This is a genomic window from Streptomyces sp. NPDC054932 (assembly GCF_053610205.1).
In genome coordinates, this window is the sequence record NZ_JBSGXU010000001.1 from 55002 (window position 1) to 110960 (window position 55959).

The following is a 55959-nucleotide window of genomic DNA, read 5'->3' on the forward strand; positions in this document are numbered from 1 at the left end:
GTGCGTCGATCATCGCGTTGTTCAGCTCGCGCTCGGCGACCGCCTGCACACGGGAGTCGATCGACGTCACGATGCTCGAACCGGGCTGCGCCGGGTCGGTCTCGCCCTGTCCGATGACCCGGCCGAGGTTGTCCACCTCGTAGCGGGTGATGCCCGCCTTGCCGCGCAGCTCCTTGTCGTACGTGCGCTCCAGGCCGGAGCGGCCGACCTGGTCGGAGCGCAGGTACGGCGAGTCCGACTTCTTCGCCTTGGCGATCTCCTCGTCGGTGACCGGCGAGAGGTAGCCGAGCACCTGGGAGGTGTTGGCCTGGTCCGGTCCCGCGTAGCGGCGCAGGGCGGTCGCCTCGGCCGTGATGCCCGGGAAGTCCTCGGGGTGCTCGCGGATCTGCAGGGCCTGCTCGGTGGTGGCCTCGTCGCTGACCGGGATCGGCTGGTAGGGGGAGCCGTTCCAGCAGGGCTGCTTGGTCTTGGCGTCGCAGAGCCGGACCTTGTCGATGACCTCCTGGGCTTCCAGGCCCAGCACCCCGGCGAGCCGGGTCAGCACGGACTTGCCCTTGTCCTTCATCTTCAGCAGCTCGGTACGGCTGGCGGAGACGACGAGGTGGGTCGCGTTGTCGGCGAGCGGAACCCCGCGCGAGTCCAGGATCGAGCCGCGCACGGCGGGCTGGACCACCTGCTGCACGTGGTTGTTCTTCGCCTCGTCCGTGTACTCCGAGCCATTGCGTATCTGGAGGTACCAGAGGCGGCCGCCCAGCGTGAGCAGCAAGGAGAAGACCACGATCTGGATGACGACGAGCCGGTTCTGGACCCGAGGGGTCCGGCCGGTCTCCGGTATGTTGCTCAACTCGATCTCCCCCGGGCGGCTGCCTACGCCCGGTCGAGTCTAGGGGTGTGCCGGGCTCTCCCTAGAACGGGAAGGTCGTCCGGCCGTGCTGTACGGAGATCCACTTCTGCGTGGTGAAGGCCTCGACCGTCGCCTCGCCGTTCAGCCGGCCCAGACCCGAGGCCTTCTCACCGCCGAAGGCGGCCAGCGGCTCGTCCCCGATCGTGGAGTCGTTGACGTGGATCATGCCCGTCTCGATCCGCTGCGCGAAGCGGACGCCCCGCTCCACGTCCCGGGTGTGCACGGCGCCGCTGAGCCCGTAGGGGGTCGCGTTGGTCAGCCGTACGGCCTCGTCCTCGCCGTCGAAGACCACCAGCAGGGCGACCGGGCCGAAGATCTCCTGGCCCAGCAGCGGGGAGTCCTCGGGGATGCCGGCGAGCACCGTGGGTTCCACCAGGTTGCCGCGCGTAGACCCCCGTACGAGTGCCTGCGCGCCGGATTCCACGGCCTGGTCCACGAGCGCGGTCAGGGCGTCGGCCTGGAACGAGTTGATCAGGGGGCCGATGTGGGTGTCGGCCTCGCGCGGGTCGCCCGTCCTCAGGCTGCGCACGCGCGCGGTGAACTTCTCGGTGAACTCCTCCGCGACGGACGCGTCGACGAGGATCCGGTTGGCGGCCATGCAGACCTGGCCCTGGTAGACGAAGCGGCTGAAGACCGCCGCGTCGACGGCGTAGTCGAGGTCGGCGTCGTCGAGGACGACGAGCGCGCTGTTGCCGCTGAGCTCCAGGACCGTCCGCTTGAAGTGGCGGGCGGCGATCGCTCCGACGTGCCGGCCGACCCGGTCCGATCCCGCGAACGAGATGACCTTGGGGACGGGGTGGGTCAGGAGCGCGTCGCCTATCTCGGCGATGTCGGTGACCAGGACGTTCAGCAGGCCGGCCGGCAGCCCGGCGTCCTCGAAGATCTTGGCGATCACGCCGCCGCCCACGACCGGGGCGTTCTGGTTGGGCTTGATGACGACCGCGTTGCCCAGTGCCAGGGCCGGGGCGACCGACTTCAGGGTGACCAGGAAGGGGAAGTTGAAGGGGCTGATCACGGTGATGACGCCCACGGGCAGCCGCTGGACCCGGTTCTCCTTGCCCTCGACCGGCGAGGGGAGGATCCGGCCCTCGGGCCTGACGGCCAGCTGGAGCGACTCGCGGATGAACTCCATCGCGAGGTGGACCTCGTACTCGGCCTTGGGACGGGTCCCGCCGAGCTCGTCGATCATCGCCTCGACGATTTCCTTCTCGCGCTCCTCGGTGATCCGCAGGGCACGTTCCAGGACCGCGCGTCTGATGTACGGGCTGGTGGCGGCCCACTCCCGCTGGGCGCGCTCGGCGCCGCGGTATGCCTGGTCCACCTGCTCGACGGTGGCCACGGTGATGGCCGCGAGCTTCTCGCCGTTGTACGGGTTGACGTCGATGATGTCCCACGAACCGGTACCGGCCAGCCATTCGCCGTCGATGTACTGGTGAGCCAGGTCGCTGAATATGGACATGCCATCCCTTACTGCGAGCGCGCACCCGTGCGCTGCACCGGAGACCGATCGGTCATCATGCACTGATCAGACGTCATACTACGTGCGAATCAAGACAGTTGAAGCAGGCCGCGGAGAAGATCCCGGGTCCGTTCGGGATCGGGGCAGTCCGCCTGGAGCCGTTCCATCGCCCGCTCGTACTGCCCCACTTCCTCGCCCTTGTCCAGGTAGAGGGCACTGGTGAGCTGTTCCAGATAGACGATGTCCTGCAGGTCGGACTCGGGGAAGCGCAGCAGGGTGAAGGCTCCGCTCTCGCCCGCGTGTCCGCCGAAGGAGAAGGGCATCACCTGGAGCTGCACGTTGGGCCGCTGGGAGACCTCGATGAGGTGCTCCAGCTGGCCGCGCATGACCTCGCGGTCGCCGTACGGGCGGCGCAGCGCGGCCTCGTCGAGGACGGCGTGGAAGACCGGGGCGCTCTCGGAGACGAGGACCTTCTGCCGCTCCAGTCGCAGGGCGACGCGGCGGTCGATCTCGGCGGCGGTGGCGCCGGGCATGCCGCGGCTGACGACGGCGTGGGCGTAGGCCTCGGTCTGCAACAGCCCGTGGACGAACTGGACTTCGTAGATCCGGATGAGCGAGGCGGCGCCCTCCAGGCCGATGTACGTCTGGAACCACCCGGGCAGCACGTCGCCGTAACTGTGCCACCAGCCGGTCGCGTTGGCCTCCCGGACCAGCCCGAGCAGTGACTCGCGCTCCGCGCTGTCCGTGACTCCGTAGAGCGTGAGGAGGTCCTCGACGTCTCTGGCCTTGAAGCTCACCCTATCCCAACTCCAAGCGGCTGATCTTCGATTCGGATGCGCGGATCGAGTAGCCGGCCGCCTCACGGGTGATGCCGCGGGATTCTCGGAGTCGCCTGAGCTGAGAGCCCAGGAGGATGCGGCGCACCACAGAACCGCTTGTTTCTGCGGTCACTAGTACTGCCCTCCCCATCGCATTGGCGTGCGCGTGGTGTGCGCGAGCGTCTCAGGGCCCCCGTACCCCAGGGGCCGCAGTCTGCCACCAAAACGCATCGGCTCGTACTCGTTCTGTAACGGAATCCCGTCTCCGGGAAAAGAAGTCCGTAAGTATGCGTAGGAAGAAATGAGTCAGAACCGTCACGGGAGCGGACAGGTCCGGCGCGTGCACGTGCATCTGCCCTTGCATCCGGCTCCGGCATTCGGAACGATGGTCCCCGCGCACCTGCGTGCTCTTCGCGCCGGCGCCGGACCCACCCCGCAGTTCTCTTTGGACGAAGCCGCCGCTTCGCCCGCGAATCCCGGGAGTGCCTCGCATGGGGACGAATGGATCGACCATGCTCGAGCCGTTACGGCAGGGGCTTCCCCCGGTCGACCCCACGGCTGTCTCCGGGTCCGCCTCCTGCGCTCTGCCCGCCCGGTTCGACGCGGTGCGGGGCGCGCGCACTTTCACCCGGTCGACCCTGTCCCAGTGGGGCCTCGACGACCGCTTCGACGATGTGGCCCTCGTGGTCTCCGAGCTCGTCACCAACGCCCTGCGCCACGCTCTGCCGGAGGATGCGCGGGGGGTGGACGCGGAGCCGGAGCCGCCGGTGCGGCTGCACCTGATGCGGTGGAGCACACGGCTGGTGTGCGCGGTGCGCGACCCCAGCGAGGACCGGCCCGGCGGGGCGTTCTCGCCGGAGCGCACCGAGGAGAACTTCGACCTGGAGTCCGGGCGCGGGCTGTTCCTGGTGGACTCGTACAGCGACAGCTGGGGCTGGCACCCGCTCGCGGGACGGCTGACCGGCAAGGTGGTCTGGGCGCTGTTCCTGCTCCACGACTAGCGACCGCCGGGGGCGCCGGGCGGCGCCGACCAAGGGCGGACACAGGACAACTGGCCGGGATTGATCATTGCGATCAGTCCCGGCCAGTGCACGTGCATGGCTTGATGGGTGCGCTGTTCCGTCAGCTGATCAGGTGATCGAACTCGCCGTCCTTGACGCCCAGAAGCAGGGCCTCTATCTCCGCCGGCGTGTAGACGAGTGCCGGTCCGTCGGGAAAGCGCGAGTTGCGCATGGCGACGTCGCCTCCCGGCAGCCGTGCGAACTCCACGCAGGAACCCTGCGAGTTGCTGTGTCTGCTCTTCTGCCACGTCAGCTCAAACAAGGAAGCGAGTTCTGCAGCTGCCATCCCGTTGTACGCGTGGTCCACAGGAAGCCCCCGATAGTGCAGATGTCAACTCCTCCGGATCATAGCTGTGTTCATGGGCGGCTGCACGGGCAGATGCACGTGCACGCGGGGTGGTCCGTTGATCACGGACAGGTTCGTACTCAGGAGTAAAGAGCGCCTAGCGAGGCAGCTGGTTCCGCCTGCCGCCCATGTGGGCGCGGTCGGCGGCCGCCGTGCCGTCCTCCCAGCCCGCGTGGTCGGTCGCGCCGCGCAGCCTCGTCGTGGTGGTCCGGGGGAACATCTCGTCCGCGCGCGAGGTCACCGCCACGTCGCGGGCCACCAGCGCCGGCAGGTTGTCGGGGGCCTCCGTCGCCGTGTGCTCGGCGGTCTCGGCGAGCCGGTGGCCGAGCCGGCTGGCGTAGGCGAGCAGGAAGGACTGTCTGAAGGTCTTCGTCCGCTTGCGCCCGCCGGAGCGCTGCGCGGCCTCCGCGCGGGTCATCGCGGCCGTGCCCTGCACGAGCAGCGAGGTGTAGAGCAGCTCCACCGCCTCCAGGTCGCTCTCGAAGCCGACCACCGTGGAGAATTCGAAGCCGCTGTTCCACACCGCCCGGCAGCGGTTGGCGGTGGCCACCGCGTCGAGCAGCACCGCCTTGGCCTCCTCGTACGGCGGCTCGACACCGATCCGGCAGGCTCCCGGCACCTGGGCCGGGCCACCGCCGCGGGCGGCCAGCAGCGCCTCGTCCACGGTGTGCCGGGCCATCAGCTCCTGGGCCTTGGCGCTGAGCGCCTCCGCCTCCTCCGGGAAGGTGGTCGCCTCGGCCTTGGCGAGCAGGGCCCGGATCCGGCCCAGCATGCGGGGCTCGATGTGGGCGTGCTCGGCGAGGGCGTCGGCCGGGTCGCCGGGAAGCGGACCCACCGGTTCGATCGAGGGCAGCCGTATCAGCAGCCGCAGCACCTCCAGGAAGGCGGTGGCCAGCGTGAAGCGGTCGGCCCGTTCCCGCTGCGCGAGCCCGTCGGCGTACGTCCCGTCGCCCGCCCACCACACCTCGTCGGCGCCCCAGCGCTCCGGCAGCCGGGCGTAGCGGCGCGCCTCGGCGGCGATCAGGTCCCCGGCGATCCGCAGATGCCGCTCGTCGAGGTCCCGGCGGACCAGCCGCAGCACGTCCGCCGGCCTCCAGCCCCGCTCCCAGCCCTGGCGCACGTACGCCTCCCCGCGCGCCAGCAGCTCCCGCCCGACCGCGCTCCAGCCCCCCTGGTCGGCGACGAGCAGCGAGGCGCCGGTGTCCAGCCCGGCGTCGTCCTGGGCGTACAGGGCTGCGGCGAAGGCTCGGTCGACGGTCCCGGCAAGGTCTCTCACACCTCTCAGCTTGGCATGTCCGCCTTCGCGTCCCGCTCCCGGCGGGCGGCATCGATCTGGGGGCGGTGCACCAGCGACCCCGCGAGGCCCTTCACCGGACGGGGCGGGCCGTGGCCGAGCTCGGTCGGCTCGTACTCGACCTGCGGGGGCACGGCGGCGTGCACGGTCCGGCTGACCCTGTCCGGCCCGGACGCCGCGCCCGGCCGACGGCCGGGCGCGGCCACTGTCGGACCCCGGTGGGACACTCGCACCCATGAGCGACCGCACTCCCCGGTGGGCCCTCGCCGAGGACGGCGACGGGTGGTGGCACGCCGCGCCCGTCACCCCCGGCGACGGAGTCCGGATGCGCGTCCGCGACCCCGCCGAGGCGATCCGTGCCGCCCCGCCGGACACCCGCTGGGTCTGGCGGTCCACCGCGGCCGTGTACCCCCGCCTGCTCGCGGCCGGCGCCCGCGTCGAGCGGTGCCACGACATCGAGGACGCCGAGCTGCTGCTCCTCGGCCACGAGGGCCGCTCCGGCGAGCCCCGCTCGGCGGCCGCCGCCTGGGCGCGGCTCACCCACGCCCCCGTTCCGCCCGATCCGCCGCAGCGCGCCGCCGAGCCGCGCGCCCAGGACTCCCTCTTCGACCCGCAGCCCGTCCCCGTCCCCCTGGACGCCCTGCTCGCCATCCACGCCGACCAGGCGAAGCGGATCGACGCCACCGACCGCCCCGACCGGATGCGTCTGCTCACCGCCGCCGAGTCCGCGGCCTTCCTCGTCGCCGCCGAGATGAACCGCGCGGGCCTGCCCTGGCGGGCCGACGTGCACCGCGCCCTGCTGACCGAGCTGCTCGGTGAGCGGTACGCGGGCGGCGGGGAGCCCCGGCGCCTCGCCGAGCTGGCCGACCGCGTGTCCGCCGCCTTCGGCAGACGGGTGCGCCCCGATCTGCCCGCCGAGGTCATCAAGGCCTTCGCCGGGGCCGGGATCAAGCTCAAGTCCACCCGCCGCTGGGAGATCCAGGAGCTCGACCATCCCGCGGTCGAGCCGTTGATCGAGTACAAGAAGCTGTACCGGATCTACACCGCCCACGGCTGGGCCTGGCTCGCGGACTGGGTCCACGACGGCCGCTTCCGCCCGGAGTTCATCCCCGGCGGCACCCTCACCGGCCGCTGGGTCACCAACGGCGGCGGGGCCCTGCAGATCCCCAAGGTGATCCGCCGGGCCGTGGTCGCCGACCCCGGCTGGCGGCTCGTGGTCGCCGACGCCGATCAGATGGAACCGCGCGTACTCGCCGCGATCTCCCGCGACCCCGCCTTCATGGAGGTCGCCGGGGAAGCCTCGGACCTGTACACCGCCGTCTCCCGCCGGGGCTTCTCCGGCGACCGGGAGAAGGCCAAGCTCGCCGTGCTCGGCGCCGTCTACGGCCAGACCTCCGGGGACGGCCTGAAGAACCTGGCCGCGCTCCGCCGCCGCTTCCCCCGCGCCGTCGCGTACGTGGACGACGCGGCGAAGGCCGGTGAGGAGGGCCGGCTCGTACGGACCTGGCTGGGCCGCACCTGCCCGCCGCCCGCCGGCTCCGGCGAGGGGTACGAGGCCGGCGACGGCGGCGTCGACCCGGGCGAGGGGTACGGCGAGGGCGGGGCCGGGACCCCGCAGGACCGGGAGGACGGCTGGACCCCGAGCTACGCCTCCACCAACACCCGGGCCCGCGGCCGGTTCACCCGTAACTTCGTCGTACAGGGCAGCGCGGCCGACTGGGCCCTGCTGATGCTCGCGGCCCTGCGGCAGGCAACCGCCGGGATGCGGGCCGAGCTGGTGTTCTTCCAGCACGACGAGGTGATCGTGCACTGCCCGGCCGAGGAGGCCGGGGCCGTGGTCGAGGCGATCCGCGCCGCCGGTGACCGGGCCGGGCGCATCGCCTTCGGCGACATCCCGGTCCGCTTCCCGTTCACGACGGCGGTCGTGGAGTGCTACGCGGACGCCAAGTGAAGCGGAACACCCGCCCGGAACCACTCTAGTTGCGGGTCCGGTTCCAGCCCGGGGCGAGCGCGATCTCCTTGATCTGTTCCAGCGTCAGCACGGGTTCCTGGCGCGTGGCCGCGCCGCTCTGCTCGGCCGTGTTGAAGGCGGAGATCACCACGCGCAGCCCGTCCTTGCGCAGGGTGTCGACACTCCACTGCACCACGCCCTTGCCGCCCTTCTCCCCCGGTCCCGCCACGACCTTCACCTTCGTACCGTCGGGCTGCGTACTGACACCGGCCCCCGTGAACGGCGGAGTCGCCCCGCCCTGCTGGACGTTGATCTGCACCAGGGACCGGCCCTTGCCGTCGTCGAGGACGACGTAGCCGTAGGTGCCCTCACCGCCCCTGGAGACGATCGGGACGGTGGATCCGAACCCGCCCAGCAGGTGCTCCAGGGCCGCCCCGGCATTGCGGTCCCGCAGCGCGGCCGACGACGGTTCCCGGGGCACGTCCGGCTCGACCGCCGGCAGGTCGTAGAGCGCCGGGTGCCAGGTGGTCGAGGTGGCCAGGGTCTTCAGCTCCGCCGTGGTCAGCGGCGGATCGGTACGGGAGACGGGGGCGCCCTTCTCGGCCGCCGCGTTCCACTCGGACACGTTGACCAGGAAGCCCTGCGGGGTCACCAGCACGGCCTGCCAGACCTTGGTGTCCACCCGGCGGTCCGGGTACTCGTACCCCTTGCGGAGCAGCAGTCTGGAACCGCCCTCCAGTTCCTCGGTCCGGCAGTCGTCGTAGCCCACCAGCATCTTGTCGCCGCACTCGGTCTGCGCGTGGGCATGGCTGCCCTTCGGGTCCACCCGCTGCAGGCGCACGGCGACGGCGGCCTTGCCCTTCCCGTCGTCGTACACGCCGGAGACCCAGGGACCCAGCTCGTCGCTCGTGCCCCGCGCTTCCAACCCGGTGAGCTGCCCGCTCGGCAGGAGCTCCTTCAGGGTCGTGATCAGCTGTTCGGCGGAGATCGAGCCGGTGCCGGTGAGCGGCGCCTGCCCGTTCCCGCCCGAGGGTTTCGGCGGCCCCGCCACGTGGACCGCGTTCGTGGGGCCGGGGCCGTCGAGCAGGCCGCCGGTGTAGGCCCCCGCCGTGGCGATCACGGCGAGGGCCAGCGCGGATCCGCCGACCACGGCGGCCCGGCGGCGCGCCACCAGGCGCCGGCCGCGCTGTTCGCCCGCTTCGGCGAGGGCGTGCCGGTCGGTCGCGAATCCGTCCCCCGCACGCCGGAGGGCTTCGCCGAGCTGGTCTTCAAAGGACATGGGGAACAAGACCTTCCGCTTGAAGGGTGAAGTGGGACGGGGGACCGGGCCGGGAGAACCACCGGGGCGGGAAGAGCACCGGGCGGACCGGAAGGGTCCGCGCCGGTCTCAGAGCTCCGCGAAGGCGGAGAGGCTGCCGCCCAGTTGCTCCCGCAGCCGGGCGAGCGCCCGTGAGGTCCGGGTACGGACCGCCGCCGAGCTGGCGTTCATCGCGTCGGCCGTCTCCTCGACGCTGCGGTCCTCCCAGTAGCGCAGCACCAGGACCGCCCGGTCCTTGGGCTCCAGCCGCCCCAGCGCATCGAGCAGCGTCAGCCGCAGCGCCGGATCCCCGCCGCCGGCCGCGGGCGCGCCCGATTCCGGGAACTCCCCGACCGGCCGCTCCCCCGCCGACCGGCGGCGCCGGTGCGAGAGGAAGGCCCGCACCAGCACCGTCTGCGCGTACGCCGCCGGATTGTCGATACGGGCGATCCGGCCCCACTGCAGGTACATCCGCCCCAGGGTCTCCTGCACCAGATCCTCCGCGAGGTGGGTGTCCCCGCTCGCCAGCAGACATGCCGACCGGTACAGATGGCCCGACCGGCCCGCCGCGAACTCACGGAACCCGTCCCTGCGAACCTGCCGCATCCACTCCCCCTCGTGTGCCCGTCCCACCCCACTGACGCACCGGCAGTGCGGAAATGTTTCACCCCGCGCCGGGCTTTCTGCCGTTCCTGCGATTCCTGCGGTTCCTGCCGGTTTCCCCGCCCGGCGCCGGTCAGCCCAGGTCGTGGAAGTACACGTGGAACTCCTCGCGGACGAAGCCCTCCGCCTCGTACAGCCCCTGCGCGATCGTGTTGTCGTACGCGGTCTCCAGCTGCACCCCGGACACCCCGGCCTCCCGGGCCCGGCGCAGAACCTCGCGCAGCAGCGCCCGGCCCGCGCCGGTGCGGCGGCCGGCCGGGGCGACGTACAGGTCGTTGAGGACCCAGGCGGTCCGCAGGGTGAGGGAGGAGAAGCCGCGGTAGACCTGCGCGAAGCCGACCGTGCCGGCCTCCGGGACGTCGGCGAGCAGGACCAGGGACTCGTCCTTGGCGATCCGCTCCGCCAGGAAGGCCCGCGGGGCGTCCGGGTCCTCGATGTCCACCTCGTAGAAGTCCAGGTAGCCGCGGAAAAGCACGGCCGCCGCGTCGACGTCCGCCTCACCGGCGGCGCGCACCGAGACCGCGGGCTCCGGATCCGCCGCCGTGGACCGGGTGTCCTGCTGTGCCGCCTGACCGTTCATGTACGTCTCCCTCAACGGTGTTTCGCGCGCCGTGCACGCCCGGCGCGCGGAGGGCGCCGATACGCCCCGGCCCCTCGACTCCCTACGCTACGGCGGGAGTCGGCCGACGCGAAGGACCGGGCGCGCACACGGCACCGGGCCCCGGGAGCGAAGTCCCGGAGCCCGCCGCGCACATACGGCCCCTGCGGGGGCCCGGCCCGCTCAGGACGGGGGCTGGGACGGGAGCGTGTAGATCCGGTCAGGGGTCACGATCCTGGTGATCGCCTCGCCGAACAGGGTGCTGGGCTCCTGGTTCTCGTACCCGATGTCCGTGTTGAGCAGCACGACCAGCGTGGCCTGCGCCTCCGGCAGGTAGAGCACCAGCGACCCGTAGCCGGGCAGTGATCCGTTGTGTCCGGTCCAGCCCTGGACGTCGAAGATGCCGAGGCCGTAACCCGTGCCCGGGAGGGCGTCGACCGTCTTCAGCCGCTGGGCCTGGGTGGCGGGGGTGAGCAGGGTCCCGGTCGCCAGGGTCTTCGCCCAGCTGCGCATGTCGGAGAGGTCGGAGATCATCGCTCCGGCCGCCCAGGCCCAGGAGGGGTCCCAGTCGGTGGAGACCTCCGTCTTCCCGGAGGCCGTCTGGTTCGTGTAGCCCTGGGCGTGCGGAGCGGGGAACTGCGAGCCGGTGGGGAAGAGCGTGTGCTTCAGCCCGGCCGGTTCGACGACCTCCCGGTCGATGAACGTCTCGAGGGGGATCCCGCTGACCTCCTCCACCACCAGCCCGAGGAGGATCAGGTTGGTGTTGCAGTAGTAGAACTTCGCGTTCGGCTCGAAGAGCACCGGGTGCTTGAAGGAGTAGTCGAGCAGCTCCTGCGGCGTGAAGCGCCGATCGGGATCGCTGGTCAGCGCCTTGTAGAAGCCTTCGTCGGCGGAGTAGTTGAAGAGACCGCTGCGCATCCCGGCCAGCTCGCGCAGGGTGATCCTGTCGCCGTTCGGGACCCCGTCGATGTACTTGCCGATCGGATCGTCCAGCCCGACCTTGCCGTCGTCGACCAGTTCGAGGAGGGCGGTCACGGTGAAGGTCTTCGTCACGCTGCCGATCCGCATGTTCAGGTTCGGGGTCATCGGGGTGCCCGTGGCCTTGTCCGCGACGCCGAAGGACCGTACGTACTCACCCTTGCCGGGCGCCGAGACGGCCACGATCACGCCGGGAACCTTCGACTCGGCCAGGACCTTCTTGATGGCGTCGTCCAACTGCCGGGCCACGGCAGGGGTCAGCACCGGGAACTCGTCGGAGGCGGGCGTGGGGGCCGGGGTCGCCGGGGTGGCCGGAGTGGGACTCGGGGCCGGAACCGGGACCGTCGCGGCCGGCACGGGCGCCGCGGCGTCCCATGCGTACGCCGCCCCCGCCCCCGTCCCCACGGGCCCCACCACGAGTCCGATCGCCGTCAGGCCCACGGCCGCACTGCGCCAGCGTGTCGTCATGCCCGGCCTCCTTACACACCAAGCACCAAGCGCCAAGCCCATGACCCACCACTCCAACGTAGCCCCGGGCATCCGGGCCGGCGACCGGAGTCGCAAGGGGGCGGCGGCCGCAACACGCCGGGGTCCGCAAGCCACTTGACTTCAAGATGCTATATAGCAAATATAGCAGACATGACAATTGCGGACGTGCCCACGACCTTGCGGACCATCAGGGGCAACCTCGATCTGACGCAGACGGAGCTGGCCGAGCGGCTGGGCGTCTCGTTCGCCACCGTCAACCGCTGGGAGGGCGGCGGCAACAAGCCGCAGAAGGCCGCCATGGCCCGCATCACGGCGCTCGCCGCGGAGGCGGGCATCGACGTGGCCGGCATCGACGCGTCGTCCGTCCCGGCGCCGGTGGTCCGGCGCGCCCGCGCGGCCGCCCCGACCACCAAGCCGATGGAGCAGATGCTCTGGGACGCCGCCTGCTCGATCCGCGGCGAGAAGGACGCGCCCAAGTTCAAGGACTACCTCCTGCCGCTGCTCTTCCTGAAGCGCCTCTCGGACGTCTTCGACGACGAGATCGCCCGCCTCGCCCAGGACTTCGGGAAGGACGCCGCGCTGGAGATCGCCGAGGGGGACCACAGCCTCCTGCGGTTCTACCTCCCGCCCGAGGCGCGCTGGAGCGCCATCAGCGGACGGATCCCCTTCGACTGGCCGCAGGACGACCGGGGCCGCCCCACCACTCCCCGGGACATCGGCGAGCACCTCACCAGGGCCGTCCGCGCCGTGGTGCGGCAGAACCCGGACCTGTCCGGGGTGATCGACGTCGTCGACTTCGCCGCCGAGCGCAACGGTGAGCGCGACATCAACCCGGCGAAGCTGCGCGATGTCGTCGAGACCTTCTGCAATCCGCGCTACCGCCTCGGACTCGAGGACGTACAGCCCGACTTCCTCGGCCGGGCCTACGAGTACCTGCTGCGGAAGTTCGCCGAGGGCTCGGGCCAGAGCGCCGGCGAGTTCTTCACCCCGACCGAGGTCGGCTTCCTCATGGCCCACCTCATCCGGCCGAAGCCCGGCGAGACCTGCCACGACTACGCCTGCGGGTCGGGCGGGCTCCTGATCAAGCTGCAGCTCGTGGCCCGCCGGCTGGACCCGACGAGCAGGGTCCCGCTCAAGATGTACGGCCAGGAGCTCCAGGCCGAGAGCTACGCCGTGGCACGGATGAACACGATCATCCACGACATGGACGTCGACCTGAGGCGCGGCGACACCATGATCAACCCCAAGCTGCGCGACGCGACCGGGTCCCTGATGCGCTTCGACGTCGTGATCGCCAACCCGATGTGGAACCAGCCCTTCGATCCCGACCTGTTCGGCGACGACCCGTTCGACCGCTTCACGAAGTCCGGCGGCATCACCTCCGGCAAGGGCGACTGGGCCTGGCTCCAGCACACCGTGGCCGCGATGAACGACTCGGGACGCGCGGCGGTCGTCCTCGACACCGGCGCCGTGACGCGCGGCTCCGGCGCCAGGAACGACGACAAGGAGCGCAACATCAGGAAGTGGTTCGTGGACCGCGACCTGATCGACGGCGTGATCCTGCTGCCCGACAACCTCTTCTACAACACGCCGGCCGCGGGCGTCATCATCGTGCTGTCCAAGCGCAAGCCCCCGCACCGCAGGGGCAAGGTCGTCCTGGTCAATGCCGCCCGGCGGTTCACCAAGGGCAAGCCGAAGAACTACCTCGCCGAGAGCGACATCAAGGAACTCGCCGGCCTCTACACCGCGGGCGAACCGGTCCCGGGGGAGGTCGCCGTCGCCGACCTCGCCGAGATCCAGGCCCTGGACTACAACCTGAACCCCGCGCGCTGGGTCACCCGCGTCACCACCCAGGACCACCGGACCGTCAAGGACATCGTCGCCGACCTCCTGGCCCTCGACGACCGCGCGCGCGAGATCGACCTCGACCTGGCGAAGATGCTGGAGAAGCTGTGACCGCCCCGACCTGGCCCTCGCGCCCCCTCGGCGACCTCTTCGAGATCGGGGCCGGCAAGACGATGTCCGCCGCGGCCCGCAGCGGGCCGGACAAGGTCCCGTTCCTGCGCACGTCCAACGTCTTCTGGGACCGGCTGGACCTGAGAAACGTGGACGAGATGTCGATCCCGTCCCGCGAGCTGGCCGACAAGACCCTCGTGGCGGGCGACCTCCTCGTCTGCGAGGGCGGCGAGATCGGCCGGGCGGCGATCTGGGACGGCAGCGTCGCACCGATGTCGTTCCAGAACCACCTCCACCGGCTCCGCCCCAGGCGGCGCGACATCGACCCGCGGTTCTACGTCTTCTTCCTGCAGTGCGCGTTCACCCAGCTCGGCATCTTCGAGGGCGCCGGCAACAGGACGACCATCCCGAACCTCTCCTCCAGCCGCCTCGCCGCCCTGGACGTCCCGCATCCGCCGCTGAGCGAGCAGTCGGCGATCGTCGCCGCGCTCAGCCGGGTCCGCGAAGCCATCGACCTCCAGCAGGCGAGCCTGGCCACGGCCGAGGCGCTGCGGACGAGCGTGATGGTCTCCGCCTTCTCCAAGGGGCTGACCGGAGAAGCCACCCGGCCCAGCGGGATCGGCGAGGTCCCCGGGAGCTGGGACGTCGTCGAGTTCGCCGAGCTGCGCACCTCGCTGCGCTACGGAACGTCGAAGCGCTGCAGCGTGGAGCCCGCGACCCACCCGGTCCTGCGGATCCCGAACATCCTCTCGGCGCGCATCGACGCGACCGACCTCAAGTACTGCGACCTGCCCGCCGGGGAAGCCGCCCGGTACCTGCTCGAGGACGGAGACCTGATCTTCATCCGGACGAACGGCGTGATCGAGCGGCTCGGTCTCTGCGCGGTCTACCGGGGCACTCCCGACAAGGCCCTGTTCGCCTCGTACCTGATCCGCGCCCGGCTGCGGGACGGCGTCGATCCGGACTACGTGGCGTACTTCTTCGGGTCGCCGGTCGGCATCTCCCTGATCTCCTCCCGGGCCACCCCCGCCGCCGACGGGAAGTTCAACCTCAACACGGGCATCATCGACTCCCTCCCGGTGCCGCTCCCCTCCCTCGCGGAGCAGGTCGAGATCGCCTCGCTGTTCAAGTCGGTCGACAAGAAGATCGAACTGCACCGCACCAAGCTGAAGCTCCTCGACGAACTGTTCCAGCGGCTGCTCCACGACGTCATGACCGGCGTCATCCCCGCCGGCGACCTCGCCGTCCCGGCCGGTGACCTCGCCGTCCCGGTCCGTCCGGCCGATGCGAAGGAGGGGGAGGCATGACCACGCTCAGGATCAGCGAGGCGCACACCGTCCAGTTCCCGATGGTGAACCACGTCCAGGAGGTCGGCTGGACGGTCATGACGCCCACGGAGGCCGAGGTCAAGCGCCTCGGGCGGGCCAACATGCTCTTCCGGGAAGAGCTGGAGTCCAAGCTCTCCGAGTTCAACGCGTGGCTGACCGCCGACCAGGCGCGCGCCGTCGTCGACACGATCGAGGCACTGCCCCTCACCGTGGAGGGCAACCGCGACGTACTCGCCTGGGTCCGCGGCGAACGCCAGTGGTACGACGAGGCCGAGAAGCGCCACCGCCCCGTACGGCTCGTCGACTTCGCGAACCCCACCGCCAACAGCCTCGTCGTGACCTGGGAATGGAAGATCGAACCCCTGGCGCGCAAGGGCAACCGCGCCGACGTCGTCTTCGTCGTCAACGGCCTGCCGATGGCGATCGTCGAGCACAAGAACCCCAAGGACGGCGGCGCCCTGGAGCGCGCCGTCAAGCAGCTGCGCCGCTACGAGGCGGAGACCCCGGAGCTGCTGGGCACCTCCCAGCTCTTCAACGTCACGCACCTGCTGGACTACTGGTACGGCGTCACCTGGAACGCCAACCGCCGGTTCATCAGCAGGTGGAAGCAGACCCCGGACGAGGAGTACCGCTTCGCGGTCCAGGCGTTCTTCGAGCCGACCGACTTCCTGCGGACCCTCCAGCACTGGATCCTCTTCTACGTCGAGGACGGCGAGACCCGGAAGTCGGTGCTGCGCGAACACCAGCGGCGGGCCATCGACAAGATCGTCGCCCGCTGCGCCGACCCCGGGAAGACCCGCGCCCTCGTCTGGCACACCCAGGGTTCGGGCAAGACCTTCACCCTCCTGACCGCGGCCCGTCTGATCCTCGAGGACAAGGACCGCTTCAGCAACGGCACCGTGGTCCTGGTCGTCGACCGCACCGAGCTGGAGGGCCAGCTCCGCGAATGGGTCGACCGGCTGCTCGGCGAGATGCAGGCGAACGACATCGCCGTGCGCCGGGCCAACAGCCGGCAGGAACTGCAGGAGCTGCTCGACGCCGACTTCCGCGGCCTGGTCATCTCGATGATCCACAAATTCGAGGAGATCAAGAAGGACAGCTCCCCCCGCGACAACGTCTTCGTCTTCATCGACGAGGCCCACCGGTCGGTCGCCAAGGACCTCGGCAGCTACCTGATGGCCGCCCTCCCCCACGCGACGATCATCGGGTTCACGGGCACACCGGTCGGCAGCGCCGAGGGCGCCTCCGGCTCCTTCCAGATCTTCGGCGCGCAGGACGACGACGGCTACCTCGACAAGTACTCGATCAAGGAATCGATCGAGGACGGCACGACGCTCCCGATCCGCTACATGATGGCGCCGTCGACCATGACGGTCCCCTCGCAGCAGCTCGACGAGCAGTTCTTCGCACTCGCGGAAGCCGAGGACGTCACCGACGTCGAGGAGCTCAACCGGGTCCTGGACCGGGCCGTCGGCATCCGCGCGTTCCTCAGCGCGGACGACCGGGTCGAGCAGGTGGCCGCGTTCGTCGCGCGCCACTTCCGGGAGAACGTCGATCCGCTGCACTACAAGGCGTTCCTCGTCGCCGTGGACCGGGAGACCTGCGCCAAGTACAAGCTGGCACTGGACCGCCACCTCCCCCCTGACTGGTCGCAGGTCGTCTACAGCAGCAACCCCTCGGACGTCGTCGACCGTCCGAAGGTGGCGGAGCTCCAGCTCTCGGAGCCGCGCGAGCAGGAGGTGCGCAAGCAGTTCAAGAAGCCCGGCGAACAGCCGAGGATCCTGATCGTCACCGACAAGCTGCTCACCGGCTACGACGCCCCGGTCCTGTACGCGATGTACCTCGACAAACCGATGCGCGACCACGTCCTGCTGCAGGCCGTCGCCCGGGTCAACCGCCCGTACGTCGACGCGCACAACGTCCGCAAGCGCGTCGGTCTGGTCATCGACTTCGTCGGCGTGCTGCGCCAGCTGAAGAAGGCCCTGCGCTTCGACTCCGCCGACATCGACGGCGCGATCGAGGACCTGAAGACGATGACGGAGGACCTCCACCGGCGGATCGCCCTGGCGACGGCCGACTACCTCCGCGTCGACGCGGGCCTCGGCCCCGACCAGCAGCTGGAGCGGGTGGTCTACGGGCGGTTCATCGACCCGGACGCGCGCAAGACCTTCTTCGAGGACTACAAGGACATCGAGGCCCTGTGGGAGATCCTGTCGCCCTCGGCCGAACTGCGCGACCACATCACGACGTACAAGCGGCTCAGCCAGCTGTACGCCGCCGTGCGCAACGCGTACTCCGAGACCGGGGGCTTCCTCGGTGACCTCGAATACAAGACCCGCCGCCTGATGGAGGCCAGCGCCACCCAGGAGGGGCTGGGCCGCATCGCGAAGGTCGTCACCTTCGACAGCGCCGCCCTGGAGTCACTGCGCGGTCAGGACGGCCCGGAGGAGGGCAAGGTCTACAACCTGCTGCGGGGCCTGCGCACCGAGATGGACGAGGACCCGGCCAAGGCCGTCGTCCTGCGCGCCCTCAAGGAGCGTGCCGACCAGGTCATCCGGACGCTGGAGGAACGCAAGATCACCGGCATGGCGGCGATGGACGAGATCGCCGCCCTGGTCGCGGAGAAGGAGGCCGCGCACGAGGCCGCCCGCGACAGCGGCCTGTCCGCGGTCGCGTTCGCCGTCCACTGGCAGCTCGGCCGCGACGAGGCACTGACCGCGGCCGGCGCCGACACGCTCGCCGTGGCCCGCGAGGTGGAGACCCTGCTCGGCAAGTTCCCCCACTGGGCGGAGAACTCGGACGAGCAGCGCCGCCTGCGGCAGAACCTCTACCGCCCGCTCATCAACCTGCCCGCGGACCAGCGCGCCAAGGCGGTCGAACAGGTCATGCAGGTACTCGACCGGATGGCGGGAGCCTGATGCGCCCGTCCCCGCTCTATCCGGCCCAGCGCCTCAACCGGCGCGCCGCGTCCTGGGCCCTGCGCCTGCGGGTCAACCCGACGCGGGTGGACATCGTCGAGATGCCCGCGAAGTGGGGCTCGTGCTCCAGCGACGGAGTGGTGACGCTCGCGGACGACCTCGCCGAGGCCCCGGAGGCGTTCCAGGACTACGTGATCGTCCACGAACTCCTGCACCTGCGCTACCGCACGCACGGCAAGCGCTTCCACGCGATGCTCTCGGCCCTGATCCCGGACTGGCGCGAACTCCAGCACACGGCCCGCCACGCCCCGGGCGGCCGTTGACGCCCGAGGAGCGCAGTCGGCCGTGACCGGGTCGGCCGGTGACCGGACCGGGTCACGGCGAAGCGGGGCATCCCGGCGGCCGATCGCGGAAATAGCAAAAGCCCCAGGTCACGGCGAGTGAGTCCTGGGGCTTCCACAGAGCCGCCTTCGGGATTCGAACCCGAGACCTACGCATTACGAGCGCCAGATGAGTCCTGTCGGATAGTTCCACGGGGTGCCGCCGCATGGCGATAACCGCAGGTCAAGCCGTGCGGCGGTGCCTTCCCGTGCCGACTCGTGACAACCGGTACAGAGCAGTTCGGGCACGCAATGGGCACGCATTGGGCACGCAACGGGCACTCAGAAAACGGCCCCTGACCTGCACAAACGTCGCCTGCTCGATCCACACGCTACACCGGCCCACTGACACACAGAAGGGGCCGCACGGTTCGCACCGTGCGGCCCCTTCGGTCGTCTTAGCCCTGCTGCGCCTTGCCGGGGTCGCGCTTGGGCCGCGGCTCGCTAGCTCGGCCCCTGCTGCCCTCGGTGGGGGGAAGGGCGTTCAGGACGAGCTCAAGGGCGATCGCGCCGGTATCGGTGATGTGCCGGTCGTCGATCAGGATGTGTCGATCTACTTCGTCAGCAGCGCCGGCGGCCGGCGCTTTGTCGTCGAGTCGGGTACGGCGGACGCGGTACAAGATGCCCCCCCCTTGTGGCATGGCGGAGCCCTTCACTCGAACATATGCCCGAGGCAAGAGCTCAACCAACATACCCGCACAAACACCGCAGGTCACGCGCTTACGGCGCAGAGTCACCGACGTCTGCGGACACGACTCGGATGTTCCCGAGCCCCAGAGTTTTTAGCTTCTCTTTAAGCAGAGGAAGATCGTCAGCCGTAGTGCCAGACTCGTAAGCCACGACAACGGTTGTAGTCGAGTTACTCGCCCGTAGCAGGTCGCCGACCTGTAGGCCGGTCCACTCCTCCGCCGCGGCGCGCTGCACCTCCGTCAGGGATCGCCCGACAGCCGCAGCAACCGCACCGACGAGCCACCGCTCGCGCTTGTACCCCTCACCCTTGGCAATCTTGGGCAGTTGGTTGTGCGGGATGCGCTTGCCCGTTTCAGGATCAACGGCGCGCTCCGAGACGCTTCGTAGGGGTTCCCCTGCGATCGCCGCCGCCACTAGGGCCGCAAAGGGACCGCCGGCGCTTGAGTCGGGGGCACGCCCGGCCGCCCCATCGGCCGTCGGCTCACCTATCGGGGTGTCGTTCTCCGACACGGTTTCTCATCTCCGTTCTTGTCGCAGAACGCGAACAGTCTCATCTAACCAGTGATCTTGCCCGGTTGCACACCTCGGAACTGCGTTGACGTTGGGTTTCTGCCACGTCTACGTTGTTCTTGTTCGTGAACACGAACGGACCTTAGCGCCGTTTCGGACATGGCAACAAGCATGTCTGTTCGCGTTCGGTGACAGATCAGAGGGGGATCTAGTGACAGTCAAGTTCATCGCCGGCCCGCCGCCGGCACGGCAGAAGAACGTCAAGCACGCGCTGATCGTCGAGCAGCTCAAGGCGCACCCGAACCAGTGGGCCGAGATCCAGCAGAAGGAAACGAGCGCCCGGGCATCCTCGGCGGCGCAGGCGATCCGGTCCGCGCAGCTCTCGTCTTACGCGCCGGCTGGCTCATTTCAGGCGATCGCCCGGACCCTGGTCGAGAACAACGTGCCCCGCTTCGTAGTCCTCGCTCGGTACGTCGGCCGCCCCGATCGCGCGGCGTGATCTGTGAGCACTGGGACGGCGCCGCCGGCAACTACTGCCGCGCGATCGGTACCCGCCGCTACATCGTCGGCAACCGCTGCCCTGCCCACACGCCCGCCGCACTCGCCGGCCGGCCCGAACCTCCGGGCTCGCCGATCCCCGTAAGGAGACGAACCGTTGAGCCTCGCCGCGACGGATTGGGTCTGGTCCCAGTCCGACAGTCGAGGCGCCGCTCGTCTGGTGCTGCTCGCGATCGCTGATCGGGCCGACGCCGACGGCGTCGCCTACGCCGGTACCGCCTCGCTCATCCGCCGCACCCGCGCCGCTCGCTCCACCGTCCGCGACGCCGTCGACGCCCTGCTCGCCTCGGGTGAGCTCGCCGTCGTCGAGGGCGAGCTCGGCCCCGGCGGAGAAACGGTCTACCGCCTCCCCCTGCTCGACGCGAGGGGGGCCGGAGATCGGCCCGGGCCGGATACCGACCCGGGCCGGACATCGGCCCCCGGGGGACCGGTGAGCGGCCCCGGGGAGGGCCGGACATCGGCCCCGGGGGGACCGACTACCGGCCCGGGGGAGGACCGGAGATCGGCCCCCGGGGGGCCGGCTACCGGCCCCCAGAACAAAAGAAGCTCTCTACAAGACGAACAGCAGCAGCCGCGCGCGACGAACACCGCGGCTGCGCTGGTTCCCGAACTGCGTCCGCTCGACGCCGCTCTCGTCGCTGCCTCGATCGCCGTCCGGTGGTCGCTCGGCCTCGGCGAGCAGCGCGACGTCTACCGGCTCGTACAGGCGCACGGCGTCGAGGCCCTTGTCGACCTCGCCGCCCGCCGCACCACCCCGGGCGAGGCACCGAAGAGTGCCCGCTACTGGCTCAAGGTCTGGAGCGACCTCGACCGGCCGGCGCCGAACACGCCGCCCCGGGCGCCCGCCTCGACCGCGAACTACGCCGACAACCTCGCCGCCGGCCTCGCCCTGCTCACCCAAAAGGAGAGCCGCCCATGACGCCCGAACAGATCGCCGCCCTGCTCGCGTTCGCCGGAACGCTCGACAGCCGTGTGCGCCGCGCCCTCGCCGATCCGCAGCAGTCCGCCCGCACCATCTCGGAGTGGACCGCCGCCGTCGCCGACGTGCCGGCGACCATGCCCGAAACCGGATGGGACGCCGCCCGCGCCGCCCGCCGCTACTACGAGCAGCAGGGCGGGAACAAGAGCTCGCAGTTCCGGGCGATCGAGCCGCACGACCTGCTCGCCGCGTGGGGGCCGCACCGTGCCGAGCTCATGAACCGGCACACCGACCCGGTGCCGACCGCCGACCCGGACAACCCGCAGGCATGGCGCGAGGAACTGCTCGGCACTCGGGCCGCCGTCGCCCGCGGCCATGCCGCGCCGGCGCAGTACCGGGCCGAGATCAACGCGGCAGGGCAGAAACGTCTCGCCGCGCTCATGTCCGGAGTCGGCGCCGGCCCGCGCCGGTACATGCCGGCTCATGTCGCGGCCGAGCTGCGGCAGTTCCGACCGGCCCGCGCGCACCGCGAGCAGCTCGTCGCCGAGGGTCTGCCCGACCCGCTCAGTGTCCGGTGCCCGCACTGCCTCGCCACCGTCGACGAGCAGTGCCGATCCAGCTTCCGCAACCGCGGAAAGGGCCGGCGACCGCTCACCGGTGTTCATCCCTCGCGCGTCGAGGCGCTGATCGCCGAGCACAGCAACGGAGATACCGACGCCGAGCAGGTGCGCCTCGCCCGAATCATGTGCCAGCCGCCGGCCCCGCGCCGCGACGGCCGCGCCCGCCACACCAGCGGCGGGGGCGAGGCCCGATGATTCCGCTCGCCGCCCGCGCCGCGATCGCCGCCCATCTGACCGACGAGCTCGACGTGCCCCCACACCGCGCGACCGTGTTCGTCGCCTCACTCGCCGACCGCCTCGCCATCGACGGATGGCACATGACTGCCGAGTTCGGCCGCGCGCTGGACGCCGGTGGTCACCTGCACCACGAACACCACCGCGCGCGACCGGTCGCGCCTCGCGCGCGGGAGACCCGCGGCGCTCGGCGCGCCCTCGATCGACTGCTGCGCCGTGCCCGAACGAACGGAGAGACAACCCCATGAGCGCCGCCCTGCTCGCCCTCGCCGTGACGCTCGCGCTCGCCCTCGGCGCCGCCCTCGCGTACGCGGTCCGGATCGACGACCGCCTCGACCGCGAGCTGCGCCGCCTCGGCCGCCGGCCGTGCGCAACCACCTGCACCACCTGCTCGACGACGCGCCGAGCCGAGAACGGAGAGAGCACACCATGACCGCGAACACCCTTCCCCGCATCCGGTCTCGGCGCGGCCGGAGCGACGCACGCGAGGCAGTCCGCGACGAGCGACGCACGGCGCTGCGAGTCCTGCTCGCCCGTGCCGACCGCGGGGTGCTCGGCCCCGAGGACACGGCGCGGCTGCGGCAGCTCGTCGAGGTCGAGATCGCCGACTGCGACAACTTCCGCCGCTCGGCCGGCGGGCAGCAGGCCGCGGCGCTGCGGCTGACACACCGAGTCGCCGCCGCCGAGCAGGCCATCGTCGAGGCCGAGGCAGAGCGCGACGAGTACGCCGCCGAGGTCGAGGCGCTGCGAGCATCCAACAAGGGGGGACAGTGAGTTACACACAGGCTGTGCACGAAACTGTGCGCGCGCTGCGGACGATCCGCGGCCGGTGGGCCGAGCTGCTGCTCGCGATCGAGGAACCGCCGGCCGACCACTGGCCCCCGCGGCAGCTCGCGCACACCATGCGCGAGGGCGACGACGAGCAGCTCGTCGTCGAGGACCGGGCCCCGCTCGTGCTGCGCGAGCACCCCGCCCCGCTCAACCTCGGCGCGCTCGATGCCGGCCGCGGCGTCGAGCGGCTGGTGTTCGACCTCGCCGACACCCTCGCCGCCGCCGTACAGCGCACCGAGCAGGGCGACCCCCGGGCGTGGCTGTGCGCCGACCCGAGCGCACCCGACAGTCGGCGCGCCGCCGGATCGCGGGTGCATGGGCTGCACTGGGCGTGCGTGTGGATCGAGGGGCGCGTGCAGGATGAGGACACCGCCCCCGAGCGCGAGCTCGACGGCGCCCTCGCCCCGCCGCCGTTCGAGGTGCTGCCGTTGCACCTGCTGCACGAAGCGCGGCGTACGGCGCGGATCGCCGAGGCCCGGGTGCTGCGCGCCCTCGGCCTCGACCAGCGCGAGACCCTGCTGCCCGAGCCGTGCCCGTGGTGCGAGGGCGAGCTCACCCTGCACAGTGCCCCCGACGGGCCGCCGGCCGTGACCTGCTCGGGCGGGCGCGCCTGCTCGGCCCCCGTGCCGCTCGACAGCAGGGAGCGGGCGCGGGTGTGGGAGTGGGACGACCTCCCCGAACTGATCGCCGCGCTCGGGGTCGACCTTGCAGCCGCGGCGTGATGGGGCGCTCGACGAGCAGCTCGTCGACGAGCCCGCGGCCGGCGAGGGGCGCGGTACGTGGCGTAGCGGGTGGCTCGTCGTCGAGGCGCCGCCGAGCGTCGAGGCCCTGCTCGACCTCGGCGACGACGTCGAGCAGGGCGCCCTCTTTGAGTGATCGAGGTACGTACCGATAGAGGCTTGCGCCGTTATCCATTCGTAACCTAGAGTCGGGAGCGCCTCCGGCGTGCCCGGAATCCTGATCTCGACGCCCCGCCACCATCCCCCCCCGGTGGCGGGGCGTTCGCATGTCCCCCGGTCGGGAGGTGATCCCGTGGCCGACCCGATCACGGACGCCGACCGAGCAGCAGTCCGGCGCCTGCACGCCGAGGGCAAGTCCCGTAACCAGATCGCTCGCGAGCTCGGCCGCGGCGCCGCCACGGTCTCGAAGATCGCCGCCGCCGAGGGACTCACCTTCTCCGGTGGTGCGCGGGTCGCCGCCGCTACCGATGCCCGTAAGGCCGACGCCTCGGCACGGCGCGAGCAGCTCGCCGACGACGCCCTCGACGGCGCCCTCTCTCAAGTCGAGCGGGTCGGCGCCGCCGACTCGGCACGTGACGCCCGCGACTACGCCACCGCCGCCCGGGCCTTGACCGAGGTACACGCCAAGGTCGCCGAGCTCGCACGCTCCAACAAGTCGACGAGCGCCGGCGGGATGCTCGACCGCCTCGCCGACGCCCTGCTCGGGCCCGTGGGAGACGACGCCGACGGGGGGTGATTCCCTCGACGGGCCACCTGTCCGACAAGCAACTGCGCTCGATCCGCGAGGCGACCGCCCGTATCAACTTGTGGCACGGGTCGGTGCGCTCCGGCAAAACGATCTCGTCGCTGCTGCGCTTCCTGCTCGCCGTCCGGCGGGCGCCCGCCTCGGGACTCATCCTGATCGTGGGCCGATCGCTCGCCACGATCGAGCGGAACGTGATCGAGCCGCTGCAAGACCCCGAGTTGTTCTCGGACACCGCGGCCGAGGTCCACCACACCCGAGGCGCGACAACCGCCGTGATCCTCGGCAGGGTTGTGCACCTGATCGGCGCGAGTGACTCGCGATCCGAGGGGCGGCTGCGCGGTCTGACCGCATCGGTCGCGTACGCGGATGAGGTCACGCTGCTGCCGGAAGCCTTTTTCACGCAGCTACTCGCCCGCCTGTCGGTCGCCGGCGCAATCCTGATCGGCACCACGAACCCGGACGGGCCGCGGCACTGGCTCAAAGCGAAGTACCTCGACCGCGCCGCCGAGCTCGACCTCGCTTCCTGGCACTTCAAGCTCGCCGACAATCCGGCCCTGTCGCCCGCCTACGTCAAGGCACTGTCCGTCGAGTACACCGGACTATGGCGCCGCCGGATGATCCTCGGCGAGTGGGTCGTCGCCGAGGGCGCGATCTACGACATGTACGACGAGCAGCAGCACGTCGTCGACGAGCTGCCCGAGATGCGCCGCTACTGGGTCGGCATCGACTACGGCACGAGCAACCCGTTCTCGGCGATCCTGCTCGGCCTCGGCGACGACGGCCGGCTGTACGCGGTGAGCGAGTGGAGACACGACGCCCGCGCCGCTCACCGGCAGATGACCGACGCGCAGTACAGCCGCGCTGTCCGCGAGTGGATCGCCGAGCAGGACGTGCGGCCCGAGTGGACGTTCATCGACCCCTCGGCCGCGAGCTTCTCAACTCAGCTATGGGCCGACGGTTACCCGAACGTCGCCCGGGCCAATAACGCAGTGCTCGACGGCATCCGCAGCGTGGCGAACGCCCTCGACGCCGGCGCGCTGCTCATTCACCGCTCGTGCGCGGGGCTGCTCGCCGAGGTCTCTACGTACGTGTGGGATGACGCCGCCGCGGCCCGCGGTGAGGACCGCCCCGTCAAGGCGGACGACCACTCGCTCGACGCGCTGCGGTACGCGGTGCACAGCACCGTGCATGAGTGGCGCGGCCTGCTGACGACCGCCGCCTGATCGCCCCCACGTACCCGCCCGAGGCGCTGCACTGCGTCCGGGCCCGAGCACGCGAGGGGGTGATCGCGTGCGTGAGTTGACCGACCGGTTCCTCGACAAGGTCGCCCCCGGCCCCCTCGGGTGCTGGGACTGGACCGCGCACGTCAAGCCCAACGGATACGGGCAGTTCAAGATCGCCGGCCGGCCGCAGTACGCGCACCGCGTCGCGTACGAGCTCACCCGCGGTCGCATCCCCCGCGGTCTCGTGATCGACCACCTGTGCCGCCGGCGCCACTGCGTGAACCCCGACCACCTCGAAGTGGTGAGCCACCGGACCAACATCCGGCGCGGGATCTCCCCCGCGGCGCGCCGCGCGCGTCAGACCCATTGCGCCCGCGGGCACCGGTTCAACCGAGCGAACACCTACGTCGCGCCGAACGGCACCCGGCACTGCCGGCCGTGCGCAGCGTGGCGAGCTCGGGCTCGTCGACAGGGGGTGAGCTGTGCCGCTTCCTGACAACGGCGCCCCGTGGCCGCCGCACGCCCTCGCCCGGCACTATGCCGAGCTGCGGGTCGACGACGCTTGGTACTCCGGCGACCGCGACAAGCTCGCGAGCGTCTACCGGAACCAGCCGCAGCGCCGCGACGGGCGGCGCCGGCTGTGGGGGCGCGACCGGGCCGAGCAGCCCGGGGTGCCCGATCAGCGGCTGCACATTCCCCTGCCCGGTGACATCGCCACCGCGAGCGCCGATCTGTTGTTCGCCGAGCCGCCCGTGCTCACCGTCGCCGACACCGCGACGCAGGACCGCCTCGACGAGCTCGCCGAGGCGGACGGCATCGCGAACACCCTGCTCGAAGCGGCCGAGGTCGCCGCCGCGCTCGGCGGCGTATATCTGCGCGTCACGTGGGATCGCTCGCTCGCCGGCCGGCCGCTGCTCACCACCGTTCACCCCGACGCCGCCGTGCCCGAATGGCGTTGGGGGCAGCTCGTCGCCGTGACGTTTTGGCGCGAGCTCACCTCGGACTCGGTCACCGTGTGGCGCCACCTCGAACGGCACTCCCCGGGCCGGATCGAGCACGGGCTCTACCAGGGATCGCAGGATGCGCTCGGCGTACGGGTGCCGCTCACCGAGCACCCCGACGTCGCCGCACTCGCCGACTCGCTCGGCCCCGAGGGCGACGCGATCGAGACTGGTATCGACCTGCTGACCGCCGCCTACTGCCCGAACATCCGCCCCCACCGGAAGCACCGCGGCTCACCGTTCGGGCGCAGTGACTACGCCGCCCCGCTGTACGACCTGTTCGACAGCCTCGATACGACATGGACGAGTTGGATTCGCGATCTGCGGCTCGCCCGCGCGCGGCTGCTCGTGCCCGACGGGTACCTACGTGACCACGGGCCCGGGCGGGGCGCGAGCTTTGACGACGACCGGGAAATCTGGACGCTGCTCAACATCCCGCCGACCGAGCAGGGCGGCGCCGGAATCACCCTGAATCAGTTCTCGATCAGGGTCGACGAGCACGAGCGCACCTCGGCCGCGATCACCCGGCAAGCCGTGATGAGCGCCGGATACTCGGCGGCGACGTTCGGGCTCGGCGACCAGGGCGCCGCCGTTACCGCGACCGAGGTCAAGGCGCGCGAGCGAAAGAGCATGGTTACCCGGGGCAAGAAAGTGAGGTACTGGACGCCGCCCGTCGCCGACATGCTGCTCGTGCTGCTGCTGCTCGACCGGCAGTTCTTCACGCCGCGGATCGTGCCCGAGCGGCCCCGCGTGATCTTCGGCGACGCGATCACCGAGGACACGTCCTCGCTCGCTCAAACCCTGGCCCTGCTCCAGCAGGCGCAAGCGGTCTCGGCCGAGACCCGGGTGCGGATGCTGCACCCGGAGTGGGACGCCACCGCCGTGCACGCCGAGGTCGCCCGTATCGGCATCGAGTCGGGCACCGCAGTGCCCGACCCCATGCAGAGCGGGCAACTGGTCTAGCTGATGACCGGCCACCCGACGAACTTGTCGCCGTCCTCATAGATCAACGTCATACCGCCGGCCTCGACCAGATCGCACAGATCATGGTCGGGGCACTCCGGCAGCAGAATCACGAGGTGATCAGGCTTGGGGGTGATGTGCCGGCGGTAGTCGATGAGCTGCCCTATAGCCATGCGGATGGCGTTCCGACTGATGTTGCCCTTGATCTCGTACAGGGCATTGTCGGTCGAGTCGAACAGGTCGGTGAAGAAGGTTGAGTTCAACCCCTCTACGCGGATCTTGATGCGCTCGACGCTGTGCCCCTGCTCGGTCAGGAAGGCGAGGAACCGGTCGCTCAACTCGGCTTCCCGCCGCTTGACCTCGACCGCCTCGGTCGGCTTCCGCGTGATCTTCTTCCCGCTGTTGGCCTCGGGCTTGATCGTCTGGCTCGTCGTCGCCTCGGCAGGCTTGAGCTCGAAGGAGACGAGCGCCGGATCGGTAATCGGTGTCGCCGGCACCTTGGTGGTGACCGTCTCCGGAGCGACCGGCACGAAGTCCTCGGGGGCCTGCTCCACTCCGGCAACGGGCCGCAGGCGGAACACGTAAACCCATCGCATCTTCTGCGCCGAGTCGAGCACCTGCCGCATTACAAAGGGCTCGTCCGCGTCGAGGATGAACTCACCGACGTAGCGGTGCGTCCGTGCCCCGGTCGTGCCGCCGCCGACGTACCCAACCGCGATGAAGAGGCGCAGCGCGCGACCGTCTTCCACGTGGTTCAGGACGGAACCGTTGTTGCCGCTCAGCGTCTGGTCGCCGAGCGTCCCCTGCCCCGTGTACTCGAAGATCGGCCCTGACTTGTCTTCCTCGACAAGCCAACCGTCCTGATAGCCAAAGGCTTTGGCGCTCTCGTGATCGCTGAACAACAGGATGTTGTCGGTCGTGCGTGACGGGATGATTCCGCCTTGCGGTCCGCCACCGAAGATCGCTTTCAGCTCCGCACGTGTCCTGACGTCGCCGGGCTTGATCTGCACAGAGGTCATGCCGCGACCGTACCGGCGACCACTGACAATCCGTGCCGGACCGTGGTGGGGGGTGCCATGCCCATTCACCCTGCCATGGCCGAGGACCTCTCGGCCGGCGTCCGCGATCTCTACGCGGACGCCGAGCAGCGCCTGCTCGGCATCGTCGCGCGACAGCTCGCCGAGGGTTTCGACGCCCCCGGTTGGGCCGTCGCCAAACTGCGCGACATCCAGCCGCTACGGCGAGCAGCGCAGGGTGTCGTCGACGTCCTCGCGACCGCCCTCGACCTTGAAGTGTTCTCGGCTGTCACCGAGGCGTACGACGTCGGGGCGCGGGCCGGCCTCGCCGAGCTCGGCGCCCTCTCGGATGATGACGCCCGCCGGATCGGTGACAGCACCCCGAACACCCGCGCCGTTGACCGCCTCGCCGCCGAGACGATCGAGCTCGTCACCGAGACGCACCGCGGGATTCTCCGCGGCGTCGAGGACGGATACCGGCAGGTGATCAGCGAGGTATCGGCGACGCCGCTCCTCGGTATCGACACTCGCCGACAGGCCACGCAGCGCGCCCTCGAAAGGTTCGCCGACCGGGGCTTGCGGACGTTCGTCGACAAGGGCGGGCGCGCTTGGCAGATGACGAGCTATGCCGAGATGGCAGTGCGGACCGCCGTCGGGCGGGCCGCGGTCGAGGCGCACGGCGACAAGCTGCGCGCCGTCGGCGTCTCGCTCGTGATCGTCTCCAACGCCCCCCACAACTGCGATCTTTGCGACCCGTTCGAGGGCAAGGTGCTTGCGCTCGACGGACCGGGCGGCGCCCGGACGATCGAGGTCGAGCACGCCACCGACGACGACCGCACCGTGCGGGTACACGTCGCCGGATCGCTCGACGACGCCCGCCGCTCGGGGCTGCAACACCCCAACTGCCGGCACAGCACGAGCGCCTATCTTCCCGGTGTCACCCGGGCGCCGGTCGAGCACTCCGAGGACCCCGCCGGCTACGAAGCAACGCAACGGCAGAGGGCGATCGAGCGCGCCATCAGGAAGTGGAAGAACCGCGCCGCCGTCGCCACGACGCCCGAGGCCAAGCGAGCGGCCGAGGCGCGGGTGCGGCAGTGGCAGGGCCGGATGCGCGACCACCTCGCGCAGCACCCCGAGCTCATCCGCCGCCGCGAGCGCGAGCAGCCCGGAGCGAGCAACCTCCCGCCGGCCGGCGGCACCGCGGGCCGCCCCGGTACGCCGAGCGGCCCGGGGTCGGACCCGTTCGAGGCCGCGCGGGTCCGCGCCGGCGACGAGCGCACCCTGCCCGAGATGACCGACGAGCAGCTCGGCGCCGCACTGCGGCCCGGGGTGCTCGACGAGCGCGACCGCGACCGGATCACCGCCGAGGCGGACCGCCGCGACGAGCAAGCGCTGCTCGACCGCATCCGTCCCGGCGGGCGCATGGTCGACAGCCTCGCCGAGTTCAGCGACGACGAGCTCGCCCGCGTCGCGCTGCACCTCGACGACGACGGTCTGCTGCGCGTCATGGCCGAGGCCGACCGCCGCGACATCGACGCCGCCATGCCCGGAGTGCGGGCGGACCTGCTCGGCATGTCCGAGCAGGCGCTCGCCACCCGGGCGCGGCACGTGCCCGAGGACCGGCCGGCGATCGGCGCAGAGATCCATCGGCGCCGCCTGCTCGACTCCCTGTTTCCGGGTGGGCGCCTCGCCGGCGATCTCTCCGAGCTTGGCGACGATCTGCTCGTGTGGGGCATCCGCTACGCCTCGCCGGCGGACGCCGAGCGGATCGCCGGCGAGATCGACCGCCGGCACCCGCCCGCCCCGCCGCCGCCCGCGGCCGGCGCGACGGTCGCCGACACCCTCGCCGCCCGAGATGCCCTCGACGACGCCATGCACCCGATCCGCCTCGACGATCCGCCGCCCGCGGACCCCGACGAGTGGGGGCCGTACGGCGCCGACGTCGAGCGCGGCCCGGACGGCACCGAGCACATGTCCTCAACCGAGCGATGGGTGTACGAGCGTGAGCTCGAAGCCCGTTCGGCGCGCGGGGCGTACAGCCGCGCAGAGATACGCGAGATGTACGACGAGCACATCTATGTGCAGTGGCTCGCCGCCGAGGACTACACCCGCGGAAACCTGCTCAACCGAAAGGCCCGGGCCGCGGGGCATGACCCGCGCAGCCTGTTCTCAGGGCCGGCCCATGTTGCGTACGCCCGCGCGAGCGAGGACCTGATCAGGTTTTGGGAAGACGTCTCGCCCCGGATCACCCTCGCCGAGTTCTCCGAGCAGGTGACCGGCGTCCGCACGGGCGCGGGCGAGACCGCCCGCCAGTCCGCACACGGCCAGTGGCTCAAGCAGTAGGGGGTGATCTGTTGGGGTTCCGCGAGCAGGCGCTGCGTGCCCGCCGCGAGGGGCTCGCCGCCGCGCGTGCCGGCCGGCCGCCGACCGACGCCCCGCGCTACACCGACCCGCGGCTGACTGCCGCATGGGTCCGTGGCTACGTCGCCGCCGAGCAGGCCGAGCAGTAGTCACCACCGACACCGGGCCGCTTTCGGGCGGCCCTTTTTCATGCCCGCACTACGCCCTCGGAGGGCCGAGCCACCATGCCCGAGCACATCCTCGACGACTCCCTGCCGATCCACCCGCGCACCGGCGAGCGCGCCCTCGGCCGCCGCCGCGACGGCCGCGCTATCTGGCCGATCAAGGGCGGCTCGGGCGAGGGCGGCGACCCCGCCGCCCCGCCCGCGCCGCCGGCCGGCGACCCCAACCCGGCGCCGGCCCCGAGCACTCCGCCGGCCGGCGACCCCGCCGCCGAGCAGCAGCTCGCCGACGCCACGACCCGAGCCGAGCAAGCCGCGGCCGAGCGCGACGAGCTGCGCGCCGCACTGGACGCCGTGACCCGCGCGCTCAACCCCAACGGCGGCGAGGCCGAGCAGGACCCCGCCGCGCTCGCCGCCGCCGTCGCCGAGCGCGACCGGCTGCTCGCCGAGAACGCGACCGCGCTCCGGTCGGCGCGCGTCGAGCTCGCCGTCGCCCGCGTCGCCGCCGACCAGGGCGCCCGCGGCGACCGCCTGCTGAACTCCCGCAGCTTCCTTACCTCGGTCGCCGGCCTCGATCCCGCCGACGCCGGTTTCGACGCCGCGCTCACGACCGCGATTAAGGCCGCGGTCGACGCCGACCCCGACCTCTACCGCGCCACCCCGACCGGACCGCCGCGCGGGGGCGGCGAGTTCAACGGCCCGCCCGCCGGCGACCGGCGCGCGACATCCCTGCACGACGCCGTCGCCGCCCGCCTCGGCGGCTGAATCCCCTAGGAGAAACCTTTGCCCACCTCTCTTGCCGAGGCCCGGAACAACGCGGCCGATGACCTCGACGTGAACGTGATCGACGAGTTCCGTAAGAGCTCGGACATCCTCGACCGGATGACGTTCGACAACGTCGTTTCCCCGACCGGCGGCGACACGCTCACCTACGGGTACCGCCGGCTGATCACGCAGCGCGCCGCCGACTTCCGCGCGCTGAACACCGAGTACACGCCCGCCGAGGTCTCGACGCAGCGCTACACGGTCGATCTCGTACCGCTCGGCGGGTCCTTCCAGATCGACCGGGTGATCGCCCGTATCGGGCCGGCCGCCTCGGGCGCCGTCACGCTGAACATGCAGCAGCTCATCAAGGCGAGCCGAGCGCGGTTCGCCGACGCCGTGATCAACGGCGACAAGGCCACCGACGCGAAGGGTTTCGACGGTCTGTCGAAGATCCTCACCGGCAGCTCGACCGAGTACCTGCCGCTGAACAACGGCGTCGCGACCGGGTTCGTCGACTGGACCGGGATCACCGACAAGGGCGCCGCGCTCGCCGCGCAGCGTCACGTCGACGACTGGCTCGCCACCATGGATGACGCGCCGGATGTGATCTATGGCAACCGCAAGACCCTGTCGCTTTTCAAGACCATCGCGGCGTGGACCGACCAGCTCGACAAGACGACCGACGCGTTCGGCCGCCCGGTCACCGCGTACAACGGAATCCCGCTCGTCGACCTCAAGAGCAAGGCCGGCTCGAACACGGACGTGATCTCGCTCGTCACCCGCGATCCGGACGGCGCCGGCGCCGGCGGGAACGTGACCGGCCTCGGCGATCTCTACGCCGTCCGGTACGGGCTCGACGCTTTCCACGGTGCCTCGGTCGGGGGCGGCTCGCCGCTCGTGAACACCTGGCTCCCCGAGTTCGACCGCGCCGGCGCCGTCAAGGTCGGCGAGGTCGAGATGGGGCCGGTCGCTCCGGTGCTCAAGGCCACCCGCGCCGCCGCCGTGTTCCGCAACATCAAGAGCGCGTGAGGGGGCGCCACATGACCACCATGCGCATTACGGCCCCGGTCGCCGACTTCACCGGCGAGGGGCCCGGCGGCGTGCCGTTCGTCAACGGCACCGCGACCACCAGCGACCGGGCCGTGATCGGCTACTGCCAGGGAGCCGGCTACTCGGTCGAGCCCCTCGACCACGATCCGCCAGACGACGAGACCACGACCGCACCGGACGGCCCGCCAGACGACAAGTCGGCGGGCCGTTCTGCTGCCCGCGGCAAGCCGAGGGGGTGACCGTTTGGCGCGACAGCCCTACGCCACCCCCGAGGCACTCGCCGCATGGCTTGGCACACCGGCACCGCCGGACGCCGAGCGGCTGATCGCGCGGGCCGGCGAGGACATCGACTCGGCGCTGCTCACCGCGATCTATCCAGTGGATGAGGACGGCGACCCGCTCGACTCGACGATCGCCGCCGCGCTCGCCTCGGCGACGTGCGCGCAGGTCGAATACTGGCTCGCCGCCGGCGACGACGGCACCGGGGCCGCGGGCAAGTGGGACTCAGTCTCGATCGGCCCCGTGTCCCTGTCCGGCCGCGCCGCCTCGACCGCCGGCGCGTCCGGCGTCGAGCTCGCTCCGCGCGCCGCGCGCGTGCTGCGCCGCGCCGGCCTCGAACCGGGGCGGGTGATCCCGTGGTGACCCGCGTCCCCCCGTCCCTGCTCCGTCACCGGATCGGCGTCGAGCCCTACCTCGGCGACGGCGCGTACGGACCGACGTACGGACCGCTTGTCGAGCACCCCGCGCTCGTCGGCGAGGCACTGCGCATGGTGCGCGATCCCGACGGCCGCGAGGTCACCAGCAGCGCACAGATCATCGCCGCCCCGGGCCTCGACTGCCCGACCGGATCGCGCGTCACCCTGCCCGGCGGCCGGATCACCACGGCGATCACGACCGCCTCGCACACCGCCCCTGGCCTACCGGTCCCCGCGTCCACGGAGGTGATGTGCGAATGAGCCCGCAGCGCGCCCGCCTCCGCTGGAACGGCGACGCCGTCACCGACGCGATCCGCGACGCCGCGGCCCGCGGTGTGCTGCTCGGCGCCGAGCACGTCCTCGGCGCGAGCAGGCAACGGGTGCCGATCAACGAGGGCACCCTCGAACGCTCCGGCGCGACCTCGGTCGACGAGCAGCAGCTCGTCGCCGCGGTGTCCTACGACACCCCGTACGCCGCCCGCGTCCATGAAGACATGACCGCCCGGCACTCCCCCGGGCGCAGCGCGAAGTATCTCGAAAGCGTGCTGCCCGAGACCGCGGGCGAGGTACAGGCGCTGATCGCCGCGCAGATCCGGCGCGCGCTGCGATGACCTACACCGTCGACCTGCTCGACGGTCTCGCCCGCCTGCTGCACGAGCAGGGTGTCGGCATCTACCGCACCGACGGCCCGTACGCCGCCGGCGAGACCGCGATCACCGTCGCCGCCCTTCCTCCCGCGCCCGATCGCGTCATCTGCCTGTCGGCCTACCCGGTCACCGACTCGTCGGTGCTCACCGACACCACCACGGGGATTCAGGTGCGCACGCGCGCCGGCGCCGACCCGCGCGAGGTCGACGCCCTCGACGACCAGGTGCACGAGCTGCTGCACGCGTCCGGACCGCACCGGTTCGGTGCCGTGCCCGTGCAGCTCGTCTATCGCGTCTCGGCCGCCCCGATCGGCGCCGACTCTGCCGGCCGCTGGGAGCGGTCCGCCAACTACTACGCCCGCGCGCACCGCGCGCACCCCAACCTCGAATAGGAGGCGCCATTGAGCACCCCGACGCCCCCGGCCGAGACCGTAACCGCGCTCGCCCGCCGGTACCGCCTCGAACTGGATATGAGCACGACGCCCGGTACCCCGGCGTGGGCATTGGTCCCCGGGGTCACCGAGTTCACACCGAAGATCGAACCGACTCAGCAGGAGGTGACCACCTACGACGCCGAGGGGTGGAGCGAGCAGGCCGTGACCATGCTCGCGTGGTCGATCGAGACCACCCTCGCGCACCGTGCGCACCCGACGACCGGGGTTTTCAACGCCGCGCAGGAAGCGCTCAGGAAGGCGAGCAGGTCGTTCGGCGCCAAGAGCTACGTACGGGTTCGCTACTACGACCGCAACGGGGCCCCGGACGCGCAGGAAGGCACGGCCCTGGTGACGTGGGAGCCCGACGGGGGCGGCCCGGATGAGGTCGACACGATCAAGGTCACCTTGACCGGTTCCGGCCCGCTCGTCGAGATCACGAACCCTGTCGCCGGCGGGGGCACGTTCGCCGCCGCCGAGGCTAAGACGCTCAAGGCAGGTGATGCGTAGTGGCTTTCGAGGCACTCGACGAGCTGCTCGACGAGTCGCTCGAGCTGCCCGTCGCCGGCCGCCTCTACACCGTGCCCGCCCCCTCGGCCGAGATCGGTCTGCGCACGCAGGCACTGATCAACGCCGCCGCGGTGGCTGCGGACGGAGGAAAGGCCGACGAGCAGGTGCTCGGCGACGCCGCCGAGCGCGACCTCTACCGAGAGGTACTCGGCACCGCCCACGATCAGATGATCGCCGACGGCGTGAAGTGGCCCGCGCTCAAGCACTGCGCGATCACCGCCATGGTGTGGATCGCGCAGGACAAGGCCGCGGCCGAGCGGTATTGGAACGCGGCCGGCGACCCAAACAGGTTGGCCCCGAACCGAGCAGCTCGCCGGAACCGATCGGATGCGGCGAGTTCGACGAGGTCTCGGGGCTCTACGAGTGGTACGAGTACCCGCCCGGCACCCGCCCGAGGAAAGGGCAAGAAGGGCCGCAAGCCTCACTGACGTGGGCGCAGATCCTCGCCGAGTGGCCGCTCGTCGAGGCCGATCTGCACGAGGTCTACGGCATCGACCTAGGCACCCCGGGCCTGCTGCGGGCCCGTTCGTGGCGCTGGCTGCGCGTGCGCATCCTCGCCCTGCTCTCTGCTGAGTCCCGCCTCGCGCGGGTCCTCACACCTCCGCCTGATTCCTCCCCGACGGGAGGCGCGACCCCCCGGAGGTGAGGCCCCTTGGCGCTCATGGTGGGAGAGCTCGCCGCCACTGTCTCGATCGACGACTCGGGCGCCGCCGCCGGCATGGACCGCGCCCGCGCCGCGGTGCAGTCGGGCGGCGACCGGATCGCCGCCGACGCCGAGCGCGCCGGCGATCAGGCCGGCGACGCCCTCGGCGACGGTCTCGCCGAGGGCGCGGCCGACGGCGCCGAGCAGGCGTCCGCGGGCATGGCGACCGCGCTCAAGGGGTTCGCCGCCGCGGCGATCGGTGCCGCGATCGGCGGCGCTCTCATGTCCGGGATCGGCCAAGCCCTCGAACAGTCCAAGATTCCCGGCCAGTTGCAGGCACAGCTCGGCGCGACCGGGCCCGTCGCCGCGCAGTACGGCAAGGTCGCCGGCGATCTCTACGCGGGCGCGATCGTCGACTCGGTCGCCGACGGCGCCGAGATCGTCAAGGGCATCGCCCGAAACGGACTGCTCCCGCCCGAGGCAACGCAAGGGCAGGTCAAACAGCTAGCGACGCAAGTCGCTTCGGCCGCCTCGGTCATGGGCGAGGACGTCAGCAAGGTCTCTCGTGCCGTCGGCACGATGATGAAAACCGGGCTCGCTGACTCTGCGCAGCAGGCCCTCGACGTGCTCGTGCGCGGCGCGCAGAACGGCGTCGACGTCGCCGAGGACCTGCTCGACACGTTCAGCGAATATCCGACCGAGTTCCGGCAGCTTGGCCTCGACGCTCAGACGTCCATGGGTCTTTTGCAGCAGGGGCTCAAGGGCGGCGCGCGCGACGCCGACACCGTCGCGGACAGCCTGAAAGAGTTCACCCTGATGGCTCAGGGAATGGGCGAGGCGACGGCGACCGCCTATCAAGACCTCGGCTTTTCCGCCGAACAAATGCAGAAGGTCTTTCAGAAGGGCGGACCGGAAGCAGCAAAGGCACTCGATCAAGTTCTCGACAAGCTGCGGGGCGTTAAGGACCCAGCCAAGCAGAGTGAGATCGCCCTCGGCCTCTTTGGCACTAAGGCCGAGGACATGCAAAAAGCGATCTACTCGCTCGACCCTTCCAATGCAGTTAAGGCGCTCGGCGATGTCAAGGGCGCGACCGATGCCGCAGGTAATGCACTGCACGACAACGCGGCGACCAAGCTCGAAGCGTTCAAGCGAGGCATAGAGCAGAAGGTCGTGAACGTCCTCGGAACCTACTTGGTTCCGGCGCTCTCGACCGCGGCTGACTGGCTCGGCGCCGGCGGGTTGGGCGGTGCGTTTCAGGCGTCCGTCGGGTGGATCTCCGAGCACTCGACGGCGCTCACGATCGCGGCCGGCGTGATCACTGTCCTGATGCTGCCGACGCTCGTCGCGCTCGGCATCACCGCGTGGACGACGACAACCGCAGTTGTCACCGGATGGGCCACTCAGACCGCCGCCGGCGTAACCGCTGCAGCCCGGTTTGTGCTGCTCAACGCCACAGTGTTGGCCGGTTGGGTCGCGCAGGGAGCGGGGGCCGCGGCTGCGGCTCTACGGGTGGTCGGCGCGTGGGTGCTCATGGGTACGCAGTCCCTGATTCAGGGCGCCCGCATGGCCGCGGGGTGGCTGCTCGCCATGGGCCCGATCGCGCTCGTGATCGCTGCCGTGGTCGGCATCGTCGCGTTGGTCGTTGCCAACTGGGACACGATCGTCAACGCCACGCGCGCGGCGTGGGATTGGGTGTGGGGCAAGCTCAAGTGGATCGGAGAAACGATCCTCCAATTCTTCCTGAACTGGACTTTGGTCGGTCTCATAATTAAGCACTGGGACTCGATCAAGGCTGGCACCCTCCGCATTTGGAACGCCACCGTCGAGTGGGTGCGAGGCATCCCGGGCCGCATCGTCGATTTCTTCCTAAACTGGACTTTGGTCGGCCTGATTATCAAGCATTGGGATTCGATCAAGTCCGGAACGGTGCAGAAGGCCGGCGAAATGCTTTCGTGGGTCCGCGGACTACCGGGAATGATCGCCGGCTACTTCGGCAACTTCGGCTCGATGCTGTACGACAAGGGCCGCGATCTGATCATGGGCCTGTGGAACGGCATCAAGGGCATGGGTAGTTGGCTCAAGTCAACGCTTATGTCTTGGGCCAAGAATTTGATTCCGGGCCCGATTGCAAAGGCGCTCGGGATTCATTCTCCGTCGCGTCTTATGCGCGACAAGATCGGTAAGTTCATTCCGGCCGGCATCGTCGAGGGCATCAAGGCCGGAGCGCCCGCGGTCGACCGCACCATGCGCCGGCTCGTCACCGTTCCCGCCGCCCCGCAGTTCGCCACCGCCGGCGCTTCCCCAGGTAACGGGGCCGGCTCGGGCGGGGGTTGGGGGCCGGCTGTCCACATTGAGAACTGGCACGCCGGCTCGGCATCCGCGGACGAGACCGCGGTCGCGCTTGCTTGGCACGCCAAGGGGAGGGGGTGACCAGTGGCCCCGGGTGATCTGGTCGCCCTTCCCGGACACGTCCAGTTCGGCGACGAGCTGCTGCTCGGCCCCCGCACCGCCTACGGCTGGCAGTCCCTCACCGGTTGGGAAGACTCCCCCGGCTACGACTCGGGAACGGTCGCCCGTGCCGACGCGCACGGCGCCTACCCGGGCCGGCTGCTCGCCGAGGCCCGGACGATCACGCTCGACGGCGTCGTGATCCGTACCGACCCCGGCCGGATGGGCGCCGCGGTGCGAGCTCTGTCCGCGGCGACCGCACTCCGCGAGGACGAGCAGGCGCTCGTGATTCAGCTCGACGACTCGCCGCCCCTGCTGTCGTGGGCGAGGTGCATCCGCCGTGCCGTTCCCGTGGGCACGGGCGGGTACGCGATCGGCGTCGTCACCGGGGCCGCTCTCCAATTCGAGGCGAGCGACCCGCGCCGGTACAGCGTGATCGAGCAGCAGGTCGAGACTGCACTGCCCGCCCCCGAGATGGGCCTCGACTGGCAGGTGACCCCGGGCCCGGAACGGCTCGCCTACCCCATGAACTTCGGCACCCCGGGCAGTACGGGATCGCTGCGGGCAGTCAACGAAGGGGACGCCCCGAGCCACCCCACCATCACGATCCGCGGCCCCGTTTCTCTTCCGTCCGTGACCAACTTGGGCACGGGCGAGGTGATCGAGTACGACATCGACCTCGCCGCCGACGACGAGCTGCTCGTCGACACCCGCGACGGCACGGTGACGCTCAACGGCACCGCCTCGCGCCTCTACACCGCGACGGCCCGCAGCGCCCCCGAGCAGGCTTTCGCCCTCGCCCCGGGGGCGACCTCGCTCGTCTTTCGCTCGGCCCCCGGCTCGACCGACCCCCGCGCCTCGGTCTCTCTCCGATGGCGCTCCGCCTACTGGTAAGGAGGACCCCGACTTGACCGTGCGTGCCGGATGGCTGCTCCCTTCCGGGCAGACCCGCGAGGACACCCGCCTAGCACCGTTGGGCACCATGGCGCCCGAGTCCGCGATGACGTCCCGCGACGGCGTGATCGCCGGCGGAACCGCACTGAACGCGACCGGGGCCGGCGCCATGCAGGTACAGATCGGCGTCGGTCGCGCCCTGGTGCAAGGCACCGACGCACAGGGCGCCTACCCGGTCGCCGTGACTGCGCCCGAGACACTCACGATCGGCGACGGACACGCGCAGTACGGGCGTATCGACGCCGTAGTACTGCGGGTGTACGACGAGCTGTACGACAACGGCACACAGACCCTCGCGCGCCTCGAAATCGTCCGGGGCGCCGAGACCGCGACGCCGACCCCGCCCACGCTTCCGCCGGCCGCACTGCGGTTGTGGGAGATCACCGTTCCGGCCGGCACGTCGGCGGGAACGGGCGGGATCACGTGGGGCTCGGCGCTCGCCGACCGCCGCCGCTACACCGCGGCGTACGGCGGGATCATCCCCCGCGGGTGGGGACTGTCGTTCGCCGGCGCCTACCCGGGCCAGTACCGCGACAACGGGACCGGTCTCGATCGGTGGGACGGCGCGGCATGGCAGACCCTCGACCCCGTGATCGGCTGGACCGCACCGGCCCTCGCCGCCGGATACACCAACGGGGGCAACTCACAAGGAACGCTGCGGTACCGCCGGATCATGCTCGGCGGCGTCCCCCACCTGCAATGGCGGGGCGGCGTCTCATGGACGACCAACGCGGCCCCACCGGCAAGCGGCCAACCGCTCGCCGCGCCGCTTCCCGCCGCCGCTCGGCCGGCGCTACACACCTCGGCCTCGATCGCGGCCGGCGGCGTCCCGATCAAGGTGGACTGCCAGACAAACGGACACCTCAAGTTGATCGGTAACCCCAGCCTCACCACGTGGGCGGCCCTGTCCGGGTTGATCTACCCGCTCGACGCGTAAGGGGGTGGACCGTGGCCACCCCCGTCTATCGTGTGCTGCTCTGTGACCTGCGTAGCGATCAACTGCTCGACGTCCTGCCGATCACCGACGTCTCAATCGACGACTACATAGGCAAGATCGGCACCGCCTCGGCGACGATCCCGCTTCCGAACCGCGGGATCGCCGCCCGAGCTCGTGCTGCCGTCGAGCCCGGCCGCACGGCCCTGTGGATCGAGCGCGGCCCCGAAATCTGGTGGGGCGGCGTCCTCTGGACTGCCAACCTCACCAGCAACGACCGAGGGTTTCTCGGGCTACAGGTACAGGCCGGCGGGTGGGCAAGCTACCTCGACCACCGGGCCGTATTTCACACGCAGCAGGCAACCGACGTCGATCAGTTCGACATCGTGCGCGGACTGATCGACTACTCGGCAAGCCTCACCGGCGGCGACATCGGTATCGAGTACGACGCCGAGCAGCTCTCAGGCACCCGGCGTGACCGCACATACCGGCGCTACGACGTCCCCCGCATCCGCGAGTTGATCGACCAACTCGGCGCGGTCGAGAGCGGATTCGAGTGGCGGATCGCTAGCTACCGCGACCCCGGGAGCGGACGGCGGATCAAGAAACTGCAACTCGGCTCCCCCGTGATCCGCACCGGCGCAAGCGAGGTCGTCCTCGATCATCCGGGCCCGATCATGTCCTACGGGTGGCCCGTTGATGCCACGGTGCGGGCGAACGTCTGGCAGTCCCGCGGCGCGTCCGACAACAAGAACCAGACCAAAGAGAGTCTGCCAATCATGTCCGAGCTGCTCGTCGACGACGAGCAGCTAACCGGCGGGTGGCCCCGGCTGGACGGAACCTCGGATTACTCCACCGTCACCGAGCAGGCCACCCTCGACGCGCACGCTCGAGCTGACCACTCCGCCGCGCTGCGCCCGCAGACGATCCCCGAGGTAACCGTCGCCCTCGGCCGCACCCCACTGTCGCCCGCGCTGCTCGGCGCCACGGTGCGTGTCCGCGTCCGTGACCTGTGGTGGGCCGAGGGACTCGACCAGCGGTACCGCGTCGTCGGTCTCGCGATCTCCCCGCCCCTCCGCGGCCGGCCCGAAACGGCAAAGCTCTACTTGGAGGCCGCCTAGTGGCAGCAATCCCGCTTGACCTGCTCGACCGCATCCGCGATCTCGAACGGCGCGTACGCGAACTCTCCGGCCGTGCGAACATCCGCCCGGCTCTTGACCAGATCCTGCACGGCGACATCACCATCGGTGAGGGCGGACAGCTCATCGCCCAGACGCCCGAGGGCGTCGACACTTTCAAGGTCGGCCAGACCCCGCAAGGCGACTGGGGCGTGTTCATCCGTCGGGCCTCCGGAACGCGTGCCCTCACGGTCGGCGACGACATCCTCGAAGAGGATCAAATGATCCGCATATGGAGCCGCGACAAGGAGCGCCCGACTCCAATCCTCATGGATGACGCGTTCTCCGACCGCTTCCTCGGTCGGCCCATGCTGCCGATTCAGCTCCACCCCACCGAGCGGCAGAACACAGCGCTCACCACCTATCAGCCGGCGTGGTGGGGTTCAGGCCCAGCAACGCACGCGGTCGCCGAGATCGAACTGTTCACCTACGCCAACACTGGCGGCGGGCAGGTCAAGGTCACCATGCGGCCCGAGGGTGGAACCGCGATCACGGTCGCCGAGTACGACTGTCCGGCCGGTCAGTGGACCAACAAGTTCATTCAGCAGCCCATGCACGACATCGAGTTCATGCAGTGGGTCGAGTGGATGGTCGAGCACCGCAACAAGGAAGCCGGCCGCGACGTCGAGACGCGCCTCTACTCGGCGCTATACCGGCACACCTACAACCCCGAAGAGGCTCCCCGCGTGCCGACCCGAACCCCGACGGCCGCAGCCACCGCGCAGCGGGGAACGGGCCCCGCGGGAAGCGAGACGCCGACCGAACGGCAGAAGCCCACACCCGCGCGCGCTCCGTCCGGGCTGCGCACCCTCGAGGACTAAGGAGGGCGCCCCCTGCTGCCCGCATCCATCCCGACCGTGATCGTCCGGGCGAGGTTCCTCGCTCCCAACGGCACCCCGTTGTCGGGCTCGCTTGTCTTTCGCGCGCCGGCGACGCTCACATTTCCCGCGGCCGACGTCATCCTCGGCGGCCCGGTAACCGTTCAGCTCGACGCACAGGGCGGCGTCGAGGTCACTCTGCCCGCCACCGACGCACCCGACATGGAACCGAGCGGGTGGGCGTACATCGTGACCGAGCAGCTCTCGGGAATCCCCGTGGGCCGCTCGTACAACATCCTGTTGCCCCGGGTGCAGCCCGAGGTCGACCTCGCCGACATCGCCCCCACTGACCCGAGCAAGCCGAACTATGTCGGCGTACCGGGCCCCCAAGGCGAGCAGGGCGAGACCGGTCCCCCTGGATCGCGGATCTACAGCGGTACCACCGCCCCGGGCGCCGCCCTCGGCGTCGATGGCGACCTCTACGTGCGGTACGAGACGACGACGTTCCTCGGCGTCACCTCGACGACCGTTTCGACGTGGCAGCGGACTGCCGGCGCGTGGACGCAGTTCGGCGGCGACGTCCGCGGCGCAGCGTGGTACCTGAACAACACGACCACGCCGAGCACCTCGACGCGCCCGGGCGACCTGCTGCTGCGCACCGATACCGGCGACGTCTGGCAGCGGACCGCTAGCGGTTGGGGGACGGCGGTCGGCAACCTGAAGGGCCCGAAGGGCGACCGGGGCGACGTCGGCCCGACCGGCCCGGGCGGCGTCGTCCAGTCCGTCAACGGCAAGAGCGCCGCCTCGATAACCCTCACCGCCGGCGACGTCGGCGCCCTCGCCACCACCGCGGCCGGCACCGCGAACGGCGTCGCCACCCTCGGCGCCGACGGAAAGGTACCCGCCGCGCAGCTCCCGACGAGCTCGGGCGGCGCGGTCGCCTCGGTTAACGGAAAGACCGGCACGGTCGTCCTCACCGCGGCCGACGTCGGCGCGCTCGATCAGACCGCCGGCGACGCTCGGTACGTGCAGCCTGCCGGCATACCCGTGACCTCGGTCGCGGGCAAGACCGGCGCGGTCGCGCTCGTCGCCGCAGACGTCGGCGCCGAGGCAGCCGGTACCGCCGTCCTGCTCACCGGTGCGCAGACTGTCGCCGGCGCCAAGACGTTCAGCAGCGTGCCGTCGAGCTCGGCCGCGCCAACCACCGACAACCACCTCGCGCGAAAGTCCTACGTTGACGCCCTCGGCGGGGGCGAATGGCGCGCGTCCGACCTCGGTCTGCTGACATGGGCGTTCGACCCTGCCCTCGGGCACTCCGCCCCGCTCTACCCGGGATCGGGCCCGATCCGAGTCACCGCGGTATATCTGCGCTCGGCGGCTTCCGTGACCCGGATCGTGTGGCACTTCGGCGGGTACGCCGGCGGTCTCACCACGGGATCGTGGGCAGCGCTCTACAACTCGGCCGGAACACGCGTCGCGCAGACCGCGGACCTGTCGACCGCGGGCGCCGAGCCCGCCGAGGTCCACAACGCCGGCGGGGCGACAGTCTCAAGCCCGCTTACCGCCGCCTACTCCGCCGCGGCCGGCCTGTACTACGTCGCGTGGCGATTCCAGTACAACACCACCACCGGCGACGGCCCGATGATGCTCGTCGCCGAGAGCTCGTTCAGCGCGCCGCCCAACGTGTTCGGGCTGAACAACGTCCGCCGCTTCGGGTCCTACCCGACCGGCGCCGCGACCGCGCCGGCCTCGATCACCCTCGGCTCGATGGAGAACGGCAGTAACCGTTTCTGGACGGGGCTCGCGTAGATCGCCGCCCCGCTACACCGACGCCCCGCGCCCATGTGGCCCGGGGCTTTTTCTATGCCCGGAGGGCCCTTTGCAGTTCATCACCCGCGCCCAGTGGGGCGCCCGCCCGTCCCGATACGCGCTCACCTCCATAGGCAGCACCCGGGGCGTGAAGATCCACTATGAGGGCACGTACGTGCCCGAGTCCCTCGGCCGCCCGGACGCGCACGGGCAGTGCGCCGCCCGCGTCCGCTCGATCCAGGCGAGCCACCTCGCCAACCGGGAAGAGGACTATTCCGACGTCGCGTACAACGCGCTCGTCTGCCCGCACGGTTACGTGTTCGAGGGCCGCGGCGCGCACCGCAAGACCGGTGCGAACGGCACGGCGGCGCTGAACGTCGGGCACTACGCGGTGTGTGCGCTGCTCGGCAGCTCGGGACTGACCGAGCCGACCGACGCGCAGCTCGCCGGCCTCCGCGACGCGGTCGAGTGGCTGCGCCGCGACGGCGACGCCGGCGACGAGATCAAGGGGCACCGCGACGGACACCCGACCGCGTGCCCCGGCGGCCCGCTGTACGCATGGGTGCAGCGCGGCGCCCCGCGCCCCGGTGGCGGGGGCGGCACCGGCACGCCGGCGCAGAAGTACGAGCCGTTCCCGGGCGCCGACTGGTTCAAGCGCAACCCGCGGTCGCCGATCGTGACCGCCATGGGTCGCCGGCTCGTCGCCGAGGGCTGCTCGGCCTACCGCGAGGGTCCCGGCCCGCAGTGGACCGAGTCCGACCGGCAGAGCTACGCCCGGTGGCAGCGGCGCCTCGGCTACCGCGGCGACGACGCCGACGGGTGGCCCGGCCGCACGAGCTGGGACGCGCTCAAGGTCCCCAACGTCTGATCACCCCACCCTCGCCGCGCCCGCACCGACCGCGGGCGCGGCGCCCCTTCACGAAAGAGGAACCCCGTATGACCGACGCATCCCGCCGTACCCTCCGCACGCTCGTGCAGACCACGCTTGCGCTCGCCGTCCTGCTGCCCGCCATCGTCGACTCGTCCGGCATCCCCGCCACCCTGCCGTGGGTCGCCGCCGCGCTCGCCGTCGCCGGCGGTACCGCCCGCGTCATGGCTCTGCCCGGTGTGCAGGCCCTGCTCCCGTCGTGGTTGCGCACCACGCAGCACCGCGACGACGAGCTGCTCGCCCTCGACCGCGACCGGGACGGGCGCCCGTGACCGACCCTTCCCCGTCCGATGTCGCCCTCGAACTTGAGCGGCTGCGCGGTGTCGTCGAGGCGGGATTTGCCCGCCTCGACGGGCAGCTCGCCCTCGTCGTGCAGCGCGGCGATCAGGTCGACCGGCAGCTCGCCGACCACGAGCAGCGCCTCGACGCACTCGAAAAAACACGGTGGCCGCTCCCGAGCGTGCTCGCGCTCGTCGCCGTGATCGGCCTCGCCCTCACGCTCTGGCAGAACGCCGCCGCCGCCCGCTGAAAGCAACGCGCCCCCCGCAGACCGGCCTCGGCCGGCCCGCGGGGGGCGCCTTCGTCGTTACGCCGCGGCGACGAGTTCGCGGGCGCGCTCGTTGAAGTCCGCGACGAGCCGATGCGTGCCGAACGGCTGCATACGCCGCTGCAAGTCCTGAACAGCTTCGATGCAGCGCGAACTCTTGACCTGTCCCGACAGCGACAGCGTTCGCAAGCCAGCCGCGTGCGCTGCTTCCAAGTCGCGCCGCTGCAAGTGCGTGACTGCGAGCGCTGCCTGTGACATCGCGCCGCGCCGGGCTCGCCGCTGCTTACGCGCATGGTCGATGGACCGGCGTGCGTGTTCCTCGGCGCTCGCCGGATCGTCGATGTCTCGGAACGTGTTCGCGTGCTCGCCATGCAGGTATGCGGCGTCGATGAACGTCGCCCACTCCTGTTCGGCCTCTGGTCGTACACGACTGAACGCGGTCTCAGATTGGGTCACGGCGTGCGCCGCCGACGTCTTGTCGCCGAGCTTGGCGAGGGCCCGCGCTTCCAATGCCCACAGGTCCGCCAGACACGCCGGAGAGGTCCCGTTACCGAGCCCGGCGCGCCCCGCCTGGGCCAGACGACGCCCCTCGGCGGGATTGCCGAGCAATGTCGCTTGGTCGGCCATGCCCGCGAGCACGTGGGCACCGAGGGCTGCGTTCTTTGATTCTTCGGCGAGTCGCAGCGACTGAATCAAGTACCGCTGCGCCGTGCCGTGCTCGCCGTTGTCGTAGGCCATCCACCCGAGCAGATACGTCTGCTCGGCCGCCGCCTCACACAGAGCCCGCCGCACTTCCTCAGTGTTGGTGCGACGCAGCAACGGATAGACATGCTGGTTCATGTACTCGGCCAGGATGAGACGGCCGGAGCCGCCCCCTTGAAGAACGTCCATTTTCTGGAACTCGCCGAACATGTTCCGTACAGCGCTGACGTCTTCCAGACGCACCCGCGGCCCCGCCTCTGGTTGCTGGTCAAGGGTGTTGAGTAGCCAGTCGCGGGACGGTCCAACGGCCGCCACCGCGGCGAACGGTGCTGCGGCCAAGAAGTTACGACGGTCCACGTCCGCCCTCCCCAAGTCGGTCACTGCTTCCACGGTAACCGCGAAGGACGAGCTGTAAATGAGCGAACGCTCGGCTGTCTGTCCTTCCCCGAGCCCGAGATCGTACGTAGTGACCCGGTATCCGAAGTGCGCCGAGAGGACGTCCGCGAGGATCTCGGGCACCGGGGGGCGCGGCTGATCACCAGCCAACCAGCGTCGTACGGTCGTCGCGTCTGGCGTGATGTGCGGCTGCCCCCAAGCGTGAGCTGCGGTTTTCACGCGACGGGCGAGTTCCTTACGGCTCATGCCGGACCGCGCGACCCAACGTTCGAGATCCTCGTTCGGATTCTTCATGGTGAGCCCTTACCCCTCGGACATGGGCGGTAGCGAAGTGACACCTTCCGCCACCCCTGACGACGGTACCGCTCGGCACGCTACCGCGGTTGCCTGTACGACGAACCGAGCAGCAAGCGGCGGGAGTTCAGCAATGGCGCACAACGTCGACGTTGGTACCGCGCGGGCCGGCGGCGAGTCTCGCCCCGCTCCGCGGGAAGCGAGCGGCTTACTCCTGCTGAGTGCCGGCAGCACGACGCGTCTACCGGTCCGAGGGGGTGCCGTATGTCTGAGGTGACACGCTGGTTTCCGCGTCATGCCGTCGCCGTGCCGGAGACGCGTACGTTCGTGCAGACCTCGCTAATGGCGGGTGGTATCACTGCCCCGAATCGGGTCGACGACGTCCTGCTCTGCGTGTCCGAGCTCACCACCAATGCTCTGAGGCACGGCACAGTCGGTAACGAGCAGTTCCTCATCAAGCTCAGTGAGGATGAGACTCGGTTACGTGTTGAGGTGCACGACCCGTCCCGTCGCCGCCCTCGCCTCCAGCATTCCGCGAGTGACGACGTCACCGGTCGTGGCCTGCTCCTGGTGAACGCGCTCGCCGACGGATGGGGAGTCGAGCCACGGGGGCACGGCAAGCTCGTATGGTGCGAGTTCAGGTTAGCGGCGCCGGCGATGCCGACAACTGCCGCGGGGGAGCCGTGTTGACCGCCGCCGAGCCGGCTCTGCCGGCGCCCGCCCCCGGACTGCTGGCCTCGGTCATTGTGATGACGTCGCTTGACGACACCCCGTTAGGGCACGTGGCATTCCTGCTCATCGCCCACCCGCCGGCGCGGCGTGGGGGCGAGACTCCCCTCACCATCGAGACGCAAATGCGGGGGCTCGGCGCCGCGCTTGGTCTCGCCACATCTTCCGAGCCGCTGCCGGACATCGGCCGCCGGCTTCGGATGCAAGGGAACCGAGCCGCAATTCTCGACGTCGGCCAGTGCGACTACATGCTGCGCGTGCCCGCGGGTTCCGGGGAGTGGGCGCGATTCGTCGCCAAGGGCGGACCCGTCGTGGTCGCCCTCGGTCTGGACGAGTTGGCCCCAGGATCAGACCGCGCCAAGGTCGAGGAGTACCTCGCCGCTTCCGCTGTCGCCGATCGGCTGCTCTTGGGCAAGACCTATGTAGCGGCCCCGTCCGGAAGATGGGTGCGCGACCGGCAGGGCGGCACGGCATGAACGTGACCACCCTCCGCCCGCGGCTATCCGAGTCCGACGCCGTATTCCGCCCGTCCCGCCGTGACATCGACCCGGAAACGGGACAGCCGGAATCGCGCGCTCTTTGGGATCGCCACGACTGGCAGCTCGGCACCTGCTGGCTCTGGTGCGGGTTCATTGAGACCGAGGTGACTTGGCTCGGCCCCGTCCAGTCCAGCGGCATACACGCCGATCTGTACGCCTGCCGAGGCTGCCTATACCGCCTCGACCAACTCGTGCTGCTCACCAACCTTCGGAAGGACAGCCCGAGTTCCAAGACTCCCGCCCCCGTCGGCGACGCGTTCAATCCGCCGGCGGGGGCGGGGCGCCATCGCAAAACACAACCCACTCACTGAGCGGAAGGACCGCGATGTTCAACTACGCCGACCGAATCCCGACCGGTAGCCCGTTGCCGCAGGGGCACCTCACGCCGGCCCCTTGGGGACTGCGCCGACTGGCGCCGTACCCGGCCGCCGATGCGCCCGGGCACGTCCGCGTCGAGCTCAACCCGGTTACTCAGATGGGCCGCTACTTCGACCCCGCCGGCGTCGTCGTCATGTCCCCCGGCCACGGCACCAGCAGCGGCACGAACCCGTCGACCGGTACCTCGCCCGACGGCACGGGCAGCGCCACGGACACGGACACCGGGAACGACACCGACCAGTGACACAGGATGCCCGCCCGGTCATGGTCGTCACCAACCTTGAGGACCCGACCGCGGATCTCGTGATCGCCGAGCTGCACGACCGGGGCGTCCCGGTCGTGCGGCTCGACTCCGGAGACTTCCCCGCCACCCTGTCTTGCTCCGCCCACATCGGTGGAGAACTGACACGGTGGGGCGGAAGCGTCGTGACGCAAACTCGCGTCGCCCAACTCGGCGCCGTTCGGTCCCTGTACTACCGACGACCGTCCGGGTTCGCGTTCCCCCATCTCGACGAGCAAGACGCACGCTTCGCCGTCGCACAGGCCCGCTACGGGCTCGGCGGTGTGCTCGCGTCCCTGCCCGACTGCCTGTACGTCAACCATCCGAACCGCATCGGCGACGCCGAGTACAAGCCCGCCGGCCTCGCCGCCGCCGCGGCGGCCGGATTTAAAGTGCCGCCTACCCTGATCACGAACGAGCCCCAGGAAGCGCGAGCGTTCATCAAGGAGCATGGGCCTGTCATCTTCAAGCCCCTGTCGGCGCCTCTCTACCTCCGTGAGGGTGTCTCGCAGACCGTGACGGTGGCTGAGGTCAGCGCGGACGAGATCGACGACTCTGTCGCGGGCACCATGCACCTGTTTCAAGCACGCATCGACAAGACCGCCGACGTTCGGGTGACGGTGGTCGGTGAGCGCATCTTCGCCGTCCGCATCGACTGCGATCTGCTCGACTGGCGCACGGACTACAGCACCCACACCTACAGCGTCATCCCGACGCCGCCCGAGGTCGAGCGCGCGATCTTCGCGTACCTTCGGCACTTCGGGCTCGTCTTTGGCGCCTTCGACTTCGCCCTCACGCACGACGAGTGGACTTTCATCGAGTGCAACCCGTCGGGCCAATGGGCGTGGATGGAACCGCCAACGGGCCTGCCCATGACTGCGGCCCTGGCTGATCTTCTGGAACGAGGAACCCATGCCACCCGATGACTCCAACAGCACCGCCGCAAAGCTGCGGCAGCAGCTCGCCGGCCAGCTCGCCGCCGGCGGATGGTTGCGCACGCCCGAGTGGCGAGCAGCCGTTGAGCACGTGCCCCGGCACGAGTTCCTGACCCGGTTCTACACCGAGGCACTGAACCCCGGGGTCACCACCTGGACGCCGATCAGCGCTGATCTTGTCGGGGGCGACGAGTGGTTGACGATCGCCTACAGCGACCAGACGCTCGTTACGCAGTTCGACGAGCACCCGGTCGACTGGAGCGAGCCGAGGCCCGTCAGCAACGCGAGCCCGACGTCGTCCTCGACGCTCCCCTCGCTCGTCGTGCGCATGTTGGAAGACCTCGACGTGCGCGACGACATGGCCGTGCTCGAACTGGGCACGGGCACCGGGTACTCGACCGCTCTCCTGTGTCAGCGGCTCGGCGACAAGAACGTGACGTCGGTCGAGACGGATCACGACGTTGCCGATCGGGCCCGTATCGCGCTCGCGGGGTGCGGGTACTACCCGCGGCTGGTGACCGGCGACGGTCAGCTCGGCCACCCGGGGCCCGCGCCGTACGACCGGACGATCGCAACCTACGGCGTCCGCAGCGTTCCTTCGGCGTGGGTTGAGCAGACCCGGGCCGGTGGTCTGATCGTGACCACGCTGCGGGGGTGGATGCGGTCCCTCGGGCTCGTTCGGCTCACGGCGGAGGGGAACGGAAGGGCAGAGGGCCCGTTCATCGCGGCGGACCCGAGCTTCATGATCGCAAGGCAGCAGAGCGCGCCGGCGAGCATGGGAATGATCCCCGCACCGGACCAGGGCGAGACCCGCGAGACGCCGTTCGGCCGCGAGCTGCTGTCCATGCCCGACAGTGGATTCGTGGCACAACTCGCCATGCCGAGCGTGCGCTACTTCACCATGCCCGATGAGAGCGGCGTCGAGCACACATACGTGCTCGACGCCGAGAACGACTCGTACGCCGTTCTCACACAGCGGGGGCCCGGTGAGTGGTCTGTACGGCAGGGCGGCCCATCCGCCCTGTGGGACAACCTCGAAGAAGCGCTGCACCTGTGGCACGCGGCCGATTCCCCACCCCCGACAGGGTTCGGCGTGACAGTGACGCCGAACGAGCAGCGAGTGTGGCTCGGTTCCTCCGACGGGCCGAGTTGGACCCTGCCCAAGTGAGACCCCGCCCGCCTGTCACCCACCCGTGAGGGTGGCGGGTGGGCGGCTACTCGCTTGCGCTGCGATCGAGGACGAATGTGCCGCGCTGCGGCACGGTGTGCACGTATCCCTTGTCGCGCAGGTACTCGACGGCGTGGCGCGCGGTATCACGGGCGACGCCGAACTCAGCCTTCATGGCTGACTCGGAGGGAATGCGCCGCCCGACCGCTAGCTTTCCGCTCTCGATGTCCGCGATCACGAATTGCGCGATCTGCATATAGACCGGAGTCGCCGACTCGTGGTCGACCTCGCGCACTGGTCCCTCGCTCACTGCCATGCCTTGAGGGTAGACAACGGGCCACATCCCCGAGCGTCACCAGTCGTTGCCGTACGTAGGTAGACGAGGGTAGACAAGTTGGCTACGGTCATCAACGACAGAGCCCCGGCGACCGCGTAGGACCGGTCACCGGGGCGTGAGCGTCACCAGCTATCGAGGAGCTGACGACATGCGCGACCTTATCGCCCCCCTGTACCCGTTGCTATGGCTGCTGTGGGCCGCCCCCTTACTCGTGCTTGCCTTCCGCACCAGGAAGCCGGGCCGGCACTCCGCCGCCCACTTCACGACGCAGCCCACCCCCGTCGAGCTCTCCCCTTCCATCTGGCTCAAGCCATGGACGACACCGCCCTCGCCGCACATCGCCGAGCGAAACGAACCGTTCGAGGATGAGCTGCCCGACGTGATCCGCCCATACGTTGCAGGCTTCCCCCCGCCTCGAACCGAGCAGGAATGGCAGCGCGAGCGGTGCCGAGCAGCAGCGTTCGCAGCAGCAGGCAAGGAATACCCGTACAGCTATCCCGGAGCGCCGATCCCCGCGGGCGCCGCCCTGTGACCCCCGCCGTCTGCTGCGGTTGCCACCGCGACACCACCGCCCCGATTCCGGTGAGATCAATCGAGCGCCAAAGCGGCGCCCCCGTCACGGTGTCGGCGTGCCCTGACTGTGCCCCTCTGTACTCACCCGCCCCGACCGCGGGCGAACACATCAGGCGCCAAGGGCTCTGAACACCAGCAGGCCCCGCCCGGATCGCTCCGGGCGGGGCCTCGCGCTCGCCACACCTATCCCTCAGCGCCGGACGGCGACTCGGAAGCCACCGCGACGCCGAGGTGCCGGTGCAAGTCGTACCGCGACACCTTGTACGCCCGCCCATGGCGCAGGACCCGCACCGGATACCGGTTGGTCCGCGCGAGGTGATACCCGGTCGTTCGGCCGAGGTGCAGCGCCCGATTAGCGGTCTCCAGCGGGACCGCGACGGGAAGGGTCATCAGCTCGTCGTGTGTCATCCCCTGCTCTGTGCTGCTCATCATCTGCCCCCTGTGACATCGGTGTGCACGTCGGCCCGATGGTGCCGAGTAGTGCTAGATCAGCAACGTACGATCAAGACTGGCGCTTTGCAACCGACAAAGCTAGCTTTGCAATATGCACACCCACCAGACAGCGGGCGATGTCGTCGCCGCACAGATCCGCCGGCACCGCGAGCGCCTCGGCATGAACCGGCACGAGCTCGCCGCCGAGTGCGCCCGCCTCGGGCGCCCCGACATCACGTACGCCGTACTCGTCAGCATCGAGACCGGCCGAGCCAGCGGCGGGGGCAAGAAGCGCCGTCCGGTGGACGTCGACGACTTGTTCGTGCTCGGCCTCGCTCTCGCCACTCCGCCATTGCTCCTGATGCTCCCGCTCGGGAGCGAGGACACGGTGCCGACCGTTCCGGCCGCCGACCCGCGCGACCCATACACGGTGTGGCAGTGGATGACCGGCGAGGCGACGCCAACGCTCGAGGGCCCCCTCGACGGGCGGTACGTCCCCGACTCCCGACAGATCGCCGGGACAGGGCAGACGTGGGCCGCCGCATGGGCGACAGCGGCCTATCCGGTCTCGCTGTACCCCGAACTCGCACGGCGTCGCGAAACGGCCCACAAGGCCCGGCTACGCGCCGCGCTCGATCCATCCGCACAGACCGAGTACGTCGACCGCCTCGACGAGCTCGCGCAGATCGTCAACGACATGCACCGCGCGAGCCTCACCGTCCCTGCCCTGCCAACCGAGTTGGGCAAGGACTTGAGTCGGCTCGGCCTGCTTGACCATCCCGACCAGATCAACCCGAGAGGTACTGAGTGACCGCGAAAGGCACAACGACGAAACGCTGCTACTGCCGCGACAAGGCCGGTAAGCCGCTGGGCAGTTCCTGCCCCAAGCTCAAGCAGCGCGCGCACGGCGTGTGGTCGATCCGGCAGGAACTGCCGCCGACCAAGGACGGCGACCGTCGACTCTTCCGCCGCGCCGGATACGACACGCAGACCGAGGCGCAGGCAGACCTCGACAAGGTTCGCGCCCTGCTGAACATCGCCGACAAGGACGACAAGGACGGTCGCGCCCGCCTCGGCGACCTGCTCGAGTCCGTCGGCGCGACCAAGGAAGCGATCCCCGACTACGACGAGACCAAGCGCAAGTTCGGCACCGGCCAGTCGCTCACGCAGCACATGACCGTTGCCGAGTGGCTCGACCTGTGGCTCGCCGGCAAAAAGGCACTGCGTAAGAGCGGACACGACCGGTACGAGCTCGACATCCGGTGCCACTTGCGCCCCCGGATCGGGCACATTCGTCTCGACCGCCTCACTGTGCCGCACCTCGACGCCATGTTCGAGGGCATCGCCGAGACGAACATCGAGATCACCGAGGCGAACACCACACGTCGCGCTGCGGTCGCCGAGCTCAAGACGATTCCTTGGAAGGGGGGAGAGAACCGCGCACGGCGTAAGGCCATGCGTGAAGCTATCGACGCCATGCCGCCGTTTCGGCGGATCACCGGGCCCTCGACGCAGCAGCACATCAGGGCGACGCTGCGGGCCGCGCTGAACACGGCGATAGCCCGAGGCTCGATCACGTTCAACGCCGCGCAGCACGTCGAGCTCGTCGCGGCCAAGCGGCCGAAAGCGATGGTGTGGACCGACGAGCGCATCGCCGAGTGGCTGCGGACCGGCGAGAAGCCGAGCGCTGTCATGGTGTGGACGCCCGAGCAGGCGGGCGCGTTCCTCGACTTCCTCGCCGACTTCCGGCACCGGCTGCTGCCGTTGTTCCACCTGATCACGTTCCGGGGTCTGCGCCGCGGCGAGGCGTGCGGCGTCCGGTGGTCCGACTACAACACGGGCACGGGCGAGCTCACGGTCGCGACACAGCTCGTGCAGGACGGTTGGGAAGTCGTCGAGTCGGCGCCCAAGACGGACAGCGGCGAGCGGATCATCTCGCTCGACGAGTACACCGTCGAGGTGCTCGAAGCGCACCGGGCCAAGCAGGGAGCCGAGCGCCTCGAATGGGGCGAGGCGTGGCAGGACACGGGCCGGATGTTCACCCAGGAAAACGGCGAGTGGATTCATCCCGGGTGGTTGACCGACCAGTTCGAGCGGCTCGTCGAACTGTCCGGTCTGCCGCCGATCCGGCTTCACGATCTGCGGCACGTCGCCGCCTCGCTCATGCTCTCCGCCGGCGTCGACGTCAAGATCGTGTCCGAGACGCTCGGCCACAGCGACAGCCGCATCACGCGGGACATCTATCAGTCGGTCATGCCCAAGGCTGCACGCGATGCCGCCGAGGCAACGGCCGCCATGGTGCCGAGGGGTGCCGTACGGCGGCCCGTTCAGGTCGCCGCTCCGGTCGAGGATGCGGTCGAGGTCACACCGGTACCCGCTCAGCAGAATGGGCACGCAATGGGCACGCAGGACGGCGCGAAGATCATCGCGTTCCGCCCTCGATTGGTCCGGGCATGAAAAAACCCCAGGTCACGGCGAGTGAGTCCTGGGGGTTCTACAGAGCCGCCTTCGGGATTCGAACCCGAGACCTACGCATTACGAGTGCGTTGCTCTGGCCAACTGAGCTAAGGCGGCACCGCTGGTCAGACAAGTGTTCCCTCGGAAGGGGGCGCTCATCAGCAGCGGCGCCAAGTCTACAGGGTGTCGAGGGGTGCCCCGAACCGGGTTGTGGCGGACGCCCGGCGGCTGCGGCGGGCTACCAGGACAGGCGCGGGTCCTGGGCGTGCTCGGGTGAGTGCTCCGGCCGGGGATCTGCTCGAACCGGCCGCTCCAGGTGCGCGTGTCGTCGTACCGCGTCAGCGGCTCCATCACCTCGTCCTCGTACCGGGCCGGCACGATGATCTGCGCCGTTCTGCTCATGGCCGCACGACATCGTGCGCGGATCACCCGGGCGAAACGGTTTGGCGGGCCGGCGGTCTCAGCACTTCTTGCCGTCCTGCGGGGCCTTGCCCTCCAGCAGGTAGCGGTTGATCGCGGTGTCGATGCAGTCGCTGCCGCGGCCGTACGCGGTGTGGCCGTCGCCGTCGTACGTGAGGAGGCTGCCCGACGCGAGCTGGCTGGCCAGCGCCTGCGCCCACTTGTACGGGGTCGCCGGGTCGCGGGTGGTGCCGACCACCACGATCGGCGCGGCGCCCTTCGCGCTCAGCTCCTTCGCCCTGCCCGTGGCCTTCACGGGCCAGTACGTGCAGTTCAGCGAGGCCCAGGCCAGGCCCGCGCCGAACACCGGGGAGGCCTTCTCGAAGGAGGGCAGGGCGACGTCGACGGCCTCCGGGCCGCTGAAGGCCGGGGGCTGGTCGAGGCAGTTGACGGCGGCGTTCGCGAACATCAGGTTCGCGTACTTGCCGTCCGCATCGCGCTCGTAGTAGCTGTCGGCCAGGCTCAGCAGGCCCGATCCGTCGCCGTTCATCGCCGAGGTGAGTGCCTCGCGCAGCTGCGGCCAGGCACTCTCGTCGTACAGCGCAGCGATCACCCCGGTCGTCGCCAGGGACTCGCCCAGCGGGCGAGCCGGATCGCCGGTCCGTACGGGCTGCGCGTCGACCTTGCGGAAGAACTCCTTCAGGCGCGCCGCCACCGCATCCGGGCCGCCCTTGCCCAGCGGGCAGTCGGGCTGCTTCGCGCAGTCCTTGGCGAAGGAGGTGAAGGCGGTCTCGAAGCCCGCCGTCTGGTCCCGGTTCAGTTCGAGCGCGGGCCGGGTGGGGTCCATCGCCCCGTCCAGGACCAGCCGGCCGACCCGGTCGGGGAAGAGATCCGCGTACGTCGCCCCCAGG

At 70.4% G+C, this 55959-nt stretch carries 61 protein-coding genes, 1 tRNA gene and 2 pseudogenes (2 of these 64 running past the window's edge); 47 read left to right on the forward strand and 17 right to left on the reverse strand.

Annotated elements, in window-relative coordinates:
* The 3 genes and pseudogenes from mrdA to ACWGE1_RS00295 all read right to left on the reverse strand — a co-directional run.
* Positions 1–844, reverse strand: a pseudogene (gene mrdA, locus ACWGE1_RS00285) (penicillin-binding protein 2) (its annotated part extends 1223 nt beyond the left edge of the window); the annotation flags it as partial.
* A gap of 61 nt (positions 845–905) precedes the next feature.
* Positions 906–2363, reverse strand: a complete 1458-nt coding sequence (locus tag ACWGE1_RS00290) for an aldehyde dehydrogenase family protein (protein WP_453418325.1) — start codon at positions 2361–2363, stop codon at positions 906–908.
* Positions 2364–2452: 89 nt separating this feature from the next.
* A pseudogene (locus tag ACWGE1_RS00295) lies at positions 2453–3332 on the reverse strand (helix-turn-helix domain-containing protein).
* A 340-nt stretch (positions 3333–3672) separates the two neighbouring features.
* Here ACWGE1_RS00295 and ACWGE1_RS00300 point away from each other — a divergent pair.
* Positions 3673–4182: an ATP-binding protein gene (locus ACWGE1_RS00300; protein WP_453418326.1), complete on the forward strand. Its 510-nt coding sequence runs from the start codon at positions 3673–3675 to the stop codon at positions 4180–4182.
* A gap of 121 nt (positions 4183–4303) precedes the next feature.
* Here ACWGE1_RS00300 and ACWGE1_RS00305 read toward each other — a convergent pair whose 3' ends face one another.
* From ACWGE1_RS00305 to ACWGE1_RS00315, 3 genes are all read right to left on the reverse strand, one after another.
* Complete coding sequence (locus tag ACWGE1_RS00305) at positions 4304–4549, reverse strand: DUF397 domain-containing protein (protein ID WP_362592382.1); 246 nt, start codon at positions 4547–4549, stop codon at positions 4304–4306.
* A 136-nt stretch (positions 4550–4685) separates the two neighbouring features.
* A complete protein-coding gene (locus ACWGE1_RS00310; protein WP_453418327.1) occupies positions 4686–5864 on the reverse strand; it encodes a DUF2786 domain-containing protein in 1179 nt (392 codons plus the stop codon).
* Between the two features lie 5 nt (positions 5865–5869).
* The gene (locus ACWGE1_RS00315) at positions 5870–6028 is read right to left on the reverse strand and encodes a hypothetical protein (RefSeq protein ID WP_453418328.1); all 159 of its coding nucleotides are present in this window, start codon (positions 6026–6028) and stop codon (positions 5870–5872) included.
* Between the two features lie 89 nt (positions 6029–6117).
* Here ACWGE1_RS00315 and ACWGE1_RS00320 point away from each other — a divergent pair, with 89 nt between their 5' ends.
* A complete protein-coding gene (locus ACWGE1_RS00320) occupies positions 6118–7833 on the forward strand; it encodes a bifunctional 3'-5' exonuclease/DNA polymerase (RefSeq protein ID WP_453418329.1) in 1716 nt (571 codons plus the stop codon).
* 25 nt (positions 7834–7858) lie between these two features.
* On the opposite strand, the gene ACWGE1_RS00325 is transcribed toward ACWGE1_RS00320, so the two are convergent.
* The 4 genes from ACWGE1_RS00325 to ACWGE1_RS00340 all read right to left on the reverse strand — a co-directional run bounded on the left by ACWGE1_RS00325 (position 7859) and on the right by ACWGE1_RS00340 (position 11837).
* Positions 7859–9112, reverse strand: coding sequence for a hypothetical protein (locus ACWGE1_RS00325; RefSeq protein ID WP_453418330.1), 1254 nt, complete (start codon positions 9110–9112; stop codon positions 7859–7861).
* Between the two features lie 108 nt (positions 9113–9220).
* Positions 9221–9736 carry a SigE family RNA polymerase sigma factor gene (locus tag ACWGE1_RS00330; RefSeq protein WP_453418331.1) on the reverse strand — a complete coding sequence of 172 codons (516 nt, stop codon included), beginning with the start codon at positions 9734–9736 and terminating at the stop codon, positions 9221–9223.
* 130 nt (positions 9737–9866) lie between these two features.
* The gene (locus tag ACWGE1_RS00335) at positions 9867–10373 is read right to left on the reverse strand and encodes an N-acetyltransferase family protein (RefSeq protein WP_453418332.1); all 507 of its coding nucleotides are present in this window, start codon (positions 10371–10373) and stop codon (positions 9867–9869) included.
* A 201-nt stretch (positions 10374–10574) separates the two neighbouring features.
* Positions 10575–11837 (reverse strand): serine hydrolase domain-containing protein, encoded by a 1263-nt coding sequence (locus ACWGE1_RS00340; RefSeq protein ID WP_453418333.1) that lies wholly within the window; start codon positions 11835–11837, stop codon positions 10575–10577.
* Between the two features lie 186 nt (positions 11838–12023).
* Between ACWGE1_RS00340 and ACWGE1_RS00345 the strand changes: the two genes are divergently transcribed.
* Genes ACWGE1_RS00345 through ACWGE1_RS00360 form a run of 4 tightly spaced genes read left to right on the forward strand, consistent with a single transcriptional unit; the run spans position 12024 to position 18383 of the window.
* Entirely contained in the window at positions 12024–13814 is a 1791-nt protein-coding gene (locus tag ACWGE1_RS00345; protein WP_453418334.1) for an N-6 DNA methylase, read from the forward strand.
* The gene (locus ACWGE1_RS00350) at positions 13811–15121 is read left to right on the forward strand and encodes a restriction endonuclease subunit S (protein WP_453418335.1); all 1311 of its coding nucleotides are present in this window, start codon (positions 13811–13813) and stop codon (positions 15119–15121) included. The genes ACWGE1_RS00345 and ACWGE1_RS00350 overlap by 4 nt, the downstream gene beginning before the upstream one ends.
* On the forward strand, positions 15118–18060 hold the full coding sequence (locus ACWGE1_RS00355) for a type I restriction endonuclease subunit R (protein ID WP_453418336.1): 2943 nt from the start codon (positions 15118–15120) through the stop codon (positions 18058–18060). Before ACWGE1_RS00350 ends, ACWGE1_RS00355 begins: the two co-directional genes overlap by 4 nt.
* On the forward strand, positions 18060–18383 hold the full coding sequence (locus ACWGE1_RS00360) for a M48 metallopeptidase family protein (RefSeq protein ID WP_453418337.1): 324 nt from the start codon (positions 18060–18062) through the stop codon (positions 18381–18383). Before ACWGE1_RS00355 ends, ACWGE1_RS00360 begins: the two co-directional genes overlap by 1 nt.
* Before the next feature lie 455 nt (positions 18384–18838).
* Here the strand turns inward: ACWGE1_RS00360 and ACWGE1_RS00365 are convergent, their stop codons facing one another.
* Together ACWGE1_RS00365 and ACWGE1_RS00370 are read right to left on the reverse strand one after the other, a co-directional pair.
* Positions 18839–19060 (reverse strand): hypothetical protein, encoded by a 222-nt coding sequence (locus tag ACWGE1_RS00365; protein ID WP_446590471.1) that lies wholly within the window; start codon positions 19058–19060, stop codon positions 18839–18841.
* 100 nt (positions 19061–19160) lie between these two features.
* Complete coding sequence (locus ACWGE1_RS00370; RefSeq protein ID WP_423647278.1) at positions 19161–19640, reverse strand: hypothetical protein; 480 nt, start codon at positions 19638–19640, stop codon at positions 19161–19163.
* Positions 19641–19851: 211 nt separating this feature from the next.
* On the opposite strand from ACWGE1_RS00370, the gene ACWGE1_RS00375 reads away from it, so the two are divergent.
* From ACWGE1_RS00375 to ACWGE1_RS00430, 12 genes are all read left to right on the forward strand, one after another.
* Positions 19852–20139, forward strand: coding sequence for a hypothetical protein (locus ACWGE1_RS00375; protein WP_423647279.1), 288 nt, complete (start codon positions 19852–19854; stop codon positions 20137–20139).
* A 156-nt stretch (positions 20140–20295) separates the two neighbouring features.
* Complete coding sequence (locus tag ACWGE1_RS00380; protein WP_453418338.1) at positions 20296–21117, forward strand: hypothetical protein; 822 nt, start codon at positions 20296–20298, stop codon at positions 21115–21117.
* On the forward strand, positions 21114–21932 hold the full coding sequence (locus ACWGE1_RS00385; RefSeq protein ID WP_453418339.1) for a zinc finger domain-containing protein: 819 nt from the start codon (positions 21114–21116) through the stop codon (positions 21930–21932). Before ACWGE1_RS00380 ends, ACWGE1_RS00385 begins: the two co-directional genes overlap by 4 nt.
* Complete coding sequence (locus ACWGE1_RS00390; RefSeq protein WP_380850354.1) at positions 21929–22219, forward strand: hypothetical protein; 291 nt, start codon at positions 21929–21931, stop codon at positions 22217–22219. The genes ACWGE1_RS00385 and ACWGE1_RS00390 overlap by 4 nt, the downstream gene beginning before the upstream one ends.
* On the forward strand, positions 22216–22404 hold the full coding sequence (locus ACWGE1_RS00395; protein WP_453418340.1) for a hypothetical protein: 189 nt from the start codon (positions 22216–22218) through the stop codon (positions 22402–22404). Before ACWGE1_RS00390 ends, ACWGE1_RS00395 begins: the two co-directional genes overlap by 4 nt.
* Positions 22401–22745, forward strand: coding sequence for a hypothetical protein (locus ACWGE1_RS00400; RefSeq protein ID WP_453418341.1), 345 nt, complete (start codon positions 22401–22403; stop codon positions 22743–22745). The genes ACWGE1_RS00395 and ACWGE1_RS00400 overlap by 4 nt, the downstream gene beginning before the upstream one ends.
* A 14-nt stretch (positions 22746–22759) precedes the next feature.
* Positions 22760–23524, forward strand: a complete 765-nt coding sequence (locus ACWGE1_RS00405; RefSeq protein WP_453418342.1) for a hypothetical protein — start codon at positions 22760–22762, stop codon at positions 23522–23524.
* Entirely contained in the window at positions 23508–23678 is a 171-nt protein-coding gene (locus ACWGE1_RS00410; RefSeq protein WP_423647285.1) for a hypothetical protein, read from the forward strand. Before ACWGE1_RS00405 ends, ACWGE1_RS00410 begins: the two co-directional genes overlap by 17 nt.
* 156 nt (positions 23679–23834) lie before the next feature.
* Positions 23835–24278 carry a helix-turn-helix domain-containing protein gene (locus tag ACWGE1_RS00415; protein ID WP_453418343.1) on the forward strand — a complete coding sequence of 148 codons (444 nt, stop codon included), beginning with the start codon at positions 23835–23837 and terminating at the stop codon, positions 24276–24278.
* Complete coding sequence (locus ACWGE1_RS00420) at positions 24275–25510, forward strand: PBSX family phage terminase large subunit (protein WP_423647287.1); 1236 nt, start codon at positions 24275–24277, stop codon at positions 25508–25510. The genes ACWGE1_RS00415 and ACWGE1_RS00420 overlap by 4 nt, the downstream gene beginning before the upstream one ends.
* A 67-nt stretch (positions 25511–25577) precedes the next feature.
* Complete coding sequence (locus ACWGE1_RS00425; RefSeq protein WP_423647288.1) at positions 25578–26006, forward strand: HNH endonuclease signature motif containing protein; 429 nt, start codon at positions 25578–25580, stop codon at positions 26004–26006.
* Positions 25993–27474, forward strand: coding sequence for a phage portal protein (locus tag ACWGE1_RS00430; protein ID WP_423647289.1), 1482 nt, complete (start codon positions 25993–25995; stop codon positions 27472–27474). The genes ACWGE1_RS00425 and ACWGE1_RS00430 overlap by 14 nt, the downstream gene beginning before the upstream one ends.
* Here the strand turns inward: ACWGE1_RS00430 and ACWGE1_RS00435 are convergent.
* A complete protein-coding gene (locus ACWGE1_RS00435; RefSeq protein WP_453418344.1) occupies positions 27471–28493 on the reverse strand; it encodes a hypothetical protein in 1023 nt (340 codons plus the stop codon). The genes ACWGE1_RS00430 and ACWGE1_RS00435 overlap by 4 nt on opposite strands.
* 57 nt (positions 28494–28550) lie before the next feature.
* Here ACWGE1_RS00435 and ACWGE1_RS00440 point away from each other — a divergent pair, with 57 nt between their 5' ends.
* From ACWGE1_RS00440 to ACWGE1_RS00535, 20 genes are all read left to right on the forward strand, one after another.
* Entirely contained in the window at positions 28551–30833 is a 2283-nt protein-coding gene (locus ACWGE1_RS00440; RefSeq protein ID WP_453418345.1) for a phage minor capsid protein, read from the forward strand.
* An 11-nt stretch (positions 30834–30844) separates the two neighbouring features.
* Positions 30845–31000 carry a hypothetical protein gene (locus ACWGE1_RS00445; protein ID WP_380850386.1) on the forward strand — a complete coding sequence of 52 codons (156 nt, stop codon included), beginning with the start codon at positions 30845–30847 and terminating at the stop codon, positions 30998–31000.
* Between the two features lie 75 nt (positions 31001–31075).
* Complete coding sequence (locus ACWGE1_RS00450; protein ID WP_453418346.1) at positions 31076–31777, forward strand: hypothetical protein; 702 nt, start codon at positions 31076–31078, stop codon at positions 31775–31777.
* 18 nt (positions 31778–31795) lie between these two features.
* Positions 31796–32806 (forward strand): major capsid protein, encoded by a 1011-nt coding sequence (locus ACWGE1_RS00455; protein WP_423647293.1) that lies wholly within the window; start codon positions 31796–31798, stop codon positions 32804–32806.
* A gap of 11 nt (positions 32807–32817) precedes the next feature.
* Positions 32818–33066: a hypothetical protein gene (locus ACWGE1_RS00460; protein ID WP_446590492.1), complete on the forward strand. Its 249-nt coding sequence runs from the start codon at positions 32818–32820 to the stop codon at positions 33064–33066.
* Between the two features lie 4 nt (positions 33067–33070).
* Positions 33071–33469 (forward strand): hypothetical protein, encoded by a 399-nt coding sequence (locus tag ACWGE1_RS00465; RefSeq protein ID WP_453418347.1) that lies wholly within the window; start codon positions 33071–33073, stop codon positions 33467–33469.
* On the forward strand, positions 33466–33783 hold the full coding sequence (locus ACWGE1_RS00470) for a hypothetical protein (protein WP_453418348.1): 318 nt from the start codon (positions 33466–33468) through the stop codon (positions 33781–33783). Before ACWGE1_RS00465 ends, ACWGE1_RS00470 begins: the two co-directional genes overlap by 4 nt.
* Positions 33780–34133, forward strand: coding sequence for a hypothetical protein (locus ACWGE1_RS00475; RefSeq protein WP_453418349.1), 354 nt, complete (start codon positions 33780–33782; stop codon positions 34131–34133). Before ACWGE1_RS00470 ends, ACWGE1_RS00475 begins: the two co-directional genes overlap by 4 nt.
* Positions 34130–34561, forward strand: a complete 432-nt coding sequence (locus ACWGE1_RS00480) for a minor capsid protein (protein ID WP_453418350.1) — start codon at positions 34130–34132, stop codon at positions 34559–34561. Before ACWGE1_RS00475 ends, ACWGE1_RS00480 begins: the two co-directional genes overlap by 4 nt.
* Before the next feature lie 9 nt (positions 34562–34570).
* Positions 34571–35110, forward strand: a complete 540-nt coding sequence (locus tag ACWGE1_RS00485) for a phage tail tube protein (protein WP_423647299.1) — start codon at positions 34571–34573, stop codon at positions 35108–35110.
* Positions 35110–35598 (forward strand): DUF7426 family protein, encoded by a 489-nt coding sequence (locus ACWGE1_RS00490; protein WP_453418351.1) that lies wholly within the window; start codon positions 35110–35112, stop codon positions 35596–35598. Before ACWGE1_RS00485 ends, ACWGE1_RS00490 begins: the two co-directional genes overlap by 1 nt.
* Before the next feature lie 233 nt (positions 35599–35831).
* Positions 35832–38243: a phage tail tape measure protein gene (locus ACWGE1_RS00495; RefSeq protein ID WP_453418386.1), complete on the forward strand. Its 2412-nt coding sequence runs from the start codon at positions 35832–35834 to the stop codon at positions 38241–38243.
* Between the two features lie 3 nt (positions 38244–38246).
* Positions 38247–39155, forward strand: a complete 909-nt coding sequence (locus ACWGE1_RS00500) for a phage distal tail protein (RefSeq protein ID WP_453418352.1) — start codon at positions 38247–38249, stop codon at positions 39153–39155.
* Between the two features lie 13 nt (positions 39156–39168).
* The gene (locus ACWGE1_RS00505; RefSeq protein WP_453418353.1) at positions 39169–40152 is read left to right on the forward strand and encodes a hypothetical protein; all 984 of its coding nucleotides are present in this window, start codon (positions 39169–39171) and stop codon (positions 40150–40152) included.
* An 11-nt stretch (positions 40153–40163) separates the two neighbouring features.
* Positions 40164–41270: a hypothetical protein gene (locus ACWGE1_RS00510; protein ID WP_453418354.1), complete on the forward strand. Its 1107-nt coding sequence runs from the start codon at positions 40164–40166 to the stop codon at positions 41268–41270.
* Positions 41270–42148: a hypothetical protein gene (locus tag ACWGE1_RS00515; RefSeq protein WP_453418355.1), complete on the forward strand. Its 879-nt coding sequence runs from the start codon at positions 41270–41272 to the stop codon at positions 42146–42148. Before ACWGE1_RS00510 ends, ACWGE1_RS00515 begins: the two co-directional genes overlap by 1 nt.
* A 36-nt stretch (positions 42149–42184) precedes the next feature.
* Positions 42185–43954: a hypothetical protein gene (locus tag ACWGE1_RS00520; protein WP_453418356.1), complete on the forward strand. Its 1770-nt coding sequence runs from the start codon at positions 42185–42187 to the stop codon at positions 43952–43954.
* 70 nt (positions 43955–44024) lie between these two features.
* On the forward strand, positions 44025–44822 hold the full coding sequence (locus tag ACWGE1_RS00525; protein WP_453418357.1) for a peptidoglycan-binding protein: 798 nt from the start codon (positions 44025–44027) through the stop codon (positions 44820–44822).
* A gap of 68 nt (positions 44823–44890) precedes the next feature.
* On the forward strand, positions 44891–45154 hold the full coding sequence (locus tag ACWGE1_RS00530; protein WP_453418358.1) for a hypothetical protein: 264 nt from the start codon (positions 44891–44893) through the stop codon (positions 45152–45154).
* Positions 45151–45411 carry a hypothetical protein gene (locus ACWGE1_RS00535; protein ID WP_423647308.1) on the forward strand — a complete coding sequence of 87 codons (261 nt, stop codon included), beginning with the start codon at positions 45151–45153 and terminating at the stop codon, positions 45409–45411. The genes ACWGE1_RS00530 and ACWGE1_RS00535 overlap by 4 nt, the downstream gene beginning before the upstream one ends.
* 57 nt (positions 45412–45468) lie before the next feature.
* On the opposite strand, the gene ACWGE1_RS00540 is transcribed toward ACWGE1_RS00535, so the two are convergent.
* A complete protein-coding gene (locus tag ACWGE1_RS00540) occupies positions 45469–46821 on the reverse strand; it encodes a transcriptional regulator (protein ID WP_453418359.1) in 1353 nt (450 codons plus the stop codon).
* A gap of 264 nt (positions 46822–47085) precedes the next feature.
* Here ACWGE1_RS00540 and ACWGE1_RS00545 point away from each other — a divergent pair, with 264 nt between their 5' ends.
* From ACWGE1_RS00545 to tgmC, 6 genes are read left to right on the forward strand one after another with little or no spacing between them, the layout of a single operon-like run.
* Positions 47086–47511, forward strand: a complete 426-nt coding sequence (locus tag ACWGE1_RS00545; RefSeq protein WP_423647310.1) for an ATP-binding protein — start codon at positions 47086–47088, stop codon at positions 47509–47511.
* Positions 47508–48026: a hypothetical protein gene (locus ACWGE1_RS00550; RefSeq protein ID WP_423647311.1), complete on the forward strand. Its 519-nt coding sequence runs from the start codon at positions 47508–47510 to the stop codon at positions 48024–48026. Before ACWGE1_RS00545 ends, ACWGE1_RS00550 begins: the two co-directional genes overlap by 4 nt.
* A complete protein-coding gene (locus ACWGE1_RS00555; RefSeq protein WP_423647312.1) occupies positions 48023–48400 on the forward strand; it encodes a hypothetical protein in 378 nt (125 codons plus the stop codon). Before ACWGE1_RS00550 ends, ACWGE1_RS00555 begins: the two co-directional genes overlap by 4 nt.
* A 14-nt stretch (positions 48401–48414) precedes the next feature.
* Complete coding sequence (gene tgmA, locus ACWGE1_RS00560) at positions 48415–48711, forward strand: putative ATP-grasp-modified RiPP (protein WP_423647313.1); 297 nt, start codon at positions 48415–48417, stop codon at positions 48709–48711.
* Positions 48712–48731: 20 nt separating this feature from the next.
* A complete protein-coding gene (tgmB, locus tag ACWGE1_RS00565; protein ID WP_423647314.1) occupies positions 48732–49673 on the forward strand; it encodes an ATP-grasp ribosomal peptide maturase in 942 nt (313 codons plus the stop codon).
* Entirely contained in the window at positions 49660–50850 is a 1191-nt protein-coding gene (tgmC, locus tag ACWGE1_RS00570; RefSeq protein WP_453418360.1) for an ATP-grasp peptide maturase system methyltransferase, read from the forward strand. Before tgmB ends, tgmC begins: the two co-directional genes overlap by 14 nt.
* 46 nt (positions 50851–50896) lie before the next feature.
* Here tgmC and ACWGE1_RS00575 read toward each other — a convergent pair whose 3' ends face one another.
* Entirely contained in the window at positions 50897–51166 is a 270-nt protein-coding gene (locus ACWGE1_RS00575; RefSeq protein ID WP_453418361.1) for a GntR family transcriptional regulator, read from the reverse strand.
* A gap of 169 nt (positions 51167–51335) precedes the next feature.
* On the opposite strand from ACWGE1_RS00575, the gene ACWGE1_RS00580 reads away from it, so the two are divergent.
* The 3 genes from ACWGE1_RS00580 (at position 51336) to ACWGE1_RS00590 (ending at position 54649) form a co-directional block, all read left to right on the forward strand.
* The gene (locus ACWGE1_RS00580; RefSeq protein WP_423647317.1) at positions 51336–51719 is read left to right on the forward strand and encodes a hypothetical protein; all 384 of its coding nucleotides are present in this window, start codon (positions 51336–51338) and stop codon (positions 51717–51719) included.
* Between the two features lie 585 nt (positions 51720–52304).
* Positions 52305–53003, forward strand: a complete 699-nt coding sequence (locus ACWGE1_RS00585) for a hypothetical protein (protein ID WP_453418362.1) — start codon at positions 52305–52307, stop codon at positions 53001–53003.
* Complete coding sequence (locus ACWGE1_RS00590; RefSeq protein ID WP_453418363.1) at positions 53000–54649, forward strand: tyrosine-type recombinase/integrase; 1650 nt, start codon at positions 53000–53002, stop codon at positions 54647–54649. Before ACWGE1_RS00585 ends, ACWGE1_RS00590 begins: the two co-directional genes overlap by 4 nt.
* Before the next feature lie 43 nt (positions 54650–54692).
* On the opposite strand, the gene ACWGE1_RS00595 is transcribed toward ACWGE1_RS00590, so the two are convergent.
* Together ACWGE1_RS00595 and ACWGE1_RS00600 are read right to left on the reverse strand one after the other, a co-directional pair.
* Positions 54693–54766, reverse strand: a tRNA-Thr gene (locus ACWGE1_RS00595).
* Positions 54767–55109: 343 nt separating this feature from the next.
* Positions 55110–55959, reverse strand: partial view of an alpha/beta hydrolase gene (locus ACWGE1_RS00600; RefSeq protein WP_453418364.1) — the 3' portion only. The gene runs 719 nt beyond the window's last position; 850 of the gene's 1569 nt are visible here — the last part of the coding sequence; its start codon lies off the right edge, out of view; it ends in the stop codon at positions 55110–55112.

Coding starts and splice junctions, on each gene's coding strand:
- ACWGE1_RS00555 (WP_423647312.1), top strand. CDS start 48,023: ATGAACGTGACCACCCTCCGCCCGCGGCTATCCGAGTCCGACGCCGTA.
- ACWGE1_RS00330 (WP_453418331.1), bottom strand. CDS start 9,736: ATGCGGCAGGTTCGCAGGGACGGGTTCCGTGAGTTCGCGGCGGGCCGG.
- ACWGE1_RS00475 (WP_453418349.1), top strand. CDS start 33,780: ATGAGCCCGCAGCGCGCCCGCCTCCGCTGGAACGGCGACGCCGTCACC.
- ACWGE1_RS00435 (WP_453418344.1), bottom strand. CDS start 28,493: ATGACCTCTGTGCAGATCAAGCCCGGCGACGTCAGGACACGTGCGGAG.
- ACWGE1_RS00360 (WP_453418337.1), top strand. CDS start 18,060: ATGCGCCCGTCCCCGCTCTATCCGGCCCAGCGCCTCAACCGGCGCGCC.
- ACWGE1_RS00355 (WP_453418336.1), top strand. CDS start 15,118: ATGACCACGCTCAGGATCAGCGAGGCGCACACCGTCCAGTTCCCGATG.
- ACWGE1_RS00385 (WP_453418339.1), top strand. CDS start 21,114: ATGACGCCCGAACAGATCGCCGCCCTGCTCGCGTTCGCCGGAACGCTC.
- ACWGE1_RS00450 (WP_453418346.1), top strand. CDS start 31,076: ATGCCCGAGCACATCCTCGACGACTCCCTGCCGATCCACCCGCGCACC.
- tgmB (WP_423647314.1), top strand. CDS start 48,732: ATGGTCGTCACCAACCTTGAGGACCCGACCGCGGATCTCGTGATCGCC.
- tgmA (WP_423647313.1), top strand. CDS start 48,415: ATGTTCAACTACGCCGACCGAATCCCGACCGGTAGCCCGTTGCCGCAG.
- ACWGE1_RS00545 (WP_423647310.1), top strand. CDS start 47,086: ATGTCTGAGGTGACACGCTGGTTTCCGCGTCATGCCGTCGCCGTGCCG.
- ACWGE1_RS00540 (WP_453418359.1), bottom strand. CDS start 46,821: ATGAAGAATCCGAACGAGGATCTCGAACGTTGGGTCGCGCGGTCCGGC.
- ACWGE1_RS00300 (WP_453418326.1), top strand. CDS start 3,673: ATGGGGACGAATGGATCGACCATGCTCGAGCCGTTACGGCAGGGGCTT.
- ACWGE1_RS00575 (WP_453418361.1), bottom strand. CDS start 51,166: ATGGCAGTGAGCGAGGGACCAGTGCGCGAGGTCGACCACGAGTCGGCG.
- ACWGE1_RS00440 (WP_453418345.1), top strand. CDS start 28,551: ATGCCCATTCACCCTGCCATGGCCGAGGACCTCTCGGCCGGCGTCCGC.
- tgmC (WP_453418360.1), top strand. CDS start 49,660: ATGCCACCCGATGACTCCAACAGCACCGCCGCAAAGCTGCGGCAGCAG.
- ACWGE1_RS00495 (WP_453418386.1), top strand. CDS start 35,832: ATGGTGGGAGAGCTCGCCGCCACTGTCTCGATCGACGACTCGGGCGCC.
- ACWGE1_RS00340 (WP_453418333.1), bottom strand. CDS start 11,837: ATGACGACACGCTGGCGCAGTGCGGCCGTGGGCCTGACGGCGATCGGA.
- ACWGE1_RS00460 (WP_446590492.1), top strand. CDS start 32,818: ATGACCACCATGCGCATTACGGCCCCGGTCGCCGACTTCACCGGCGAG.
- ACWGE1_RS00580 (WP_423647317.1), top strand. CDS start 51,336: ATGCGCGACCTTATCGCCCCCCTGTACCCGTTGCTATGGCTGCTGTGG.
- ACWGE1_RS00390 (WP_380850354.1), top strand. CDS start 21,929: ATGATTCCGCTCGCCGCCCGCGCCGCGATCGCCGCCCATCTGACCGAC.
- ACWGE1_RS00585 (WP_453418362.1), top strand. CDS start 52,305: ATGCACACCCACCAGACAGCGGGCGATGTCGTCGCCGCACAGATCCGC.
- ACWGE1_RS00400 (WP_453418341.1), top strand. CDS start 22,401: ATGACCGCGAACACCCTTCCCCGCATCCGGTCTCGGCGCGGCCGGAGC.
- ACWGE1_RS00480 (WP_453418350.1), top strand. CDS start 34,130: ATGACCTACACCGTCGACCTGCTCGACGGTCTCGCCCGCCTGCTGCAC.
- ACWGE1_RS00325 (WP_453418330.1), bottom strand. CDS start 9,112: ATGTCCTTTGAAGACCAGCTCGGCGAAGCCCTCCGGCGTGCGGGGGAC.
- ACWGE1_RS00530 (WP_453418358.1), top strand. CDS start 44,891: ATGACCGACGCATCCCGCCGTACCCTCCGCACGCTCGTGCAGACCACG.
- ACWGE1_RS00290 (WP_453418325.1), bottom strand. CDS start 2,363: ATGTCCATATTCAGCGACCTGGCTCACCAGTACATCGACGGCGAATGG.
- ACWGE1_RS00335 (WP_453418332.1), bottom strand. CDS start 10,373: ATGAACGGTCAGGCGGCACAGCAGGACACCCGGTCCACGGCGGCGGAT.
- ACWGE1_RS00320 (WP_453418329.1), top strand. CDS start 6,118: ATGAGCGACCGCACTCCCCGGTGGGCCCTCGCCGAGGACGGCGACGGG.
- ACWGE1_RS00395 (WP_453418340.1), top strand. CDS start 22,216: ATGAGCGCCGCCCTGCTCGCCCTCGCCGTGACGCTCGCGCTCGCCCTC.